The organism is Flavobacterium sp. W22_SRS_FP1 (assembly GCF_052113685.1).
Classification (GTDB): domain Bacteria; phylum Bacteroidota; class Bacteroidia; order Flavobacteriales; family Flavobacteriaceae; genus Flavobacterium.
On the sequence record NZ_JBGQOE010000019.1, the window covers coordinates 1 to 57,671 of the forward strand.

Below are 57,671 nucleotides of genomic sequence, written 5' to 3' on the forward strand. Positions count from 1 at the left end.
GCGGGATAGAGCAGTAGGCAGCTCGTCGGGCTCATAACCCGAAGGTCACTGGTTCGAGTCCAGTTCCCGCTACTAAGTTAATTTTATTGAAATTACAAACGCACATCGCGGGATAGAGCAGTAGGCAGCTCGTCGGGCTCATAACCCGAAGGTCACTGGTTCGAGTCCAGTTCCCGCTACTAAGAAAGCTTCATAGAAATATGAGGCTTTTTTCGTTTACCTATTTCCTACTAATAAATATTAGTCATTCATGCCACAAAAAAAAAACCGTTTCACCTAGGCAAAACGGGTTTAAACTAACTAAACTTATTAAAAAAATCAACTTATTTTAGAGCACTAAAGTATTTATCTGGATTAATATTTGTACAATAGACAATACCTGCTAATCTTCTGATACCAAAGGTCTTTCTACTTCTATAGACACATTCATTAAGACAGCAATCCCTTTATCATTTAACATCGTCATATTCAAAGTGTCTAACATTGCTAGTCTTCTTGAAGTTAGACCACTGAACTTATTGTACGAAATATTCATCTCTTTTAAATTATTTAAATTTTCAAGTCCAAATGGAACTTGACCATCCATATTGTTTTCAAATAAACTAAGATTTTCCAACATTTTTAAATTGGCAACATCAGGACTTAATTTACCAATCAACTTATTACTATTTAACAATAATGTTTTCAATTTCTTTACTTCATAAAGAGAGCTTGGAATTTGGCCTTCTATTTCATTGTTAAAAACTACCAGCGTCACTAAGTTTTGCAGTTTACCTATTTGAGCAGGTAACTCGCCCGAAATCTTATTCATGTAAAGTTGTAAGTTTTGAAGACTATCCATTTCGCAAATTGAAATTGGTATCACCCCCGACAATCTATTAAAGGAAAGATCTAAAATCTTTAATTCTTTTAAGTTCTGTAAAGAAGAAGGAATAGTACCAGACAAACCATTTTTATGCAAATTTAATTCTTGCAAATTTACAAGGTTTGTAATTTCGGCAGGAATCTCCCCCATCAAATTATTATCTACCAACCTTATCGCAACAACTTTATCACCGTCTAGCGTAATACCATACCAAGTGGAAACGGGAGAAGATAAATCCCATTTTGTTATCCAGTTTTCACCATTAGTAGCTTCATGCAGTTTTAGCAGCACCGCTTTGTCTGAAAAGGAAACATCTGCCATCATTGAAAATGAGGCTAAAACGGTTAAAACAAAAGTGAATAAATTTTTCATAAGTGGGTGGTTTTACAGTTTTGGATAATTAAATGTACTAACAATGAAGTTTATCAGCAAATTTAATCGATAAACTACACAGTTTGTAAATATAAACGGGTGTTTATCCTACAATAAACATTTAATATCGAACATCTTGTATCTGTTTTCCAAGCTTTAAACCTAATATTATGGACATTAGAATTATAATACCAAATGCTTACGTAAGTTAAACCATTCTATTATGATTTAACTGACGTAAGACGAAGCTTTTTTCTACAATTTTGACGGAATTGTCTGGGCTGACCATACACATGACGAAAGACCTAAGATTCAGAACCTATAAACGCATTATTCTTCCTGTCTTTACAAACAATTTTTTCTAGACAATCTAATTATGGGCTATAACGGTTCCTTTTAGATAAAATAATAAACGGAGTCTTGGGGATTCTTCGTATACTGATATTGGGAGAAATTAATTTTTTTACAGGGTAAAATATGAATAATTAACTCCGCCCGCCCCTTTAGTAGGAGAGCTTTTCTATAGCTTTTGCAAGATCGAAATCCTTATCGGTAACTCCATCGGCATCATGCGTTGACAGGCGTATATTAACTTTATTGTATACATTAAACAATTCAGGATGGTGGCCTTGCTTTTCTGCCAAAAGTCCCACTTGTACTATAAAGCCCAACGATTCACTGAAATTTTTAAAAACAAACTTCTTTTCGATTCCTTTATCGTTAAAAGTCCAATCTTTCAAATCTTTTAAAATAGGCTGAGCTGTTTCATTATTGTAAATGTCCATGTTTCTTTTTTTTTTAAAGTTAATTAAAATTCGTCCAATCCTTCCCTATTTTAAGTTAATATGGTAATTTAGACAAATATTAATTTCCCTATCTATTGAACTCAGCTTTTTCCTTTAAAATTTATTCCGCAGTGAAAGACCTTCCTTCTGCCTGGGATTCTTTGGCCATAAATAACATTTTTCTTTCCAAAGATTATTTGGCAGTATTAGAAGACGCAGCTCCAAAAAACATGGTTTGTCATTTCATAGGTCTATTTCTTGATGAAGAATTAGTTGGTTTAGCTTTATCTCAATATATCGACTTACGTGATGTTCATTCTTTTGGAGAACGCGACCATTGCCTAAAAACAAAAGTGCGTGAAATTGTCTTCAAATATTTCAGCTCTAATGTCTTAGTCATGGGGAACAATATGTTAACTGGCCAAAACGGTTGTTATTTCAATGAAAAACTGCCTAGATCGGAAGGAATGATTTTGTTAAAAACAGTTGCAGAAGAGATAAAGAAAATTTTTAACAGCAACGGAAAAAAGATACATCTGACCATTTTTAAAGATTTTTCAAAATCCCAAGTAGAACCATTTGACATTCCGCAATTCACATCTTTCTATAAATTCACAACTCAGCCTAACATGCTTTTTCAGATTAGAGAATCCTGGAAAACTTTTGACGATTACACCCTTGACAACAGCAAAAAATACAGAGATCAGTACAAAAGGGCTCGCAAAAAAGCAGATGGCATTTCGAAAAAGAAATTATCGCTTGACGAAATCACAACATACAATCCAAGAATATACCAATTATACATGAATGTGGCTAAAAATGCACCATTCAATACTTTTTATTTACCTGAAAATCATTTTGTGTTTTTTAAAAAGTCATTAAAAGATAATTTCCTTTTTTATGGATATTTTCTGGGTGAGGAATTAATAGGATTTAACACATTAATAAAAAATGGAACCGATATAGATACTTACTTTTTGGGCTATGATGAAAAGTATCAACGCGAAAAAATGCTGTATCTGAATATGCTGTACGATATGATAGGTTATTCCATTAATAAAGGATACAAACGAATCGTTTTTGCTAGAACTGCTCTAGAGATTAAGAGCTCTGTCGGGGCAAAGGCAATTCCTATGTACGGATTAATCAAGCACAGCAATCCGTTTATCAATCTATTTGTTTCGAAAACGTTCAGCTATTTTGAGCCTAAAACTCAATGGCAGGAGCGCAATCCTTTTAAAAATTAAAAAACAATCACGGAATAGCCACTTTCAACTTTTTTGGAGCCATATCGATATTAAATTCTGTTTCGGCACCATAATACTCTCCATCCATTTGAAAACTAACAGGGAAATTTGTTTTGATAGTTGCTTTATCAGTTGAAATAATGGTAATGTCCTCCGACTCCATCGGCATGTTTCCCGTAATTATTTTACCAAAAACAAATAAATCTAGATTTTTCAAGATTATAATTTCGAACTTTCCGTCATTCATAACTCCATTCGGATTAATAACGACACCCGTTCCATATTTTTTGGAATTTGCTATCACAATCATTCGAGCTTGATACTCCGTAAGCTTATTATTACAAGATATTGTTGCAGAAAAATCAATATCCGTATCTATTAATGTCTTAAAAGCCTGCAACGCGTAATACCACCTTCCGTGCATAGAACCTTCATGATAGTTTTTAATGAGTGTAGCGTTGAGTCCCAAATCGCTTAAATGCAGACTTTTTTTCCCATTAACGACAATCATATCCATTTCCAAAAAAGTATTATGGAAAGCAATTGGCAAGTTCTCTTCAATTACTTTAGGCAAGCCTAAGTCTCTAGCCAATCCGTTGGAAGATCCCGCTGGCAAGATTCCTAATATAAAATCTTCGCTTTCTAATGCTTCAGCCACTAGCTTTATAGTACCATCACCACCGGCAACAATAATTCGCTCAGGTGTGAACTCTTTATACAGCGCCTTGATTTTGGCAGTATCGTTATCAGCTGAAGTTTCGTATAAAACCAAGTTCAAATTCTCCTTAACAGCAAAATTAGCTGCGGCTTGGATAATTTCTGATTTATCAATACCTCCTGATACAGGATTAGCAATCATTATTACATTCTTTTTCAAGCTTATATTTCGTTTATTGATTAAAAATAATTAATTTTCAGCATACTTCAAAAGTAATTAACAAAATGAAACCTATTTTAAAATTATACAGGGGATATGCCAATGAACAGGAATTGATTGTGATGGGGCATGTTTTTAAACCAACCAAAACTAAAGATTACGATTTTCTGGACAAAAATTTTAAAAATGCGAGTTCAATTATTAGTATGTTTCGCATTAAGACACATTCAAATGCCGATGTCTATTTAACGCATAATGGTATTAAAATCCATACAAAAACATTAGTTGACGGCTACTTTAAATTTTGCATTCCTCTAGACAACAACAATACCTATGGTTGGAACGATTATGAAGTCAGTATAATGCACGAAAATAATACTATCGCAACTAAAGAAAGTTACATACGTCCACATAAAGGTAATTTAGGAATCATATCTGATATTGACGATACTTTCTTGATTTCTTACACCATCAATCCGTTAAAAAAATTATACTATTTATTATTCAGAAACGTAAACTCCAGAAAAGTATTTGAAGATGTGGTTCCTCATTTTCAAGCTTTAAGTTCGGCAGGAAGAAGCGAGAAAGGAGAATTGAATGCTTTTTTCTATGTTTCCAGCAGTGAATGGAATCTGTATCGGTTTTTAGTAACGTTTACAGAAATTCACCAACTACCCAAAGCAGTTTTTTTGTTAAAAGACATAAAAACAAGTCTTACTAATTTCTTTTGGACAGGTAGAGGCGGCCACAACCATAAATTCGATAAAATAAAACATATATTGGAATTTTATCCCAATTTAAAGTACGTCCTAATTGGTGATGATTCACAACACGATCCTTTTTTGTATGAAGCCATCAGTAAAATTTTTCCTTTAACTGTAAAAGCCATCTATATAAGACAAACCGGCCATAATAAAAAAGAAAAAGTTACCAAGGCGATGAAAAACCTTCAAACGATGGATATTGCAGTATGTTACTTTAAAAATAGCTCGGAAGCTATATCTCACTCTAAAAAGATAGGCCTAATTGCGCAATAAAATGAAACATTAAAGCAAAATAGCCTGGATGGAAATGAAAAGCCTTTCTTAGCCCCATTGTATTTCTAGCGTTAAAAGAGCTAGTTAGGAAACTCGTTTTTACAATGTAAAAACACAATGAGGCTGGAAAGCTTGCAATAAAAAGCCAGTAATAACTTTCTACTTGATTTTTTTTAAGCGTTCTCAATTTCCTCTTGTACCAGTTCCCAGTCAGAAAGAAACTTATCCAATTCCGCTTTCTTTTTATTATATGCCTTAAAGAAAGAAGCATCTTCAACATGTTTATTGTAACTAGAGGCCAACATTTTGTCGTCATTCTGAATATCTTTCTCTAATTGCTTGATCTGACTTTCAATTTTGCTCAAGCGATTCTGCAACGCTTTGCCTTTCTTTTGTTCTTCATAAGAGGCTTTGTTACTTTCTTTTGGAGATGCCGAAGCTTTTAACGCATCTTTTTTCTCCACTTCACGCATGTTTTCCAAGTTGCGTTGTTCCAAGAAATAATTAACGTCACCTAAGTATTCTTTTATTTTTTGATCTCTGAATTCGTATACAATATTTGACATTCCCTGAAGAAAATCCCTGTCGTGAGAAACTAACAAAAGCGTGCCCTCGTATTTTTGCAAAGCAGTTTTTAAAACATTTTTGGATTTAATATCCAAGTGATTGGTTGGCTCATCCATAACTAATACGTTAATGGGCTGCAAAAGCAATTTACAGAGCGCTAGACGATTCCTTTCACCTCCAGAAAGGACTTTTACCTTTTTCTCAACATCATCACCACGAAAGAGGAATGAGCCTAACATGTCGCGCACCTTCGAACGGTTAGTGTCTGTTGCTGCATCTTCCATTGTTTGAAGCAAGGTAATCTCTCCGTCAAGATATTCTGCCTGGTTTTGGGCAAAATAACCAACCTGAACATTGTGTCCTAATTTTATATCTCCTTCGTATTCAAATTCATTAACAATGGCTTTGATAAAGGTCGACTTTCCTTGTCCGTTTTGCCCAACAAAAGCAATTTTACTTCCGCGTTCAACTAAAAGGGAGATATCTTTCAATATAGTCTTATCACCATAACTTTTGGTTACTTTTTCAGCTTCTATGACTACACGACCAGGTACTTTAGAAATTGGAAAAGAAATATTCATTACAGAATTATCATCTTCATCGACTTCTATACGGTCGATTTTATCCAACTTTTTTATCATTGATTGTGCCATAGAAGCTTTGGAAGCTTTGGCACGAAACTTTTCAATCAGCTTTTCGGTTTCCTCAATTTTTTTAGCTTGATTTTTCTGGGTAGCCAATTGTTTTTCACGAATTTCATGTCGTAATTCCAAATATTGGGAATAGGGTTTGTTGAAGTCATAGGCCTTACCTAGGGAAATTTCAATTGTTCTGTTGGTCACATTGTCTAAAAACATCTTATCGTGAGAAACAATTACCACAACACCGATATAATTACGCAAGAAACTTTCTAACCAAATGATACTTTCTATATCAAGATGATTCGTAGGCTCATCCAGCAATAATACATCATTTGCCTGCAATAACAGTTTGGCCAATTCAATTCGCATTCTCCAACCACCTGAAAAAGTTTCCGTCTGATTGTTGAACACTTCTCTCTTAAAACCTAATCCTAGAAGTATTTTTTCGGTATCACCTACATAGTTATACCCTCCTAATAATTCAAATCGATGGGTGTAGTCAGATAAATCTTCAATAATTTGACTGTATTCGTCACTTTCATAATCTGTTCGCGTCACCAACAAATGGTTGATTTCCTCTAGCTTTTTCTCTACAACTTTAATATCGACAAATGCTTCGTAGGCTTCTTCAAGCACGGTTCTACCCTGCTCAAAATCGATGTCTTGCCTCAAAAAACCCATTCGCACTTCCTTCTCTTGGGCAATACTGCCGGAATCCGGAGCAAAGTCTTTTGCCAAAATTTTAAGCATGGTCGATTTACCTGCACCATTTTTACCTACAAGACCAACGCGGTCTCCAGTACCTAGCCGAAAGGTAACTTCTTCAAATAAATAAGAGCCGCCAAACGAGACAGATAAATTGTGTATATTAAGCATGTATTATGATTTTATTCCATTTTAAAAGCTTAAATTTGTAGCTCAATAAAAGGAAAAATTAAATTTTTTGCAAATGTTAAAAAAAGGATCCAAACTATATAGTATTTTAACAGGAACTTGTCCTAAATGTCAGAAAGAGAGTATGTATTTAGACCCAAATCCGCTTCATCTGGGGAAAACTTTAAAAATGAATGAAAAATGCAGTCATTGCGGATTAAAATATCAAATTGAACCTTCGTTTTTTTATGGAGCCATGTATGTAAGTTATGGACTAAATGTAGCTGTTGGAATAGCGGCGTTTGTTATTTCCTATATAGTCTTTGAAGCATCGTTAAAAGACGCTTTTATTTCGATAATTGCTTCCCTTATAATTTTGTTTCCGTTCATTTTACGTTGGTCACGAAATATTTACATAAATATGTTCGTTTCTTATGATCCAACTTTCAAACAGTAAGCATTTTATTTTTGCCCTTTAGGCAAAAACCGTTTTATATCAATTTCTTTATCCAAGGGTATTTTGTTTTCAATATAATTAAATAGCTCTTTGGCCATAGACGGTCCTAACATAACGCCACGTGTTCCCAACCCGTTGAGAATATGAATTGAATGATAGTCAGCATGAGTCCCAACCAAAGGTCTTCTGTCTTTTACCGTAGGCCTTACACCCGCAAAATGTTCTACTATTTCAAAATCGCAAGTAATGATTTCTTTAATTCTGTCAATTAATTCCAATCTGCCTTCTTCAGTGGGCAAATCTGTTTTCTCTTTCCAATTGTAGGTTGCGCCAACTTTAAACAAATCATTCCCTAAAGGCAGAATAAAAACGCTGGTATTCAAAATAACGTCCAGAACTAATTCTGGTGCTTTTATAATAAACAACTCCCCTTTTGTACCGTCTAAGGGCAAATGCCTAAAATAAGGATTAGAGTGCATCCCAAAACCTTCGGCAAACACGATATTCTTTGCTTCAATATCTTTATATCGAATATGATCAGAAAAAATTTCTAAAATGCGATATTCAAAAGGCATCTCCGCGAAAATACCGCTCTTCAATAAGTACTCTCTGTAATTTTTTAATAATACTGCGGTATCAACATGGCCAGTCTGCAAGACTTCTCCGTAATTATAAGGCGATTCGATTCCGGAATATTTCTTTGTAACTAATTCTGTAGATAAAAAAGGTGCCAACGTCTTTTTATCAGAAGCTGCAAACCAATTGTTTTGCTCCTCTACAGAAAAAAATTTTCTTAAAATCGGTTTTTTAAAATCGACCTTGGTCTTAAGTTTACTTTCCACAGCATCATAGAAACTCTCCATCAAAAGTAATTGTTCCTCTGCTTTCCAAACTTCACTAAATCGTTTTAATATAACGGGGTTATACAAGCCACCGGCAATCTTAGAAGAGTTTTGAGAATTATTGTCCATTACAAAAATGCTTTTTCCGTTTTGCAAGGCTACTTCAGAAAAAGCGATTCCAGCTAAACCAGAACCTATTATTAAATAATCTATCATACTACAAAAGTAAGTAATAATGTGAAGTAAAAAGAGTACACCATAATCTTAAGCAAACATAGACTGCTATAAAACAAAAAAAACTCTTATCATTTACGACAAGAGTTTTTCCTTAATTTGTAATAAAACTGAAATTAATAATTCCACATATCTGATTCAAAATCGCGGATTTTTTCTTTAACCCTCTCAGCTTCTAGCAATTGATTTTGCGCGTTATTTGGCATATAATCTTTAATCTCTCTATCACCATAAACATTTTCCTCTTTATAAATGACACTATTAAAATGTCGTGAATTCAATATTTGGTCGAAAGAAATCGGCATTGCGGAATTCTGATTATTGAATGCTTTTGCTTCATGCAGAACTGCTCTCGCTGACGGGAAAAATACCCAAAACAATTCGATATAGTCCTTTTCATCACTGTTCATTGTATAAACATCCGGAGTAACAGGACAGATACCAAGCAAACGATACTTCAATTCACTTTGTCGTTTATCAAAATACCAATATCCTTTAATCTTATATTGGGTAACATCTTGCGCAGTTATATCAGATCGCAAAATATATTCAGGCGAAACTTTCATTCCTGCATTTACCTGCTCTCTTCCAGCATCAGTCGTATCAACCCGGCTCAATGACTCCTGCACGTCTTTATAAGATTTCTTCGTGTTAAAATAGCTATCTGCGTACACTTCACTGATTTCACCACTTTTAATCGATTTTGTTAATACATTATACAGGGACCTTCTATCAGCACCTAAATTTTCATCTATTGGATAATATAAAGCAAAGTTAATTCTTTCACTTAAATCTATGATCTCCCAAACTGTTTTGCCCATTAGAATATCTCTATCATGGACATAGCCGTAAGCCAACGGCTTATCATTATCAGAAATCAGCTGTGCGGCAGATTTAAGCCCTACTTCTTCAGGTATCTTAGCATTAAGCAAATTAGACTGCGCGAAAGATGCAATGCTACCAGTAACAGAAATAACAAGTAATATAAAAAATTTAACTTTCATCATGGTATAATTATAAGATAATGTAGCAACCCATAAGGTCAACTTGTTTATTATTGTATTTCAAAAATAACCGGAGCTGTTCTTGGTAATAAATAGCTACCTGCTCCGACTAGCTTCGTTTTAATTTCAGATATGGTCACCTGATCTCCTCTTCCTGCCTTAGCAAGTACTGATTTACATTGTGCATTTAATCTATCACCTTGAACCACAACTGTAGGTTGCCCAGTAACTTTTAAATTAAAACCGACAACATTTAAACCAACTTCGAAATCAAAATCCTCTAATTTAGCTCCAATTGTAGCAATTTCAAGATTCGATTTAGGCCCCTTTACAACACCTGTTTCTCCTCTGATAGTCCCTGTAGGACCCGGGATACCTTTAATTCTAAAAGTCTTTTTATCAGAAACTTTAGAGCCGTCAGGTAATGTACCTGTCACATTAATCACTACCTCATTCCCTGAAGTAGGACTCATATTAAACTTACCGCTGCCTGCAGAACTTAATCCTGGAGCAGAAGCAGATATTTTATCAGCAGTAATTCCTGCAAATGAAATTGTCATAGGATTTACAACTCCTCTATAAACAACATTCATTTTATCAGCTGATATTGTCGCCGACTTAGGTCTAGCAACAACTACGTATTTATCACTTATGGGTAAACTAACTACCTTACCATTTTCATCAAAGTTAAAAGAACCCGTAATTGGATGGTCACCTATATTACCAGCAGCAAAAGAAAACTTAGCCTGTCCGGCCATAGCTTGTATGTTAGAACCATTAATGATTACAGACTTTGCTTTTAATGAAGGATCAAATTTTCCTAATATAATTTTACCTGACACTGCTTCCCCTTGAAAGAAAACAGATTTATCAAGAACAACTATAGGTTGATAAGCCGTAAGAGAAGCCGCAGCGACTAGATCACTTTGGAACATTCCACTCATAACGTCACTTTCAGTTGCTTTGATATCAGCTTGTAACTGAGACAAATTTGTAATTGTGGCGATTAAGGGGAAACCCTTATAATGATAATCAATCCAATCTAAATTAGCTCCCGCTTTTTCCGAAAAAACTGGTTTTGTAGCGAATCTAGCTTCTATTTTATTCATTTCAGATTCCGCAATAGAACTACCTCCGACTTGCTTAATTTGAGCAGAATAATTGTTAATTCTATCTAAAAATTCTTGCCCGCTTTTCGACACTTTATCACCCGTAAAAAACATTCTGTCAATTAAATCGCCTTTGTCCATTTCCTCATAAGGCAAATTACCTTTAGAATCTCTTTCAAAATCTTTCGTGACTGAAGTTTTAATATTTTCTATGTAATCATTAAATTCTTTAGAAATTGCTCTAATCTTTTCAACTTTAAGCTTTTTGTCACCAAATTGTCCCGGTTGATCAATTGCTTTTTGTTCTAATTGTGCAAATGAACTTTCATTTCTTTGGTCTGTAATTGCATTTGACTCAACAATTTTTAAATTTAAAATTCCAAAAGCTGACAATACTTCTTTGGACATGTTTAATGCTAACATTGCGATAAAAATCAAGTACATCAGATTTATCATCTTCTGTCTGGGGGTTAATTTTCCTCCTGCCATATTTTCTAATAATTAGTTAGTTGTTTTTATATAGTTCGAAACTAATTATCCTTTGTTACTCATTGCAGACAGCATTCCACCATAAACATTATTCAATGATGATAGATTTGTAGTTAATGATTGCATTTGCTCTTTTAACTTCATATTGTTCTCTAGCACTTCCTCATTAATTTGCGCGTTTCTTGTAGCACCTTGTAATTGTATTTTATATAAACTATTCAGAGACTCCATCTGAGCTGCGGCCATTGTTAATTCCTCACTGTATTTTTTAGTAGAGGCCATTGACTCAGCGGTTGGAGCAATACTTTTAGCAGCTGATTCAAAGTTTTTGATACTATTGCCTAAACTAGCCATTAATTCTCCATCTATTTTAGCATCTTTTAACATTGCATCCAGTTTTTGAGACAACAATCCCTGAGCTTCTGTAGGACTTTCAGCTTTTGGCTTTTTTACACCTGATGCTTTTCCATTAGCTAATTCTGGATACACTAGCGTCCAATCAAATTCATTATCAACATCTTCAAAAGCTGAGAGCGCAAAAATTCCAGCTTCAACTAACAAACCGATCGTTAACATTAGATTTCCGGTTATAAAACCGAATTCAAGATGTGTTATTTTGAATAACGCTCCAACAATTACAACTGCAGCGCCCATTCCATAGGAGAAATTCATTGCTTTTTTACTTAATAATGCCATAATTTTTAAATTTAAGTTTTGGTTGGTTTGGTTTATTTATCTGTTTTTAATTTTATTTCCGGTTGTTTGTAAACCCATATAGTCTTGAACGGTTCTGAATCCGATAAAGCTCCTTGCAGAATCTGCATATTCAAAATCCCTTGTACTTACCTGTAAGAAATAAGCAACGTCTTTCCATGAGCCGCCACGCACTACTTTACGTTTATTAGAATAGTCCAATACATTTGGATTCATAGACGAAACATATTCATATGCATTTGGGTCATACGACGAATCCGTCCATTCAGAAACATTTCCAGCCATATTATAAAGGTTGTATCCGTTGGGCTCATAAGACTTTGCCTCTACAGTATACAGTGCTTGATCAGCAGCATAATCGCCTCTATTCGGTTTGAAATTCGCCATAAAACATCCCCTGTCATTTTTAGTGTAAGGTCCACCCCAAGGGTAGGTCGCTGATTGCAAACCACCTCTTGCAGAATATTCCCATTCGGCCTCAGTTGGCAATCTAAAAGAGTTGATCAAATCGTGCCCATTCTTTTTTGATTTAATGTACGAGTTTTTATTTAACGTACGCCACGCACAAAAAGCTTTTGCTTGTGTCCATTTTACCCCTACAACAGGGTAATCTCCGTATGCTTTATGCCAGAAGTAATCATTATGCATCGGTTCATTATAGGAGTAAGCAAAATCTTTAATCCACACTGTTGTGTCTGGATATACCTTCACCTCTTCTGTTTTTATAAAATCTTTTCTTTTACCAACTTTAGCTTTAGCCGCAGCTTGTATATCCATCCAAGAATAACGAAATTTAAGTTTGTCTACATCGACAGTTCGTAAGCCGTTATAGGATGCTTCCAAAGGCAAATACATGGAGTCCATAACCTCAACGTAATATTCGTCAGGATATAATTTAGGATCTTTAATTAACTTAACATCTCTATTTAATTTCCTACCCGCATAAGGATTGTCGTCTGTACCCATACTGTAGTAGTTGTCGTACATGTACTTGTCATAGGCTGTCATTTTTTCAGGTTCTGAGTCATTAAAAGCAAAATCCCCTATACTGCCTGAATTTTTTCCTTTGCCATCACCTGCCTTTATACCCATCATATCAGCAAGAATTGCTAACCTAACTCGCATAGTTGAATCTTTAACCCATTCCACAAATTGACGGTACTCACTATTGGTTATTTCAGTTTCGTCCATATAAAACGAACGGACCGTTACTGTTTTTGTAGGAGCATCTTGAATATTGGCAACATCACCATCTGCTTTACCCATAATATAGGCACCACCTGGAATTAAAGTCATCCCAAAAGGCTTTTCAGGACGCCAATTTTCACCCTTAACACCGACCAATTCACCTTTGTCGCCAGACTTACCGCAACTTATTAATAGGGCCAAAATCGCAATAAATGCAATGAACTTCTTCATATATATTGGGGGTTATATTTTCATTATTTTTTAAGTATGTAAACCTATTTATTATTTTTTAATAAAACAATTTTTTTAGAATAAAGATTCTTTTTGAAACAAAAATTTACTTTCGCTAAACAAATTACTAAATGCTGTTTTTTCGCTGTGCTTTCCACCATCTTTCAGGTAATTCCTGATTACACGCTCCTAAATATTCATCATAAGAACAAGGTAACAACGTGTTTCTTTTTAATTTATTACTCCCATCTGAAATAAATGGTATTTCTATCCACCAACGGTCCGTTTTGTCACTTTTATAAAAAACCAAAACCTCATCTTCTAAAGGCACAATATATTTTATATAATTTTCTCTACTACCAAAAGGATATTCGTTAGAACGGTAATGAAATCCTTCTATAAAGTACCATATAATCTGAGCTACCAAGACGGATTCGTGGACTGTATCATTGTGATTAAATATTCCAAAAACGGAAACTTTATCGCTAATCCCCGCATATCTTGCTAAGGAACAAATTTCCTTTCCGTTAAATCCGTTAGGGCTAAATGTAGAAAAATTTCCTGAATCTGAGGATTTGACAGAATTTAAATCAAGACTAACTATATCTGCATCCCTAAAGACGGGCTCTGCCAAGCTTATATTATTAGAAATCTCACCTAATCTATAGGCATCAAAAAACAATTTTTCAACTAAATCAATCTCTTCTTGCGAGTTGTAATAGGTCTGATAACCGATATTACAATAATTAAAAAGATTGTTTGGCTCGTCAATGATAATTTTAGTCAGATAAGAAGAGGCGGAAACGTGCTCATTTTCTTTTCCAAAATCAAACTTACTGTCTATAGCGACTAGGTTCACCATCTGCTCTAGTTCGTCATATGCTCTGTAAAGAGCAAAGGTCAAATCCTGAGAGCCACCAATCACTATTGGAATAATTTTTTTCTTAATTAAATCTGAAACGACTTTACGTAGGGCAAAATAAGAATCATCTGCTGAATTCCCTGGAAGAATATCTCCTAAATCCGCAATAGATCCGTCCCAATTGCCGGGGAACATGCTATATAATTCTTTTCGAATAGCTACCAAATCAATATCTGCTGTCGCCGTCTTGTTTCCTCGATTTTCTAAAACACCAATAATAGCGATGTTAATCTTGTTTAAGTCCGGAAATTGATCACTTGTATGAAAAACGATTTTACTCCCCAATTGCTGGGAAGACAACTTTTTTATCTCTTCGAAAATATTAAAATCAATGGGCTTTAAAAAGTCAAATTCCATTTTATTTCTTTTTTTCCTCTCCCCAACCCTCTCCAAAGAAGAGGGAGACGAAACCGGAATTCGTTATTATTTCTTTTTGGCTATTGTCTTTTTTGCAACTGGTTTCTTAGCTGCTACTTTTTTAGCTGGCGTTTTTCTAGCGGCAGTTTTTTTAGCAGGCGTCTTTTTGGCAATCATCTCTTGAACTTCCTCCAATGTCAGTTTTGTCGCATCAACATCTTTACTCAATTCAATTTTAATTTTCCCTTTGGTAATAACGGAACGTCCCCAACGCGCTTTTTCGACTAAAATTCCTTCCTCTGTCCAGTTGTGCAGGACTTTATCAATGTTCTTTTGCAATTTATCCTCAATCAATGTTTCGATATCCTGTTGCGATAAATTATCAAAATTATATTTCTTACTCACATTAATAAACAATCCGTCCCATTTGATAAAAGGACCAAAACGGCCCGTACCTTTTTGCACGCCTTCTCCTTTATAGACAGTAATTGGCGCATCGGCAATTGCTTTCTCGTCAATTAATTCCTGCGCTCTTTTAAAATCTACATCCAAAGGATTTTCTCCTTTTGGTAAAGAAACAAAAGCAGCTCCATGACGAATGTAAGGTCCATAACGGCCATTACTGACCTGAACCTCTTCTCCTTTATATTCTCCTAAATCCTTCGGAAGCAGAAAAAGATCTAATGCCTCCTCCAAAGTAATGGTTCCAATATTTTGATCTGCCATTAAACTAGCAAATTTTTTCTCTTCATCATCCGCTTCACCAATTTGGGCCACTGGACCAAATTTCCCTAAACGAACCAAAACCTGCTTCTCAGTTTTAGGATCTTTTCCTAAAATTCTTTCTCCACTTTCTCTTTCAGCATTTGCTTCTACATCTTTCACAATTGGGTGAAATTGATCGTAAAACTCTTTCATCATTACCGCCCAGTCCACGTTTCCTTCGGCTATTTCATCAAAGTCTTGTTCAACCTTTGCAGTGAAATTATAATCCAGAATATTTCCGAAATTCTTTACCAAGAAATCAGTTACGATTGTCCCAATATCCGTTGGCACTAGTTTCCCTTTATCGGATCCTGTATTTTCTTTCAATACCTTCTCATCTAGATTTCCAGACAACAAGGTCAATTGCGTATATTTTCTTTCTTGTCCGTCAAGATTTCCTTTCTCTACATAATTTCTATTGATAATAGTAGAAATCGTTGGAGCGTAGGTTGATGGACGACCAATACCAAGTTCCTCCAATTTCTTTACCAAAGAAGCTTCAGTATAGCGTGCTGGAGGTCTTGAATACCTTTCGGTGGCAGTGATATAATTATTTTGCAATTTTTCGTTGTTCTTCATTGCAGGCAACATTCCTTCTTGCTCCTCTTCATCGTCATCATGACCTTCAAGATATACTTTTAAGAAACCTTCAAAAAGCAATACTTCGCCCGAAGCAGTAAATAACTCCCCATGATTATTAGCCTCAATTTTGACATTTGTTCTTTCGAGTTGCGCATCACTCATTTGTGAAGCCAAGGTTCTTTTCCAAATTAAGTCGTACAAACGGGCTTGGTCTCTATCGATATTCACAGTATGACGCGACATATCAGTAGGACGAATAGCCTCGTGGGCTTCCTGTGCCCCTTTGCTTTTATTGACAAAAGTGCGAGGTCGAGAGAATTCTTTCCCGTAGGATTTGATGATTTCGGCCTGAGCAGCCTCCATCGCATCCTTAGAAAGATTGACACTATCCGTTCTCATATAAGTTATCAATCCCGCTTCGTATAAACGTTGCGCTAACTGCATGGTAATTCCAACAGGCAAATACAGCTTACGTGCCGCTTCTTGTTGTAAAGTTGAGGTTGTAAATGGACCCGTTGGTGATTTTTTTGTTGGTTTCGTTTCTAAATCCGAAACCTTATAGTTTGAACCTATATTTTTCTTTAAAAAATCTTCCGCTTCTTTTTTTGTATTGAAATTTTTTGGAAGTTTTGCTTTGAACGATTTTCCAGCTTCATTAGTGAATTCAGCAACAACCGAGTAGCTTGCAATTGCACTAAAATTCTGGATTTCGCGTTCTCTCTCTACAATCAAACGAACTGAAACTGACTGTACACGTCCAGCGGACAATCCTCCTTTTATTTTTCTCCATAAGACAGGAGACAATTCATATCCCACTAATCTATCAAGCACTCTTCTTGCTTGCTGTGCATTCACTAAATTATAGTCAATTTCACGTGGATTTTCTATTGCCTTTAGAATAGCACCTTTTGTGATTTCGTGAAAAACAATACGTTTCGTTTTGCTTTTATCCAGTTTTAGCTCCTCTGACAAATGCCAAGAAATAGCTTCTCCCTCGCGATCCTCATCACTTGCTAACCAAACCATTTCGGCTTTTTTAGCTAAACCTTTCAACTTAGTGACTAAGGCTTTTTTATCAGATGAAACTTCATATTTAGGTTTAAAACCATTCTCTACATCCACTCCAATTTCTTTAGAAGGCAAGTCGGCAATGTGCCCATAACTTGACTCTACTTGAAAGTCACTTCCTAAAAATTTCTCGATTGTTTTCGCCTTTGCAGGGGACTCAACTATTACTAAATTCTTTGCCATTGCTCTATTTTTCTCGGACAAAAGTAGAAGTTTTTTTTAAATATTGGGCTTTTGTGAATTTTAAAAATATTTCACATCCAAAAAAGAACACTTAAGACTTTAACCAACAGTATCTTTTAAAACCTACAAAAACCACTTCTTTCACAACTTGTACTCATAATAAGAAGGAGCAAGAATCATCCTTTTCCGGCAATAACTACATTTATGCCTAATTCTTCTAGTTTCGCTTTTGTCGTATTATCAATACCGCTGTCTGTAATTAAAACATCAATTCTATTCAAATTACATATTTTACCAAATCCTCTAATATTCATTTTTGTTGAATCGGCCAATACAATGACCTTCTCGGCGACGTCGATCATTTGTTTATTTAGATGAGCCTCAAGCGCGTTCGACGTACTTAGTCCAAATTCTACATCTACACCATCTGCCCCCAAAAATAATTTGTTACATGAAAATTGCCCTAGAATAGCTTCCGCAATAGGCCCTACAGCAGAAGTTGAGTTATTACGAATATCTCCGCCTAACTGAATTGTATCAATACTTGGTTCTTTACAAAGCTCTAACGAAACCTTTAGGGAAGGCGTAAGCACTGTTAATTTACGGAACCCCTTGATAATCTGAGACAAGTAATGAATATTTGAGCCCGATCCTAATATGATATGGTCATTATTACTTATATACTTTAGTGCCTCTTCTGCAATTTCCTTTTTTTGCCCTACCTGCAATGACTCTTTATCGCTTACATCTCTTTCAAAAGCATAAATAGGTTGTTTACTTGCCCCACCGTGCGTTCGATGTAATAGTTTTTCATTTTCCAAAAAATTAAGGTCCTTTCGTATGGTTACGGTTGAAACATTATGTGTTTCACACAAATCAACCACATTCACATATCCTTTTTGATCTAATTCTTTAAGTATATCCTCTTGCCTTCTATTGATTATAGTCATAATAAGTCCTCTTATTTAATATTTTAGATATTGAAAGATACAAAAATAAAATATACAAATAAACTTCATTTTAGATAAATTAGTTTCATTAACTTTGTAACTCGAAGTATATTGAAATAAAAAAGCATGCTAATCAAAACTAAAGCAACCATAAATAAAGTAAAACGAAGCTAAAGAGATTAAATACAAATATTTTCAGGGCATAACTAACTGACTCGTAGTTACAATTGACTCCACTTGCCGAATCAGTAAAGCCAGACTTGTTATAGCTGCGAATGTTGCGAAAGAAACACTAATTAAAGACATTAAATTAGATCGCAAGGTACAATGAACCCTCGTACAACACTACGTACATTTTAATTATAAAAACTAGACAAAAGGAGGATAATTAGTCGGATATCCTGGCTGTCAATCGAAAACCTTTCATTTACAATTTTAAATGGCAATTGGTTAGAGGGATTTCAAAATATAACAAATAGACCTTTTTAATAATAATATCAAAAAAAGTATTAAACAAAACACACACCACAAGAACCAAAATTAAAATCTAAAAACAACCACAACTATTTCATCATGAAGGAACACAATAAAACTTTAGGAGAATTTATCATAGAAAATCAAGCGGCTTTTAAATATTCGTCGGGTGAATTATCACGGATCATTAATTCGATTCGTCTGGCCGCTAAAGTAGTCAGTTACAAAGTAAGCAAAGCAGGTCTGGTAGACATCATTGGGGCAGCAGGCGCTCAAAATATTCAAGGAGAAGACCAACAAAAATTAGATGTTTACGCTAATGAAGTTTTTATACAAACCCTAATAAATAGAGAAATTGTATGCGGCATCGCCTCTGAAGAGAATGATGAATTTATAACTGTGGAGGGAAGCGATAAAAGTCACAATAATAAATACGTCGTTTTAATAGATCCGCTTGATGGATCATCAAACATTGATGTAAACGTTTCAGTAGGGACAATTTTTTCAGTTTTCAGGAGAATCACTCCAATCGGAACTCCAGTGACGCTAGAAGATTTTCTACAACCTGGAATCAATCAGGTTGCCGCCGGTTACGTCATTTACGGGACCTCAACTATGTTGGTTTACACAACAGGTTGCGGTGTAAATGGTTTTACATTGAACCCAGCTATTGGAACATTTTATTTATCCCACCCCAATATGCAATTCCCAAAAGACGGAAATATATATTCTACAAACGAAGGGAATTATGCTTATTTTCCTCAGGGGGTAAAAGATTATATCAAATATTGTCAGGTTGAGGAGGACGAGAGACCTTATACTTCGAGATACATTGGAAGTTTAGTTGCTGACATTCATAGGAATATGATAAAAGGCGGAGTATACATATATTCAACTATTACAACAGCACCAAAAGGAAAATTACGACTGCTTTATGAATGTAACCCGATAGCATTCATAGCAGAACAAGCTGGAGGAAAAGCATCGGATAGCTTCAATCGAATAATGGAGATAATCCCCACTGAATTGCACGAAAGAGCACCATTCTTTTGCGGGAGTTATAATATGGTCGAAAAAGTGGAAGATTTCATGCTCAAAGCAAAATTGAGCAAATACTAAAAGCGGAACGACTACTGATTACGCTCTTTCACACAAGAAACTGTGGCTGTCCGAAAAACACCTTTCGAACAGCCTCTTTTCTTTGGTGTTATTTTATTCAGTCTAAAACCGGTATTTACCACCAATATTTATTTCAAAACTACCAATAGCCTCATTCCTGTATTCAACTTGAGTACTTTACGGAAGCACTTCATTCTGCGAAGGAATCAGCAACTTTCTTATAGTTACGATTTAAACATTAGATATTTAATGCAAATCAACACTATTCACAAATTATTTCTGCTCGTACTCAGTAAACACTCTACTCACCACCAATATAAAAGGACCTAAAAATAAGTAATAATCATATTTTAACAGTAAAAATGTGAAAAACGAAAAAATAAAATAGAAAAATACGAAAATTCTCTTTGTACTTTCATTTAGTTTCACTTACTTTGTTTTAAGAAAGATTTAAATACAAAAAGAATATATTATGAAACGTCACGAACAGATATCCAAATTAAATGAAACAAAAGAATGGGATGTGATCGTCATTGGTGGTGGAGCGAGCGGTCTTGGGACTGCACTTGACGCCGCAAGTCGAGGTTACAAAACTATTCTAGTCGAAGCGGTGGATTTCGCAAAAGGAACCTCTAGCAGAAGCACTAAATTAGTTCACGGTGGAGTGCGCTACCTTGAGCAGGGTGACGTGTCTCTAGTTAGAGAAGCCCTAAAAGAAAGAGGCTTAATGGCCCTAAACGCAGGTCATCTTGTTAAAAATCAATCTTTTGTTATCCCTAACTACAATTGGTGGGGTGGTTATTTTTACACCATAGGACTTAGCATTTACGATATGTTAGCCGGCAAATTAAGTTTAGGTAAATCTCAATATATCTCAAAGAAAAAAACAATTGAACTATTACCCACTATTGAGCAAAAAGGATTAGTAAGCGGCGTCTTGTATCAAGATGGTCAATTTGATGACTCACGCTTAGCTATAAATATAGCTCAGACCGCAGTAGAAAATGGAGCCTGCCTTTTAAACTATACTAAAGTTGTAAATCTCTTAAAAGATAACGATAACCAAGTAACTGGTGTTCAGGTTAAAAATCAAGAAACTGGAGAGTTGTTTGATCTAAAAGGAAAAGCTGTCATAAATGCCACTGGTGTTTTCACCAACTCAATTATGAAGTTAAATGATACTGTTTATAAAAAATACATTGTTCCAAGTCAGGGAATTCACCTCGTTTTTGACAAATCGTTCCTTCCCAGTGACCACGCTTTAATGATCCCTAAAACAAGTGACGGGAGAGTTTTATTTGCAGTACCTTGGCATGAAAAAATTGTTGTAGGAACAACAGACACATTGATCAAAAGTCACAGTTTGGAACCTATCGCACTAGAACAAGAAATTGACTTTGTTCTAGAAACCGCTCAAAGGTTCTTAGAAAAAAAACCCACACGCGCTGATGTATTATCAGTTTTCGCAGGATTGAGACCGCTTGCTGCACCTGAAAAAGAGGGTAAAAGCACTAAAGAAGTGTCAAGGAGCCATAAAATAATTGTTTCTGACACTGGGCTGATTACCATCACTGGAGGTAAATGGACGACGTATCGAAAAATTGCCGAAGATATTATTGACAAAGCTATCACTGTTCGTCATTTACCTAAGAGAGATTGTAAAACAGAAAATATATCCATTCACGGAAATACTAAAACAAGCACCGTTGATCGTAAAAATCACCTATATATCTACGGAACTGATATTCCAAAAATAATAGAATTACAAAATCAACGACCTGAATTAAAACAAAAGCTACATCCAGATTACGACTATACAATGGCAGAAGTTGTGTGGGCAATACGTCATGAGATGGCAAGAACAATTGACGATGTACTATCGAGGAGAGTACGTCTCTTATTCTTAGATGCTCGTGCAGCGATAGCAGTTTCAGAAAAAGTAGCACAATTGCTTGCTGAAGAACTTGGATACGACGAAACCTGGGCAAAAGACCAAGCAGTTCAATTTAAAAAACTTGCAAACGGATTTCTTTTACCAGAATTTCAAATTAATAATTAATAAGCCTATTAACAAACCAAAAAAAACGCCGACTATGAAAAACAAATTAATTTTAGCACTTGACCAAGGAACAACATCCTCAAGAGCAATTGTCTTTAACCACAGTGGAGATATTGTAAGTGTATCTCAAAAAGATTTTACGCAAATATTTCCAAAACCAGGATGGGTAGAACATGACCCTAAAGAAATATGGTCTTCACAGATTAGTGTAGCCGCAGAAGTTATTGCAAAAGTTGGAGTTTCCGGAAAAGAAATAGCGGCTATTGGAATTACTAATCAAAGAGAAACTACTATAGTTTGGGATAGAGAAACCAGTGAGCCAATATATAACGCCATTGTCTGGCAAGACCGTAGAACTGCAAAATATTGTGACGAGCTGAAAGAGCAAGGACATGCAGACATGATTAAGAAAAAGACAGGTTTAGTTCTAGACGCCTATTTTTCTGGAACCAAAGTAAAATGGATTCTTGACAACGTGGAAGGGGCCCGTGAAAAAGCTGAAGCAGGAAAACTTTGTTTTGGAACAGTTGACACTTGGCTAATCTGGAAATTGACAAGAGGTGAAAAATTTATGACTGATGTTTCAAATGCAAGTCGTACTCTATTATTAAATATTCACACTTTAGAATGGGATACTGAATTACTAGAATTGTTCAACATTCCAAAAGCAATGTTGCCAGAAGTACATCAAAGCAGCGAAGTTTATTGCGAAACTGCGACAACTCTCTTCTCCACAAAAATACCAATTGCAGGAGTTGCAGGAGATCAACAAGCAGCTTTATTTGGTCAATTATGTACAGAACCAGGAATGGCCAAAAACACTTATGGAACAGGTTGTTTTATGTTAATGAATACAGGTGAAAAACCCGTTTATTCTGATAACAATCTGCTGACTACTGTAGCATGGAAAATTAACGGAAAAACCACTTACGCATTAGAAGGAAGTGTTTTCGTAGGCGGAGCAGCGGTACAATGGTTAAGAGATGGCGCAAAAATGATCGATTCTGCCGAAGAAATTGAAACTTTAGCGTTAAAAGTACCAGACAATGGCGGTGTCTATTTTGTGCCTGCACTGACTGGTCTTGGTGCACCGCATTGGGATCAATATGCCAGAGGTGCAATCGTAGGAATTACAAGAGGAACCACAAATGCACATATTGCACGTGCCACTCTTGAAGGAATTGCTTACCAAGTATACGACTTAGTTAAAGCCATGGAAGCTGATTTTGGCAAAAAGGGAACCGAATTAAGGGTCGACGGAGGAGCTGCTACCAATAATTTAATGATGCAATTCCAATCAGATTTATTTGACTTTAAAGTCATAAGACCTAAAACACTTGAGACAACTGCCTTAGGAGCGGCTTATTTGGCAGGGCTAGCTGTAGGATACTGGGATAGTGTTGATGAGCTACAAGAACAATGGTCGATAGACCGCGAATTTAATCCAGAAATGTCGAGAAATGAAGCCGATAAATTAGTATACAGCTGGCATAAAGCTGTGGGACGTGCTTCAAACTGGATCGAGGACTAATTGTAATTCATAAAAAACACTACAGATGACACCATTTATAGCAGAAATTCTCGGTACGATGTTAATGATTTTATTAGGCAACGGAGTAGTTGCAAACGTAGTACTAAAAGGAACGAAAGGAAACAATTCAGGGTGGATTGTAATAACTACAGCCTGGGCATTTGCCGTTTTTGTGGGTGTAGTCGTCGCGGGGCCTGTAAGCGGGGCGCATTTAAATCCTATAGTAACGCTTGGACTAGCGCTTGTTGGTAAATTTGCTTGGAGTCAAGTGACAACTTATGTTTTAGCTCAAATGATTGGAGCCATGATTGGAGCATTCCTAGTTTGGTTATCACACAAAGATCATTTTGCTGCAACCGATGACGAAGGCGCAAAATTAGCTTGTTTTAGCACAGGTCCAGCGATTCGCAATTATTCCTCTAACTTGATTAGCGAAATCATAGGAACTTTTGTACTTATTTTTGTAATTTTTTATCTAGCCGGTCCCGATGTAAGCATTGCAGTGGCTGCTGACGCTAAAATTGGATTAGGATCAATAGGCGCTCTTCCCGTTGCAATTCTGGTTTGGGCTATAGGATTAAGTTTAGGAGGCACGACAGGCTACGCGATTAATCCAGCAAGAGACTTAGGTCCTAGAATTGTACATTCTTTACTTATGAAAGGGAGCAGTGACTGGAGCTATGCTTGGGTTCCCATTGTAGGACCAATCATAGGATCAAGCTTAGCTGCGTTATCTTATTTAATGCTTATCTAAAAGCCCCACTTTAAAAAATAAAAAATGAAAAATTTTATAATTGCCGCTGTAATCTCACTTACAGGGTTAGCGGGATACGCCCAGAAAACAACAGTTTCAGCTAGTATTGATGCAGCAACAGAGATCACAAGTCCTAGTAGTCTAGATTTTAATGTGGGTGTAGCAACCAGCCATTTATGGAGAGGTTTAGTAATAAACGACGGAATGACCGCCATGGGATTTGTTCATTTAGCATTAGATAAAAATCAACATTTCACTACTGGAGTCTGGGGTGGAGCGGGATTTGACGGAGACTACCGAGAAATAAACTACTATGTGCAGTACCAAAAAAATAATTTATCGATTGCAATATGGAATTTATTTAATACCACTGGAATAGCGAGCCCTGAAGTATTTAATTACGACAAACTTACAACCACGCACATTATAGACTTAAGAACATCATATCGTTTTCCAAAAGCATTCCCAATGCGCATTGAAGCAGACGTATTTCTTTACACGGGCAAGAATGATCGTGAATTAGATGCTAACAATAACTATAACAGCAGATACTCTACTTATGTAGAATTAAGCTATCCTGTTGTTGAAAACCAAAAAGTAAATGTAAGCCTTTATGTAGGAGGGGTATTTGCGTTTGATGGAAGTTCAAATTTATACAGAGCAGATCAAAGTAAAGATTTTGGAATTGTAAATACGGGGTTCAGGCTTACCAAAGATATTTCAGTGTTAAATTACAAGCTACCCGTTTCTGCAACAGCGATGTGGAATCCCGCCAACAAAATTGCTAGATTACAATTAGCCGTTAGTTTGTTTTAATTTCTCAATTTTTTTGTTCAAACTTGTTTACTGAAAACTCTCTTATATTTTTAAGAGAGTTTTTTTTTAGTACTAAAACGGTCGTTCGTAATCGTCCTAGATAGCATGAAAAGTTAAGGTCAGCTCTAGAATGAGTATACTTACCTAGACTTAAAACATTGTTAATTCTTCGTCTGACATCTTGTCAGATTCATGCAAATAATTGTACCTTTGACAACTTATAAAAACACTGTTTTGAAAGTGACCTATGGAAAAGATTATTGAAGAAAGCAAACAAGGAGAAAGCCTTGTTTTAGAAAACAAACCCGAGAATACAAAAAAACTATTTATAGAAAGCTATGGCTGTGCGATGAACTTTTCCGATAGTGAAATTGTAGCTTCCATATTATCCGTAAACGGATACAACACAACGCAAGTTCTAGAAGAAGCTGATTTGGTTTTGGTCAACACTTGTTCCATCCGGGACAAAGCAGAACAAACCGTTCGTAAACGTTTAGAGAAATACAATGCTGTGAAACGTATAAATCCGAAAATGAAAGTTGGCGTTTTGGGCTGTATGGCAGAACGTTTAAAAACTCAGTTTCTAGAGGAAGAGAAAATCGTTGACCTTGTGGTAGGCCCTGATGCCTATAAAGATTTACCGAACCTTCTGCAAGAAGTAGAAGAAGGCAGGAATGCAATTAACGTGATTTTGTCTAAAGACGAGACCTACGGCGATATTTCGCCCGTTCGTTTGATGAGTAATGGAATTACAGCCTTGGTTTCAATCACGCGTGGTTGCGATAATATGTGTACGTTTTGTGTGGTACCTTTTACCCGCGGACGAGAACGCAGTCGCGAACCGCAAAGCATCATGAAAGAAATCCAAGACTTATGGGACAAGGGCTTTAAAGAAATTACGCTTTTGGGGCAAAATGTTGACAGTTATCTCTGGTACGGAGGTGGTTTGAAAAAAGACTTCATCGCCGCTACAGAAATGCAAAAGGCAACTGCAGTAGATTTTGATCAATTACTGGAAATGACCGCCGTTAGTTTTCCAAAAATGCGCATTCGATTTTCGACCTCCAACCCGCAAGATATGCACGAAAGTGTGCTACACGTGATTGCAAAATACCCAAATATCTGCAAACACATCCACTTACCCGTTCAATCAGGAAGCAATCGAATTTTGAAGGAAATGAATCGTTTGCATACTCGTGAGGAATACATGAGCTTGATTGATAAAATAAGAGCGATCATTCCCAACGGCTCAATCTCACAAGATATGATTGCTGGCTTTCCAACCGAAACCGAACAAGACCACAAAGACACTTTGAGTCTAATGGAATACGTGAAGTATAACTTTGGTTATATGTACTCTTACTCAGAACGTCCAGGAACATTAGCGGGAAGAAAAATGGACGATGATGTAACGGATCAAGTTAAGGCTAGAAGGTTACAAGAAATTGTAGACTTCCAACAAAAGCATGCTTGGTCGCGCTCTGAAGAGTTTATTGGTCAAACTGTTGAAGTATTAGTCGAGAAAGTTTCTAAAAAATCAACTGAAGAATTCTCTGGCAGAAACTCACAAAGTATCACGGTAGTTTTTCCAAAAGAGAATTATAAAATTGGTGACTTTGTCAATGTCAAAATTACGAGCTGCACAAGTGGTACTCTAAAAGGAGAAGCAACTGGTTTAAGCGAGATGAATTAGAACACTTAACTACGAATTTGATTAATTTAAGACAAAATAAGATGTTGAAAAGAAACATAATAATAGGTTTACTTACATTTATAATTGGATTCGCAGTCACATTTTACATTATCAGAACCTATTTCCCCAAGGATAAAGTTGAAAAAACAGCTCCTTCAGAAGACACCGCAAAAAAACCACAACAGTAACAACATTTTATTTAATTATAAAAAAGTTGAAATTTAAAGTTTGTTCGGCAACTTGAAACTTTAAACCAAAAAACTTTAAACCAAATACAGAACATGGATACAGTTCAAGCTACAAAACAGCGATTTGAGATTATCGGGAATGATCCGAAATTGAATCGTGCCATAGAAAAAGCAATTCAGGTCGCCCCTACTGATATATCAGTACTAGTAGTGGGTGAAAGCGGAGTAGGAAAGGAAAGTATCCCAAAAATCATACACTCCCTTTCTCATAGAAAGCACGGTAAATATATTGCGGTAAACTGTGGTGCAATTCCAGAAGGAACCATTGATAGCGAGCTTTTTGGCCACGAAAAAGGAGCTTTTACAGGAGCTACAAGTACCCGTGAAGGTTATTTTGAAGTAGCTAATGGCGGAACTATCTTTCTTGATGAAGTAGGCGAATTACCTCTGACAACTCAGGTCAGACTGCTTCGTGTGCTAGAAAATGGGGAGTTTATCAAAGTGGGGTCTTCACAAGTTCAAAAAACGAATGTAAGAATTGTGGCTGCCACCAATGTGAATTTATTTGACGCAATCGAAAAAGGAAAATTTCGTGAAGATTTATATTACAGACTAAGTACAGTCGACATCCCTTTACCCCCTTTGAGGGACCGGAAAGACGACATCCATCTACTGTTCAGAAAATTTGCCGCTGATTTTGCGCACAAATACAAAATGCCCCCGTTGAAACTAGATGAAGAGGCTGTTCTTGTATTACAAAAATTTCGCTGGAGCGGAAACATTCGTCAGTTGCGAAATGTAGCCGAACAAATTTCCGTGTTGGAAACCAATCGAGACATCACTGCTGCGACTTTACAATCGTATTTACCTACTGAAGGTGCTAATTTCCCTTCTGTAATAAAGCAGAAAAAAAACGAAAGCGATTTTAGCAACGAAAGAGAAATTTTGTACAAAGTGCTTTTTGATATGAAAAGCGACTTGCATGATTTAAAAAAACTCACATTAGAGTTAATGGAAAGCGGCAGTTCTAAAGTGCAGGAAACTAATAAAAACTTGATTACCAAAATATATGGCTCAAAAGAAAATGACAGCGAAATAGATTTCGAAGAAGAGCCCAGGACCGCCTTGCTTTCTAGCCAAAACAAAGAGGAACCATACCCGCAGAATGATGACAATTATCTTTTTGCAGAAACTGTTGAAGAGGAAGAAGAAGTCTTGAGGTTAGAGCAAAAAGAAATTGAAATGATTAAAAAATCATTAGAAAAGAATAAGGGAAAAAGGAAAGCAGCTGCAGACGAATTAGGCATTTCAGAAAGAACTTTATACCGAAAAATAAAACAATTCGACCTTTAAAGTATTGATAAATGCTCATTACAAATTGTCAATTAAATTTGAATATCTTTGAATTTTAAATATAAAATGAAAAACTTACACCTCATCACTGCTTTTGTATTACTTTTTAGTTTAAATAGCTGTTCCGTTTACAACTTTACGGGAACTGGTAAAATTGATGCAAAAACCTTTCAAGTTAATTTTTTTCAAAATAATTCAGATCTTATTGAACCTGGAATAGACAGAACATTCACACTCAACTTGCAGGATCTTATTCAGAACCAAACCAATTTAAACTTGGTGAAAAGTGGTGGCGATTTAATTTATGAAGGCGAAATCGTTGACTACAGAATAAGCCCCATGACAGCTACCGCTGATCAACAGGCATCTCAAAACCGTTTGAACATTAGGGTAAATGTGCGATTTACCAATAAAAATAAGGAAATCGATAATTTTGAGAAGACATTTAATTTCTTTTACGATTATCCAGCAACAACTCAACTAAACGGAACAATTTTAAATACCGCATTAGATGAAATATTTCTAAGAATAACTCAAGACATCTTTAATGAATCACTCGCTAAGTGGTAATAAAAAGTTGTTAGCGGCTATTCTAGTGTTCAATCTATAAGCACAACAAAAACTGAATGCCTCTGGAAGCTTTCAGGAACCAAACACCGATTACTTAATACTGAACAGTCAAAAAATGAACGTAACAGATTACACTTACTTAATTAACAAACCAAATGCTGTTACCGAGCCCCAAACCCAGGCTTTGGAAAAGGTACTGGCTGAGTTTCCTTATTTTCAGAGCGCAAGAGCTTTGCGATTAAAAGGCCTTTACAACCAAAATAGTTTTAAGTATAATTCCGCTTTAAAAGTAACGGCTGCATATACAACTGACAGAACGGTCTTGTTTGATTTCATTACCTCGGATACATTTATCGCTATTCAAAAAGACCTATACGACAAGAAAACACTTGAACTTCTTGATATAAATGTAATTGATGATGAACTAATCGTTGTCGAAAAAAAGCAGGAACTCAAAGTGAATACTTTAGAACAATCAATGCTAACATCCATTAAAGAGGCTTCCACTATTAAAGTTGAAGAAATTCACAAAGAATCTGAGGACAAGTTGGCTATAGGTAAGCCTTTGGATTTCTCGAAAAATGAAAAACATTCTTTTCAGGAATGGCTTCAGCTTTCAAGAACCCAGCCTATAGACCGAACGAATGAAACAATAAAAAGCGACAAAGCAGTTCAACAGGAAAAGAATAAGACGAAAAAATCCGCATTAATCGATAAGTTTATTCAAGCAAGCCCAAAGATATCTCCAGTCAAACACGGAGTAGCTTCAACCGCACGTGTTGACATCAATGAAGAAGATCATTCGTACTTAATGACAGAAACATTAGCCCGCGTCTATTTGGAACAAAAAAAATATCAAAAAGCGATTCAAGCTTATGGAATATTAATTTTGAAATATCCAGAAAAAAGTAGTTTCTTTGCTGACCGTATAGCGGATATTAAGATTTTACAACAAAATAATAATTAAACAATGAGCACATTTTCAATTTTTTTAGTTTTAATAACAATAGTTTGTTTCCTACTAGTTGTAGTAATAATGGTTCAAAACCCTAAAGGTGGCGGACTTTCTTCTACTTTAGGAGGATCGACTCAAATGGGTGGAGTTCAAAAAACAACTGACTTTTTAGACAAGAGTACATGGACATTAGCTACAGTATTAATCGCACTAATTTTACTGTCAAGTTTAAGCTTCACAGGAACATTGAGCGGATCGGACTCCAAAATAATTGACAATACACAAACTGCTGCTCCTGTAGCCCCAGTTGCACCGGTACAAAACGCACCAGCTGCAGAATAAATCATAACGCAAAATATACTAAGTGCCAGCCTGTCAAAGCTGGCATTTTTTATAAGAAATTATGTCACACTTTAGAGACTGGCACAATTTCTGAACTTTAAAATGCATTAACAAAAACAAAAAGATAAAATCATGGCTTTAAACATTAAACCACTTTCTGACCGCGTTCTTATAGAACCAGTTGCTGCTGAAACCAAAACTGCGTCAGGAATTTTTATTCCAGATACCGCGAAAGAAAAACCACAAAAAGGAACTGTAGTTGCAGTTGGAAATGGCACTAAAGAACATACAATGACTGTGAAAATCGGCGACAGTGTTCTTTACGGAAAATATGCTGGCACTGAATTGAAATTAGAAGGGAAAGACTATCTAATTATGCGTGAAGATGATATTCTAGCAATCGTCTAGTTTTCAAAAAAAAATAGAAAAAACAAACATTCTACAAACTTGAAAGCATACACTTTCAAACATTAAACAACAAACAAATGGCAAAAGATATAAAATTTGATATAGAAGCACGCGACGGACTAAAACGCGGTGTTGATGCATTAGCAAATGCTGTAAAGGTAACTCTAGGACCAAAAGGTCGTAATGTAATCATTGGAAAGTCATTTGGCGGACCAACGGTAACAAAAGATGGTGTTACAGTTGCAAAAGAAATCGAACTAAAAGACCCATTGGAAAACATGGGAGCTCAAATGGTAAAAGAAGTTGCTTCTAAAACCAATGATTTAGCAGGAGACGGAACAACAACTGCAACCGTTTTGGCACAGGCCATCGTAAAAGAAGGTTTAAAAAATGTTGCTGCTGGAGCTAATCCAATGGATTTGAAACGCGGTATCGACAAAGCTGTTGAAGCAATTGTTGCAGATTTAGCAAAACAATCTAAAGTGGTAGGTACTGATTCAGATAAAATCAAACAAATCGCTTCTATTTCTGCTAATAATGACGAAGTGATTGGTGAGTTAATCGCTACAGCATTCTCCAAAGTTGGAAAAGAGGGTGTTATCACAGTTGAAGAAGCAAAAGGAACAGACACATATGTGGATGTTGTGGAAGGAATGCAGTTTGACAGAGGATATCTTTCTCCATATTTCGTTACCAATTCTGAAAAGATGGAAGTGGAATTAGAGGATCCATATATATTATTATATGACAAAAAAGTTTCTTCTCTAAAAGAATTACTACCGGTTCTTGAGCCAGTAGCGCAATCGGGGAAACCATTATTGATTATTGCTGAAGATGTAGATGGAGAAGCATTATCAACATTGGTAGTAAACAAGCTTCGTGGGGCTTTGAAAATCGCTGCTGTAAAAGCACCGGGTTTTGGAGATAGAAGAAAAGCAATGCTTGAAGATATTGCCATTTTAACTGGCGGAACTGTTATCTCTGAAGAAAGAGGATACACTCTTGAAAATACAACTCTTGAAATGTTAGGTACTGCAAAAAAAGTAACTATCAATAAAGACAATACAACTGTCGTTAGCGGTGCTGGTGAAGCTGACATGATCAAAAATCGTGTAAACCAAATCAAAGGTCAAATGGAAGCTACAACATCTGACTATGACAAGGAAAAATTACAAGAACGTTTGGCAAAATTAGCTGGTGGTGTTGCTGTCCTTTACGTAGGCGCTGCATCTGAAGTGGAAATGAAAGAGAAAAAAGACAGAGTTGACGATGCGCTACATGCTACTCGTGCTGCCGTTGAAGAAGGAATTGTTGCTGGTGGTGGAGTTGCTTTACTAAGAGCTAAAAAAGCCTTGAGCGCTATAAAAGCTGATAATGCAGACGAAGCTACTGGAATCCAAATTATATCTCGAGCAGTAGAATCACCATTAAGAACCATTGTTGAAAACGCAGGTCTTGAGGGTTCTGTAGTTGTTGCAAAAGTAGCTGAAGGAAAAGGCGACTTTGGTTACAATGCTAAAACAGACGAATATGTTGATATGCTAAAAGCTGGTATTATCGATCCTAAAAAAGTGACTCGCGTAGCATTAGAAAATGCAGCATCTGTTGCTGGGATGATATTAACAACCGAATGTGCTTTGATCGATATTAAGGAAGAGAACGGTGGTGGAAGCCCAATGGGTGGTGGTATGCCAGGAATGATGTAATTCCAATCTATTTATCATAAAAAAATCCGTTCACTTAAAAGTGAACGGATTTTTTATTTAGTATACAATTGGAAATAAAGACAAACTTTTAAATCCGATTTTTTTTTAATCTTCTGTATTCGGACGTTTTTTCGCGAACTTTAAAATTACTGGCGAAAGAGTAATAATCACTAATACGATTACAATAAGTTCGATATGTTCCTTTAAATCTATTTGGTAATTGTCAAGCAAGAAACCATATAAATAATGTCCTGAAAATATTAAAGTAAAAGACCAAAGAAATGAACTTACCACATTATAAAACATAAACTTCTTTTTATCCATAGTTACAATTCCTGCAACTATAGGCGCAAAAGTCCTGAATATTGGCAAAAACCTCGCGAAGATGATAGCTCTACCTCCATGTCGTTCAAAAAAATCTTTAGACGAAACAAGATATTTTTTCTTAAACCAAAAACTATCTTTCTTATTGTATAAGTAATAGCCACTCTTTGAACCAAACCAATATCCCACTATATTACCCAAAATACCTGCTACTGCAATTATTGTTGACAAGAGCATAACATTTAGAAAATCGCTATTTATAAAAAATATGTTTTCTATCAATTCGCGACTGTAAATCCCCGCTAAGAAAAGTAAACTGTCGCCAGGCAAAAAGAAACCGGCAAACAATCCTGTTTCTGCAAAAATTATAAATAATACGATATAAATCCCTAGTTTTATTCCGTTCACATCAAAGTGAATATAAAAAAGGGGGTCTATTAAATTCTTCCAATCAAAGCTATTCATTCCTTGGGGTTTTTATGCTAAATTAATTCGTGCGTGAAAGTAAGGAATAATTTATTTTAACCACAGTTTATTGAATAATTTTAAAGTTTAATTAACGGTCGACACAATCTCATTATTAATCAAAAGCAAATCATTCCTGCTTTTATTAGAGAAATAAACTGTCTTGCTCAAAACAATTAGATTTAATGCAACTCGACTGCCTCTTTCTTGGAGGATAATTAATTTCAAATTAGAACAATTAGATTTCAAACTCTTGGCCCATCAGCGGAACAGAACAATCAAAACCATATCGCTCTATAATTTTAATTCGCAACTCATCTGCAGGTTGATTTTCGCCGTGAACCAAGAACACTTTTTCAGGTTTGTTTTCCAAAGCCGAAAGCCAATTAAGTAAATCTTTTTGATCCCCGTGTGCAGACAAACCTTCTATCTCAAGGATCTTTGCCTTTACTTGATAATATTTCCCATATATTTTGACCTCTTTAGCCCCTTCTAACAACTTCCTACCACGCGTCCCTTCTGCTTGATATCCCACAATAACCACTGTAGTTTCTGGCAACTCAATATAGCGTTCTAGATAACTTAACACTCTTCCGCCAGTCACCATGCCACTCGCTGCAATTACTACTTTAGGTCTCTTATTGTATATTGTATCAATAGTATCCTTATAATCCGAAATCATGGTAAACATTTTACCTATGGCAACGCACTCTTCGATTGACAATTTATGCCATTTCAAATTATCAAAAAAAATATCAAACGCACTCACTCCCATAGGCGAATCAATTACATAAGGAATGTTAGGAATTTTATCTTCTTTCCTGAGCTGCCACAATAAATACATCACCGTTTGCGCTCTCTCCACTGCAAAACTTGGAATAATAACTGTACCTCCATTTTCAACCGTATTGTTAATATACATTTCCAACTCCAGCTTGACGTCCGAAATTGGATGCATCCGGTTTCCATAGGTGCTTTCAAGAAACACATAATCAGCATTTTTAGGCTTGGTAGGCGGATACATCAAAGCATCATTATCTCGACCAACATCTCCAGAAAACACCAAGGCTTTATTCTCTATTGTTAACTCAATACTACAAGCCCCGATAATATGACCAGCGTTGAAAAAAACGGCGTTAATTTCCGCATCCAAGGGAACGTCCTCATTTATTTTTACAACCCTAAAATGAGGGAATACCTTTTCAGCTTGCTCAATATTATAAAGGGGCTGTGCAATTTCATGTTTAGAATATTTAGCTTTATTCGCTTTTTCAGCTTCTTCTTCCTGTATCTTGGCGCTATCTAGCAAAATTAGCTTTGCAATTGCCTTTGTCGGTGCGCTACAGTAAATTTTTCCACGAAACCCTTGATCTACTAATCTCGGCAACCAACCGCAATGATCTAAATGACCGTGGGTCAAGAGGACAAAGTCAATTGTTGAAGCCAGAATTGATAAAGGTTCCCAATTGAGTTCTCTTAAAGGTTTAATTCCCTGAAAAAGACCACAATCTATCAAAATTCGTATACCTTTACTTTCAACTAATATTTTTGAACCTGTCACTGTTCCTGCTCCACCAATAAATTTTACTTTCATGATCTTGTTATTAAGTTTAATAAATTAACGAACTAGATAATTTAAATACATTTGCTCAATTCTCGTGCTTCTTTAAGGACATTCTTTATTCTACTAGAACTCAATCCTATTCTTTCTAATTTATCCGGATTACTGATTAACTCTTTAGCCAAAATTATATCTAGAACTAACAACTTATCTTTTTCAGCAATCGACAGTGTCGTCAAACAGGTCACAGGATAAAGACAATCGATGTCGTTTTTGGTCTTTAAACTGTTATTTTTAGGATAATCCCAGCTTAACAGGTTGAGCCCAGAACATTTTGCAAAATCAATCGCATCTGAGGTAAAACGATTATTAGTAGCAATCCAACATTTAGACATAGTATCTTTTAATGAAAAAATAACATGTTGTTTCTCTTTCAAATCATTAAATCTTGAGAAAACGTATAGAGGGATTTTCACGTCAGAAGAAGCTTCCCTCCTAGAGTGAAATTTACATTCAATCATGACAATAACGTCCTTACTTTTGGCAATAACATCTATTTCATGTGACACACATTTTCCTTGTAAAATCAAATTAGTAACTGTAATGTAACCTTCAGCGGTAAAAAGGCGGGCAATATATTTTTCGAAGAAAAAACCAGCTGGTCCCAATAATCGCAAGCCTTCCCTTAGATTGTATCGTGCTGCATGTGAATTCGCTTCTTTTTTCAATAAACTGAAAGCCCTTTTATAGATCTGTTTTGTAGAAATTCCTTGATAGATCTCGTTGCCTATCTTATGTAAAATATCTTCTACCACAATCTGGCTTGCACCAGATTTCAGTAATGACTTTTTGAGTTTTTCAGGATCAAAATCAACCACATCCCCTGAGTTTTTTACGATTTTTATCTTCATAAAATTTTGGTTATCAATAAAATACAACCAATTAAAGATACATAAAAAAAATTATTTTTGAAGCTTTTGATAATAAAATGCGGGGATAAACAAAAGGATAAATAGGGGTTGAATAAGAAATCTACGAACATAAAAAAGCAAGAGATTATTGTGTTCTGCATAAAAATAAATTGTGGTGTAGAAAGAAAAAAGTAGGGCCACAAAGAAAAAAGCATATAAAATCGCAGCAAACTTGACTATTCCGACATCTTTAAAAAGACTAAAGATCAAGCCTAGTGATAATGCCGTATTTAATCCATAGCGAAACAATAAACTGATGAACAAACGAACAGAGTCGTAAACAGGTAAAGGCAAATCATTAAAATCACTTTTAAAATAGTTCAAAAAAGGATCGTAAAACAAGCTGTCTTCATAGATCCTAATAAGGACAAACGAAACAACAAATAACAGCACAAAAATAAATCTGAGCTTATGAGTCAGCAGTCTTTTTAGCATATAATGAAAATTTATTAACCCAAATCAGCCATAAAATAAAAACAATACCATAAATAAATAGCGGAAAAAAAACGCCGTGTAGCAATCGTTCCTGCTTTGGGAAAAGATCCATCAAAACACATAATGCGGCAATGCGAGCTACATTAAGCAAGTAAATAAACAGGCTACCGCCCAAAACAAAAAACAAAGTGGACTTCACCTTCCCCGAGAATGCAACTACAAATGAAATAAACAAAATAATTACACTAATGCCATTACAACCCTCTATTATTCTGGCCACATACTGTTGATTATAAAGCAATCTAATATAGGGCTCCGAATTATTTTTTACAACATCGGCGTCCACATTAAATACTGTAAGTAACTGCTTTGTGTTTTCGGCTACCAATTCAGTTATCGAATCAATTTTATTCTCACCAAAAAAACCTAAAAACTCTTGATAAATCAAAGCAAGAACAATATAGGTCATGAAAAATTTAGCCAGAAAAAGTAAAAAAGGTTTGTACTGAATAAAATATTTTCTCAAAGTCTATTTTTTAACAGATTTATATAATGTTTGAAAGGTACTTTAAATACTTTTGTATAAAAAAATAAAGATATGACATTTCAGGAATTACAACCAAAAGTAACTGCAATTACAGTAAACACTATCTTTTCGAGAGATGAAAAACTTTTAGCAGTTTGTCAATTGTTACAAGACAATATAGACTATTACAACTGGGTTGGATTTTATTTTGCGACTCAGGAAACTCAAACGCTGCACTTAGGTCCATATGTAGGCGCAGAAACGGATCACACGGTAATACCTTTCGGCAAAGGCATATGCGGTCAGGTTGCTGTTTCTAATAATAATTTTGTTGTCGCGGATGTTGCGGCTCAAGATAATTATATTGCCTGCAGTTTTACTGTAAAATCGGAAGTTGTGGTTCCTCTTTTTGTAAATGGAGAAAATATCGGGCAAATTGATATCGACAGCCATGTTCTAGACCCATTTACTGCAGCTGACGAACGTTTCTTAGAATTTGTGAATCAAGAGATTGCTAAGTTGTACTAAAAGTATTAGGTTTGTTAAAAAACCTAATGAAATCAAATTTTCATCTAGCATTATTATTTTTAATTCCATTTTTATCATTCTCACAAACACCAGTTAGTAAAATCGTTTACTTTGACTCCTTGTGGAAAGAATCAACAGAAGACAATTACAGCTACTATAGAATTATAAAAGATTATTATTCTAAGCCTGACAATGACCTTTACAGTATTTTTGATTATTACAAATCAGGAGTTTTACAAATGGAAGGAACATCCGCAGATAAAGATGTATTAAAACAAGAAGGGCAGTTTGCCTACTACTATGAAAACGGCAACAAAAAAACAATTTCAAAATTCATAAATTGTAGACTAAGTGGCAAACAGTTCAATTGGTATGAGGACGGAAAAGCGAAATCCGAAATTGAATATTTAGAAAATGAAGAGGAGATACTTTCTGACTCTAAAATTAATCAATACTGGAATGCAGAAAACATTCAAACAGTAATTGACGGAAATGGATATTATGAATATTTAGAGAAGGAGTTTTTCGAAAGTGGAAAAGTAAAAAACGGCTTTCATGAAGGGAAGTGGAAAGGAGGGAGCAAAAAACCTAATTATACTTTCGTCGAAAATTACGAAAATGGAAAATTAACCTCCGGCATAAGTATTGACTCTTCAAATATTGAACATAACTATAAAAAAGCACACCAACGTCCTATGCCTAAAAAAGGAATGAATAATTTTTATAGTTACATCGGAAGAAGAATGAGGATTCCTTACGAAGCTCAAAATACTGTTTTTGGGAAAATATACCTAACATTTGTAATTGAAACGGACGGTAGTATTGTTGAAATTAAAATAATAAAAGGACTTGGCTACGGATTAGACGAAGAAGCAATTAGAGTTTTAAAAAACTACAAAGAATGGGTACCAGGAGTTATGAGAGGCATCCCTGTAAGAGTTCTCTACACTCTTCCTATTACAATAGCAAAACAACATTAATTATTAAATTAATTTTAGATTTTTAAAAAATAAATAGTACTTTTGCAGCCGGCTTACAATAGATGTAAATCATACATAAAAATCATTAAACAAATATTGGAATGTATTTAACTAAAGAAATTAAAGAAGAAATCTTCGCACAACACGGAGAAAAAACAAACACAGGAAAATCAGAAGCTCAAATTGCTTTGTTCACTTTCAGAATTGCACACCTAACAGAACACTTGAAAAAAAATCGTCACGATTATAACACAGAGCGTTCATTAGTATTGCTAGTTGGAAAAAGAAGATCTTTGTTGGATTACTTGAAAAAGAAAGAAATCAACAGATATCGTGAGATTATCAAAGTATTGGGTATTAGAAAATAAACAATATAAAAAAGAGGCGCGCGAGTGCCTCTTTTTGTTTTTATATAACAATAAAAAAAGTTTGGTTTTTCATTGGGTTTTAGGCATTAACTACGCAAACAACAACTACAACACAACTAGAACCCATGTTTAACTAAAAAAAATAAATTTATGATTCCACAATTATTTGTAGAAAGTATCGATTTAGGCGATGGAAGAATCATCACAATCGAGACAGGTCATTTAGCCAAACAAGCTGATGGATCTGTAGTAATCAGAATAGGAAAAACTGTTATTTTAGGAACAGTAGTATCAGCAAGAAAAGCAAGTCCAGTGGACTTCTTGCCGTTGACGGTAGATTACCGTGAAAAATTTGCTGCAGCAGGTCGTTTTCCTGGAGGTTTCTTCAAAAGAGAAGCAAGACCAAGTGATAGTGAAGTATTAACAATGCGTTTAGTAGACCGTGTTTTACGTCCACTTTTCCCAAGCGATTACCATGCAGAAGTTCAGGTAATGATTCAATTAATGTCTTTTGACGAAGATGTAATGCCAGATGCATTAGCAGGTTTAGCAGCATCAGCAGCTTTAGCTTTATCTGACATTCCATTCAAAACATTAATCTCTGAGGCTAGAGTTGGAAGAATTGACGGAGAGTTTATTATCAATCCAAGTCGTGCACAATTAGAATTATCAGATATTGATATGATGATTGGAGCTTCTATGGATTCTATCGCAATGGTAGAAGGTGAGATGAAAGAAATTTCAGAAGCAGAAATGGTAGAAGCCATTAAATTTGCACACGGACATATCAAAAATCAAATTTCTGCACAAGAAAGATTGGTAGCTGCTTTTGGAAAAAAAGAAGTTCGTACTTACGACGGAGAAAGAGAAGACGAAGCTATTTACGCTAAAGTAAAAGAAGCATCTTACGATAAAAATTATGCAATTGCAAGTAAAGGTTCTTCAAAACAAGAGCGTACCGCTGCTTTTGACGAATTAAAAGAAGAAGTTAAAGCATTGTTTACAGAAGAAGAATTAGCAGAAAACGGAGATTTAGTTTCTAAATATTTCAAAAAGGCTAATAAAGAAGCTGTTCGTAATGTAACCCTAGATTTAGGAACACGTTTAGACGGAAGAAAAACTAATGAAATTAGAGATATCTGGTGTAAAGTAGACTACTTACCTTCGGTACACGGATCAGCATTGTTTACACGTGGAGAAACTCAAGCATTGGCAACAGCGACTTTAGGAACATCTAGAGAAGCAAACCAAATTGACTCTCCGTCTCAACAAGGTGAAGAAAAATTCTACTTGCATTATAACTTCCCTCCTTTCTCAACTGGTGAAGCTCGTCCTTTAAGAGGAACTTCAAGAAGAGAAGTAGGTCACGGAAACTTAGCTCAAAGAGCTTTGAAAAACATGATTCCTGCTGATTGCCCTTACACAATACGCGTTGTATCTGAAGTATTAGAATCTAATGGTTCTTCTTCTATGGCAACAGTTTGTGCTGGTACATTATCATTAATGGATGCAGGTATCCAAATGATTCGTCCTGTTTCTGGAATTGCAATGGGATTGATTACAGATGGAGATCGTTACGCTGTATTGTCTGATATTCTTGGTGATGAAGATCACTTAGGAGATATGGACTTTAAAGTAACTGGAACTTCTGTAGGAATTACAGCTTGTCAAATGGACATCAAAATTGATGGATTGAAATACGAGATAATGGAAGCAGCATTGGCGCAAGCTCGTGACGGTCGTTTGCATATCCTTGGAAAATTAATCGAAACATTAGCTTCTCCAAAAGAGGATGTTAAAGCTTACGCTCCAAAAATTATTACTAGAAGAATTCCTAATGCCTTTATTGGTGCATTGATCGGACCTGGTGGAAAAGTGATTCAAGAATTACAAAAATCTACTGGAACAACAATTGTTATCAATGAAGATCCAATAACTGAAGAAGGAGTTATTGAAATCTTAGGTACAGATCCTGCAGGTATTGAAGCAGTATTGGCTAAAATTAAGTCAATCACTTTCAAACCAAAAATGAATGAAGCATATGATGTGAAAGTAATCAAAATGCTTGATTTTGGTGCCGTAGTAGAATACCTAGAAGCGCCAGGAAATGAAGTATTGCTTCACGTATCTGAGCTAGCATGGGAACGCACAGAAAATGTTTCTGACGTTGTGAACATGGGAGATGTTTTTCAAGTGAAATACTTAGGTATGGATCCAAAAACAAGAAAGGAAAAAGTGTCAAGAAAAGCACTTATGCCAAGACCTCCACGTGAGGAAAGAAAAGAGTAATCAGATCTTAGTTTACTAAAGGTTCATTTATAAAAAACCCCAATTCATTCATTTGAATTGGGGTTTTTGTTTTAGAACTGTCCGTAAAACAACATTCCTACGAAAAAGCCAAACTAGCCCAAAAGATGAAAGCGATGGTCCAGTAGAAATACAAAAAAAATTAACGAAAGCAAATTTACGTTATGCTTCTTATTCGAACCCAAATTTGTGCAATTGAGATTGGCTTTTTATAATAATATAAACTTGTAGATTTAATTATATTTGGTTTTTAGTTTACTATTTATGGATTTTTTTAACTATTGTTCTACAATTTTCCTCTCAAAAAAAACTAAATTTACATTTTTAATTTAATCAATAAAAATGACTAAAACCGTTGGTGTGATTGGAGCTGGTATAGGAGGTCTTGCATTATCAATTCGACTAGCAAATCAAGGGTTTAAAGTAACTATTTTTGAAAAAAATAGTTACCCAGGCGGCAAATTGAGTGAACTTAATCAGAATGGATTTCGATTTGATAAAGGGCCATCTTTATTTACTATGCCCACACTAGTAGACGAATTGACTGATTTGCAAGGGAGCTCGCATAAATTTGAATACCAGAAATTAAAAGTCATAACTAACTATTTTTATGCAGATGGAACGCAACTAAAAGCATCTGCTAATGTAGAAGAATTTGCAACGGAAGTACATTTAAAATTAAATGAAAATAAAGAAACTGTTTTAAAACACATAAAGCGCAACGCTTTTTATTTTAAAACAACCGAAGATTTATTTTTGAAACAATCACTTCATCAGCTGAAAAATTTCATTAATTTTAGGACAGTAAAAGGTATCTTGTTTGCCCCCTTTTTGGGTTTATTAAGTACTATGCATAAAAAAAATGAAAAAACTTTTTCGAATCCAAAAACGGTACAGCTGTTTAATCGATTTGCAACCTATAACGGTTCTAATCCTTATAAAGCACCTGCCTTAATGAATATGATTTCGCATTTAGAATTTAATCTTGGTGCTTACTTACCTAAAAAAGGCATGCATCAAATTACAACACATTTGGTCAAACTAGCAGAAGAAGCTAATGTGGAAATTAAATATAATACAGCTGTCGAAACCTTAAATGTTGAATCTAATAATAGGATTGCCTCCATTAAAAGTAATGGTGTCAGCTATCCCTTTGATATTGTGGCAAGCGATATAGATATTCATGCACTCTACAAATATTTATTACCCATTTCTTTTACTCCTAAAAAGCTACTTCAACAAGAAAAATCTAGTAGTGCTTATGTTTTTTATTGGGGAATAAACAAAGAATTTGCCGCATTAGGACTGCATAATATTTTGTTCAGTGATGATTATAAAAAGGAATTTGATTATTTGTTTTCAAAACAATTTCCAACAGAAGACCCTACCGTTTATATAAATATTACTTCAAAGTATTGCAAAGATGATGCACCAGAGGGTTGCGAAAACTGGTTTGTAATGGTAAATGTACCGCACAATAAAAGCGAGAGTATTAATTATGCAGCAGCAATTAGAAAAAATGTAGTTGACAAAATTAATATGATGCTGAAAACAGATATCGAAAAATATATTATTAGCGAAAGTACTTTAAGTCCAATTGATATAGAAAACCAAACATCTTCTGTTGGCGGATCACTATACGGTAATTCTAGCAACAATAAATTTGCCGCATTTTTACGACATGCTAGTTTTTCGTCAAGTATTGAAAATTTGTTTCTTGTGGGAGGAAGTGTGCATCCAGGGGGAGGTATTCCGCTATGCCTTTTTAGTGCAAAAATAGCTAGCCAAATTATAGTAGAACAAGAAATGAAATGAAAAAAACATACAAATCATATTTTTTATATTTCTTAATTCTAGTCTATATTTCTGGATCGATTGGGTTTGTAGTCAACCCTTCTTTTTTTAGTCCTTTTACACCTTATACATTATTACTTACTTGTTTTGTTTTTTTAATTCATAGTCCATTAGCAGACAAAAAATTTATATTTGCATTTTTTTCTATTGCAATTTTGGGTTTTATCATTGAAGTAGTTGGGGTGAAAACAGGATTAATTTTTGGGAAATATTCGTACGGCAACGGATTAGGTTATAAATTTATTAATGTTCCTCTGGTCATTTCGATCAATTGGGCAATGCTAATTTGTGCTGGAATCATAGTAGTAAATCGCATCTTTACAAACAAGATAATTGTTTTGGTTTTGGCTGCTTTACTCGTAACCGGTATTGATCTAATTATTGAACAAGTGGCACCTAAACTTGATTTTTGGAAATTTGAAGGTGGATTACCTGATTTACAGAATTATTTGAGTTGGATTGGCGTTGCTTTCTTTACATCTTACCTTTTTTACCCTACGATTATCAAAGGTAATCGTACTGTGTCTTTAATAATATTAATTTTACAAATTATATTCTTCACCTTTTTATTTATATTTATTTGATATGGAAATAATAATTAACACTAGCATAGTTTTAGTCACTTTTATACTAACAGAATTTTCTGCTTGGGCAAATCACAAATACGTAATGCATGGTTTTATGTGGTATTTTCATGCTGATCATCACAAAAAAGACCATAAAAGTTGGTTTGAACGAAATGATTTATTTTTCATCATTTATGCCGTGCCAAGCTGGTTACTCATCATGTTCGGTATGATGAACCAATATGCCTGGTACACTTGGGTGGGTTTTGGTATTTTATCTTATGGCATAGCGTATTTCTTTGTACATGACCTAATAATACACCAACGCTTCAAGGTATTTACTAAAACAAAAAATGTATTTGTTTTAGCGTTGCGTCGTGCGCACAAAATGCATCATAAAAACACTGGAAAAGAAGGTGGCGAAAGTTTTGGAATGTTAATTATTAAGAAAAAATACATTCAAGCTGCCTCTAAACAGTCAAAAAAACTATACACATAACACATTGCACGTATTAATAAATATCTTACTCATTAGTTTAAAGTTTGCGCTTTAGCTTTTGTTTATCGTATAGATAATTCATTGGCTATAAATAAAATTAAACTATCAAATGGAACATACAAATACTGTCAATTGCCCGATTTGTAAAGAAACCGAAACTTCTTATTATATGTCAACAAATGCACTAATGCATGAGCCCAATACTGAGCTTTATGTTTTTAATGTTTGTAATAATTGTGAGACCGTGTTTCTAACAAATCCCGTAGTGCCTGAAAGATTAGTGCAGTACTACACCGAAAACTATTTACCCTACAGAGGTTCTTTAGCATGGGGAAAGTATTTTTCATTTGTCGATAACAGTCAAAAAAAGTTAGATTTAAAGCGCGTTAATTTTGTAAAAAAGCATCTTAAAAAGAACGAGCCTAACCTTAATATTTTAGATGTAGGATGTGGTAATCCGAGTTTTTTAGAATCTTTGCAACAAAAATCACAAGTAAATTGCACTGGAATTGATTTTTCAGATTCGGGTTGGAAAGGTAAAAAATATCCTAACTTGGAACTCAAAAAAGTTTCTATTGAAGATTATGATACTAAGACAGAATTTGATGTAATCACGCTCTGGCATTATTTAGAGCACGACTATAACCCGCATCAAACTATTGAAACACTACATAATTGCCTAAAACAAGGAGGACAAATAATTATTGAAATACCTGATTATAAAAGCATCAATGCAAAAATTCAAAAATCATATTGGCAAGGATGGCATAGTCCAAGGCACCTGTCATTATTAACTAATAAAGGTTTTCCGCTTTTGTTTCAAAAAGATAAATGGAAAATCAAAAAACATTTGCGATACGGAACTCTTGATGCCTTTACAATATGGTGGCTTAGTAGAATGGAAAAAAAAGGGATAGATTGGTCGGGGAATATGTCTAATCATTTTTGGATGCTTGTTCTTTTAAAAGTGGTTACATCCCCTATTTTTGTATTTGAAAAACTATTTCCATTGGGCGTTCAAATTTTAGTGGTTGAAAAAAAATAATCTAATTTACAATCACAAACCCACTCAAAATATAACATAAACTCATGAGCCAAATAACCACTTGTACTTTTTTTAAATTAGAAAGTTTTTCCAACAAACTTTGGGCATTTTCGCAAATGCAATTAGGACACGCTCATTTCAAAAATATTGAAGGATTAGTGTTTTACAAATTATTGGGCTCGGGAGCTGAAAATGGTTTTAGTTCAAAACCAAACTTTGGTACTTATGCATTATTATGTATTTGGGTGTCAGAAATAGATGCAAATAATTTTTTTGAAAAAAATTCCTTTTTTAATAACTATAAATCTAGAAGCTCTGAGTCATTCACCGTTTTTGCACATGCAGCAGAAGCCCACGGAAAATGGGACGGAAAGCAACCTTTTATTTCTCATGCCTCTTTGGCTTTAGATAAGCCCGTTATGGTTTTAACACGAGCCAGTATTCGGCTTTCAAAATTGATTTCTTTTTGGAGAAAAGTTGGTGATGTGAGCAAAAGTTTAGAGGGTTACGATGGATTAGCGCTATCAATCGGTGTTGGCGAATGGCCATTAATACAGCAAGCTACACTAAGCGTATGGAAAACTCAAGCAGAAATGATTGATTACGCTTATAAAAATGAAAAACACAAAGAGGTCGTTCGTCTGACCAGAAAACTCAAGTGGTATAAAGAAGAGCTGTTTGCAAGATTTATTCCTTATAAATTTTTAGGCCAATGGAATGGTAAAAATGTTGAAAATTTTTTAGATCTCTAATCTTATTTTCTTCGAAACTATCATTATGGTAATCAATAGTTTATAAACAATCGCTATTTTTGCAATCTGTTTTTACTGTCTAAATACTGTGTCTAAAGCATAAATTTTAACTATTTTCTATTTTTTGTAACTTTTTTAATGTTCCATACGTATAACTACTTGTACACTTAAAACTTGAGGAGACAAAAACATGAGACAACTTAAAATTACCAAGCAGGTTACTAATCGTGAAACTGCTTCATTAGACAAATATTTACAAGAAATTGGAAAAGTTGACCTTATTACAGCTGATGAAGAAGTAGAATTAGCACAAAAGATTAAAGCCGGGGATCAAAAAGCCCTAGAGAAACTGACAAAAGCGAATTTACGTTTTGTTGTTTCGGTAGCAAAACAATACCAAAATCAAGGACTTACACTTCCTGATTTAATCAACGAAGGAAATTTAGGATTGATCAAAGCGGCTCAACGTTTTGACGAAACTCGTGGATTTAAATTCATCTCCTACGCGGTATGGTGGATTCGTCAATCGATCCTTCAAGCATTAGCTGAACAATCTCGTATCGTTCGTTTGCCTTTGAATAAAATTGGTTCTATCAATAAAATCAACAAAATGTATGCCTTATTAGAGCAATCTAACGAGCGTCCACCATCTGCTGAGGAAATTGCAAAAGAGCTTGACATGACAGTTAATGACGTAAAAGAGTCTATGAAAAACTCTGGTCGTCACTTATCCATGGATGCGCCTCTTGTAGAAGGAGAAGATTCTAACCTTTACGATGTATTGCGTTCTGGCGAATCTCCAAATCCTGACAGAGAATTAATTCACGAATCATTGCGTACTGAAATCGAGCGTTCACTAGAAACACTGACTCCAAGAGAGGCTGATGTTGTTCGTTTATACTTTGGACTTGGTGACCAACACCCAATGACTTTAGAGGAAATAGGCGAAACTTTTGACCTTACCCGTGAACGTGTTCGTCAAATTAAGGAAAAAGCAATCAGAAGATTGAAACATACTTCAAGAAGTAAAATTCTAAAAACCTACCTAGGTTAATTTACAATATCCCCAATTAAAATTTTTAAATTTTAAATCTTTTAATTCAAAATAAACAACAGTTTGATTGACTGTTCGTTTTTTGATTGATGATTGAAACTCCGGCTGATTACCGGAGTTTTATTTTTCATTAATAAAACTCACGGTCGATTCGAGCAAAGCTCTCGGGTATCCGGAGTTTTACTTTTTTAAATAAGGCTCTTGGGTTTACATAATTTTATTTTTTTAATCTGAATTCATTTCAGATTCTCTTCCCTCTTTTTTCTTTTTTCTTCCCTAGCGTATCCCTCCGTAAAAACTTCGGGCCGGGCTTTCCGTTTCAATCTTTTACTTTTTAAAGAAAAAAGTAAAAGGATTTTCACTACAATACCTTACGCGCATCCACGGAAGCGACAACTCACTATTTCTACAATCAGAAATCTTTCCAGTTTGTTTTAAATAACCTAATTTTGTAAAAACAACAACTTTATAAAGACGCGCTGCAGTGTGTCTCAACACAACAACTACACAATGAAAAACACAATAATTGCGCCTTCAGTTCTGGCAGCCGATTTTGGAAACCTGCAACGCGACATCGAAATGATAAATGCAAGTGAAGCCGACTGGTTTCACATTGACATCATGGACGGTATTTTTGTACCAAACATATCATACGGAATGCCCGTTTTGGAAGCGATTAGCAAACATGCCAAAAAAACAATCGACGTGCATTTGATGATTATCGATCCGGATCGGTATATCAAAACTTTCGCTGAGTTAGGTGCCAACATACTTAGTGTACATTATGAAGCCTGCACGCACTTGCACAGAACGCTACAAGCTATTAAAGCGGAAGGAATGAAGGCTGGAGTAGCAATTAATCCACATACTAACATTGATTTATTAGAAGACACCATTAATGACATTGACCTAGTCTGTATCATGAGTGTAAATCCAGGTTTTGGAGGTCAATCTTTTATAGAAAACACTTATACTAAAGTGAGAAAACTAAAAGATTTGATCATTAGAAAAGGAGCATCCACTATAATTGAAGTCGATGGTGGTGTAACCAACCAAAATGCAAAACAATTAGTAGAAGCCGGGGCAGATGCTCTAGTGGCCGGCAGCTATGTTTTTAAAGCTACTGACCCAATAGCAACTATTGCTGATTTGAAGAAGTTGACAACGATATAATAATAAACAAAGTCCCTTAATTGGGACTTTGTTATTTCTCTTACTAAATATTCTACTTGGCTAAATCATCATGAATTTCTTTATTTCCTTTTCAGAAATCTTTGGATTTGCCCCTTCTTTTCCAGCTACCAAAGCGCCGATTGCACAAGCATAATTTAACGATTTCTGTGGTAATTTCCCCCTTAATAATCGTACTATTAACGATGCTAAAAAAGAATCCCCTGCACCGACCGTATCTACTACTTTTACAAAGTAACCACTATTGTAATAAAACTTATCATTATAATACAAAACAGCCCCAAATTCTCCTTTAGTTACGCAAATCTGTTTTGTATTGGTTTTCTCAGCAATGAATTTAATATTTTGTTCAAATGAATTGTACGGAGAACCTAACTCTCTACTTATTTCACGCAACTCTTCGTCATTCAACTTAATAAAATCAGCTTTTTGCATCAGCTCCTTTAGCACCTCGGTTGTATAATATGGAGCTCTTAGATTTGCATCAAAAACTTTATATTTTGCCTTGTCCAAAAGAGACACCAAAGTTTTTCTAGAAACCTCATCTCTAGATGATAAACTCCCAAAAACAAATATATCTGCTTCAGAAACCACTTTATCCATTATTTCTGTTACTACAATTTTATCCCAAGCAGAAGGATACAATATATCATAAGAAGCATTCCCCTTCTCATTGATCATTACATTGACCGCGCCCGTTTTATATTCCTTGGTTACCTGAATTAAATCAGTAGTAACTTCTTGTTTATTTAAAAAAGACAAAATATCTTCTCCATTTTCATCTGCACCAATGCGACTTATCACTGTAGTTTCTACTCCTAAAGAATTCATTCGTACAGCCACATTCAATGGCGCTCCACCAATCTTTTTATGTGTTGGAAAAACATCCCATAAAACTTCCCCAAAACAAACAGCACTTAAAGTGTACTTTCCATTTATCATAATAAAACCGTATTAAAAAATTAAGAATACCTACAAAAGTAACCTATCCTAAAAAATATTGAAAAGTTAAAGGCAAGTAAAACACTTGCCTTTAACCAAATTACTAACCAAAACAAAAGTATTATAAAAAATTCTAATATTAATACCCAGGATTTTGCTTATATAATCCTGCTGTAAAATCTATTTCTCTCTGAGGTATCGGATAATACTCATCTCTACCTGATGTAAACTTAGCGTTGGTAAGAAAATCTCTTTTAGTTTTCTCAACGTTAAGGTAAGCATTCAAAACAGGCTCAGCTATACCCCATCTTACTAAATCAAAGAATCTTGGCCCTTCCATACCAAATTCTAAACGTCTTTCAAACATAAGCGCTTTCAGAGCATAATCTTTTGAAGAGAAAGAAGTATAAGGCTCTACCTTATAAACATTTGATGCTCCTGCAGCTAATGGCATAGATCCACTCGCAGCTGCTCTCGCTCTAATTTGATTGATTATTGGCAATGCTTCTGTATATCTATTTAATTGAATTAATGCTTCTGCTTTAAATAATAATACATCTGCATATCTAATAAAATCAACGTTCTTAGAAGTACCTATAAATGGTCCGTTTTTTACATAGCATGAACAGTCAGGAGATTGTTGTTCTTTCATATTTCCAAAATACCCATAAACACCTGGATCTCTTGCCCAACTAAAATTGTAAACCATATCGCCTGAAGCATTCAAAGTGTTTTTATATTTAAATGGTCTTCCTGGAACTCCTACAGTGTGGTCAATTCTTGGGTCTAAAGTAACTCCAGACGGTAGTGGTGCAACCCCATTAGTAATGGTATTAAAAATATCTGAATTATTAAAAGTGTCTAATAATGGTAAACCATTTGCATCCGTTTTAAAAGCATTCACCATATTTTGGCTAGCCATATGAAAACCGCAACATCCATAAAGAGGAGTTCCGTGAGGAGAATTTAAGCCGGTAACAAAACTTACTCTTCCAGTATTTGTACCATCATTAATAGAAAACTGAACAGCCCAAATTGATTCGGAGCCATTGTCATGTCCGTCTAAAAAATCAAATCCGTAATCTGACTCTAAAGCACCTGTAACATCATCTGCATAATCTATTACTTCCTGTAATTTTGCTACGTCTATACTTGTAACTTGATGGGCATCATTTTGTTTGTATGCCTGATATAAATTTAATTTAGCAAGATAAGCAGCGGCAGCGTTTTTATCTGCTCTTCCTACTTGTTCTTGAGCCTGTTCTAAATTATCGTAAGCAAATTTGAAATCCTCAGCAATTTTGTCCCATAATTGATCACTAGTCAAATCATTTGAAGTTTTTAATATGTCTTCCTGCGTAAGATCTTCCGTGATATAAGGAACCTTATTAAACAATAACTTTAGCATAAAATGAGAATGGGCTCTTAAAAAACGTAACTCCGCTTGTCTTACTTTTTTTGATGGGTAATCCGCATCCGGAATTGCATTAATAACCGACAATGCAAAATTAGCTCTAGAAATAGCTTTATAATGATTTGTCCAAGTTCTTGGCAACATCCAATCACCATAATCTGCAATGGTCGTGTTGTATTGCTCGTATCGGTCAATAACATCAACATCGCCACGACCACCTCCGCCTTTATAAGCATCATCAGATCGAACACTTCCATAAACCCATTGGTTTGTTATTGGGCCTACCATTTCGTCATTTCCAATTGCTGCATAAGCCGAATTTACAAGCGCTTCCGCATTTGCAGCTGTTGCCACATTTCCAGAAGACAATACTCCTGTTGGTTCATATTCTAAAAAATCGGAGCTACATGATGTCAAGAATAGAATTGACAAGCAAGTGATAACTATATTATTATATTTCTTCATGATAATTAATTAAAAATTAAAGTTTACACCTAATGAGAATGTAGTTGGTACTGGTATTCTATTAACATCTGTTCGTTCTGGATCGGAACCAATATATCCTTTTGGTGTAAGCCAAAATAAATTTTCTCCTTGCGCATAAACTCTGCAGCTAGTAATGAATCCTGTTTTTTCAACTAATTTGTCTGCTAATGAATATCCAATTTGCATGTTTCTGAGTTTGAAATAGGAATTATTTCTCAAGATATAATCTGACATCTGCGTGTCATTGTTTGCTAATGAAAGAGATGGTACCTCAGTATTTGTATTTGTTGGTGTCCAAGCATTCAATGTTCCAGGGCCAGCATTATCCCTTCCTTGAACAAAATTATTCCAAAAAACATACGGATCAACCCCAACTCTTCCAGCTACACCAGAACCAAAAATGGAGAAATCAATGTTTTTATACGCTAAACTAATATTAACACCATATTCTAATTTTGGAAGTGTTGTGCCAATAAAAGTTCTGTCATCTGAATTAATCACATTATCTCCATTGATATCAACAAATTTAATACCTCCCAATCGAGAACCTACTTGATCAGCATGTGCGTCTATTTCAGCTTGACTTTGGAATAATCCATCGGTTTTATATCCAAAAACTTCGAATTGTGAATGCCCAATTATCGAATTAGCAGCCGTTCCAGGATAAGCTGCTCTAACCTCTTCTGGCAAATCTGTAATTTTATTCTTGGTTGCACCAAAATTTGTAGTAACATTAAAGTACAATCCATTTTCTAATTTATCAGCATAACCTACTGTAAGTTCCCAACCCTTATTTGCAGTTGTAGCACCATTTACATAGCGTTGTTGACCCTCTCCTACAGCAGATGCAACTGGTGGTCTAATCAAAATTCCTTCTGTATTTCTTGAGAAATAATCAAAGGAACCTGATAATTTGTTTTCAAAAAAACCAAAATCCAAACCTACGTTAACCTCTTTGGTAGTTTCCCATTTTAACCCTGAATTTGCCGCTTGTATAGATACAAAACCCGACGCTAAATTTCCAGTATTTGCTCCATTTAAATCATAAGCAGTTCCAACATTATAATAAATATTGAAAAAATCTGGATAATATACATTTTGATTAGGACCGTATCTTGCTTCATATAGTCCAAAACGAGCATTATCACCAATAGATTGATTTCCTACTTCTCCATAACCAGCACGTAGCTTCAAGTTTGAAACTGCTTTTACATTTTTAAAGAAATCTTCATTATTTATCCTCCAACCTGCAGTAACCGCCGGAAAAATACCATATCTGTTGTCTTCACCAAATCTTGATGAACCATCGCGACGAATAGTGAATGAAGCTAAATAACGGTCAGAAAAAGCATAATTAAATTTTCCAAACTGAGAAAGTAGCCTACTACCCGTTGAAATCCCATTGTTTGTTCTAGTTCCAGTAGCTGCAGATAGTGTAAAATAAGATTCTGATTCTACTGCAAATCCCTCTGCACGTGCAAACAAGGTATTCAAATCCGTTTTAGTAGATTCAGTACCTACAAGGATTCCAAATTTATGTTCAGAAACAGTAAGATTATAATTTAAAGTATTTGAAATCGTTAAACTAGAATATTTATTGGTATCAAAAGCTAAACTATTGTTGTTTCTATTAACAAATCCATTTTTTACAATTGGTTCAATATCTTTTCTGCTGAAATCATTAAAATCCATACCAATACTATTTCTAAAGGTCAGTCCTTTTAAAATATCAATTTCAGTAAAAACATTACCATACAAAGCCATTTTTTTGCTATTATCCCATCTGTTCAAATATTGCATCAGTAAAGGGTTGTTTCTATCTGAATAACCAGAACCCAATGGACCAGCGTAATCACCAGAAGCAGTGTAAACTGGAATCGTTGGTGCAAGAGTTATTGCTAATCCAGGTGTAGGTGCATTACCTACATCTCCTGCAGCAGCTCTTTCGTTAGATTGTGTAAATTGAGAATTAACACCAAATCTTACCTTATCGTTAAATAACTTGAAATTGGCATTTAATCTAGCAGAATATCTCTCATAATTAGTGAATTTTAACATTCCGGAATTATCCAAATATCCCATATTCAATACTGCATTTGCTTTATCAGATCCTCCAGATACAGATAAATCATTATTGATAAGAAGTCCTGTTTTGTATACAGTGTCTTGCCAATCAGTGTCCCCTGCAGGAACATTAGTATCTCCACCTACATAAGGCTTTACACTCACGCTATTTAATATTGGATTACTGAAGTCATTGTTCCAATCAAAATTGTAGATTTCTCCATATCCACCTGATGGACTTGCTCCATCATTAACAGAGGCTTGCCATAACACTTTTCCTCTATCTAAAGCATTCATCATTGTATATCGTTGTTTTTTCTCCGAAAGTACAGAAACGTTTGTACTATATGATACTTGAGTCACACCCCCTTTAGCGGCATTTTTAGTGGTCACAATGATTACCCCATTTGCAGCTCTAGATCCATAAATAGAGGAAGCCGATGCATCTTTTAAGACTTGAATAGACGCAATAGCACTTGGACTCAAACTAGCAAAAACCTCCGGTCTTGTTGTTGGAACACCATCGATAACATACAAAGGATCTGTATTACCAAGCGTACTTACCCCTCTAATTAATATTCTACTATTTGCCCCGCTTGGATCTCCTGATTTCTCTATAGTCAAACCAGCTACCCTTCCTTGCAAAGCTTGCATAGCATTTCCAGAACTCATGGTTTGTCCGGTAATAGGTTTCAATTCTACTACTGTAACTGCACCAGTTAAATCGGCTTTTTTCTCTTTACCATAACCCGTTACGACAACTTCTTGCAGATTTAAAGACTCTGTTTTCATTGAAATTTTTAAAGAAGTTTGCCCATTAAGCTTAATAGTTTGCGTAGCATAACCTGCATAACTAAATATTAGTGTTGCATTTTTATCAACACTGTTGATCGTAAACTGACCATCTAGATCAGTTGAAGTTCCTATATTTGTACCAGAAACTAGTACTGATGCCCCAGGAAGAGACATTCCATCTTCAGAAGAAGTTACCACTCCTTTGATTCCTATGTTTTGGGCCTGTAAAGAAAAAAACGAGCCCATTAGGATTAAGTAAAGAATAATTTTGTGTTTCATAATTAATTTAGTTTAGTTAAAATTGAGTTGGTTAATAATTAAGTTTTCAATGGTATAATCAGTGTTTGCTTTGGAAACTGAAAAATATTCCATCGGTTGGTCTGGAAAAAATATTTCTGTCATCACTGTTTTTCCATTATTATAAAAAATTTCAATCGAAGTTTTGTCAACGATTACTCTTATATCCATTTTATCAAAGTCAGCTTTGAAAGGTGCTTTTGAAATCTTGTTTGCGAAAATATCAGAAAAAGCAATTTTTCCAGATTTTGATCTATCAATAAAAAAGTAATTCTCCTTTTTATTGATTCCAAATTGAATTATATTCTTAGAATTATTCGAAAATGAAAAGGTGTAAACATCTTTTTTAAGATCCTTTAAAGAAAACTGAATATCAAGTTTTGATAAATCGACTACTGACTTATCTACCAAAATCATTTCTTTATCTATTTTGATAGATTCTTTATTGATCGTTTTAGCGATATAATTTTTTAATTCTTTTACGGGTTTAGAAGAAACAGTATAATGATTACCCTCTTTTACAAGTACTAATTCTCTAGGAATCGTCATACTGCTTCTCCATGTCTCTGTTGGCACTTTTTGTGCATAATCCCAATTTGACATCCACCCAATAAATAACTTACGACCATCTACCTCAGATATATTAGACCAAGTCACCCCCGCATAATTATCTCTTCCATAGTCAATCCAAAGCCCATTTTGTTCTTTTACATCTTTTGAAAAAGCATCATCGATAGTAAATGTTTTTCCATCAAAATCACCTACAAAATATTGCGTAGCCGAACCTCCGTTCGGTCCTCCTGGGTTTATACTTAACAGCATAACCCATTTGTAATCATCTGTACCGTCAACTAGCATTGGAAAAAAATCTGGACATTCCCAAACACCTCCATGCGCACCAATCTCTTTGCCAAAATCTGAAAGAAGTTTCCAGTCTTTCAAATTTTTAGAACCATAAAACATTGTTTTATCTCCAGCTGCCAAAACCATTATCCATTGTTGGTGTATAGCATCCCAAGTCATTTTAGGATCTCTAAAATCTTTAATATTTGGATTTTTAATAATTGGATTTGCTTCGTATTTCGTCCAAGTCAAGCCTTCATTTAATGAATAGGCTATTCCTTGAGACTGATAATTAGTCTCTCCAGCTTTTTCTTTTTTCATGTCATGATACGTAAACATTGCTACCATAGGAGGGTTTTTTAAGCTCCCAAATCCTGAAGTGTTTTTCACATCAACAACCGCACTTCCTGAAAAGATATAGCCTTTTTCATCAGGATAAATTGCAATAGGTTTCTCTGTCCATGAAATAAGATCAGTACTTATGGCATGCCCCCAATGCATAGGTCCCCATACATTTGAATCTGGGTAATGCTGATAAAAAAGGTGGTAATACCCATTATAATAAAACATACCATTTGGATCATTCATCCATCCTTTTTTAGGAGTAAAATGAAAATTAGGTCTGTACAATTCTGCTTCTGTATAATCATTCTTTTCATTAAGTAAAGATTGCTTACACCCAACTAAGACTATCAGACCTATGATGCAACATGAGAACCTCAAAAATTTCTTTTTAATTATTGTTTTCATAATTTCTATTTAATTAATTTTTTACTCAATTCTTCCAAAGAAATCCCTTTTGTTTCGGGCATCATGAAAGCAACAAACAAAAGTTGAAAAACCATCATTACTGCAAAAAACAAAAACACTACTCCAGGTCCAACAGTTGAAAATAAATATGGAATTAGAGATGGAATTATAGCCGCTAGAACCCAATGCGTAGTACTGCCAAAAGATTGGCCTGATGCTCTAAGATGATTTGGGAAAATTTCGGATATAAAAACCCAAATTACAGCACCTTGTCCTATTGCATGTGCGGCAATAAAAAGGAATAAGAAAACTGGGACAGCCATTCCACCCCAATGAAAAAAGAAAGCCATTGCGACAAGTGAAAGTGAGATAATATATCCTACAGAACCTATGTACATTAATACTTTACGTCCTAATTTGTCAATTAAGAAAACACCTAATAGAGTGAAAATTAAATTCACCACACCAATTCCAATACTACTAAGTAGAGCTGTACTTTCCCCAAGACCCGCTTCCTGAAAAATCCTGCTTGAATAATATAAAAAAGCATTAATTCCAGATAATTGGTTGAAAAAAGCCATTAAAAAAGCCAAAACTAGAGGCGTTCTGTATTTCTTCAAAAATATAGTGTCATTTGCAAGGGAGGCATCGTTATTATCTTTATCTATCTCTTCTTTTATTTTTTCATAATCAGCTTCTTGACCCATTGTTTGCAATACTTTCCTAGCTTCTTCGTTCCTGCATTTAGACAATAGCCATCTTGGACTTTCAGGAATAGAAATCATTAATAAAAGATAAATCACAGATGGAATTGCTTGTACTCCCATCATCCATCTCCATGCATTCTCACCCACATCATTTAAAAGATAATTAGACAAAAAAGCCATAAGTATACCTAAAACAATATTGAACTGATAAAAAGCGACTAGTTTCCCTCGATCTTTTGCAGGAGCAATTTCTGATATATATGCTGGCGCTGCAATTGTTGAAGCACCAACACCCAAACCTCCAATAAATCTAAAGGCAGCGAATATAAATGGGTTGTTGGCAAAGGCTGATCCAATTGCGGAAAACAAGAATAATATTCCTATCCATAATAAAGTATTCTTTCTTCCTATCTTATTAGTGGGAATCCCACCAAATATTGCTCCAAGAACGGTTCCCCATAATGCCATTCCCATAACAACTGTACCGTGAAATGTATCCGACGAATTCCAAAGAACCTGAAGTTTTTTATCTGCTCCAGAAATAACGACTGTATCAAAACCAAATAAGAAACCTGCTAATGAGGCAATCAAAGCCCAAACAACTATTTTTTTCATTGTGTGTAATTAATAAATTGAATTGCTAATTTATGAGCAAAAAAAAGATTGGTGTTTTACAGATGTTACAACTAGCTTCATTGCTCTAAAAAAACTTAAAAACCCATATATATCAACAACTTACAGACTACCGATAATAATAACTACCTCGTTATAGTTCTATTTATGTTACATCGAATACAATTATGTTACACTTGTTTTTTCTTAAAATGGATGTTCAGGAATAAAAAAATTAACTTGATTAATATTATTCAATTAATAATATTTTAAATTTATTTTTACAGGAAGTTTAAAAATAATTGATAAAAAAAATGAATTTATTAATCAATTCTATTTTATGACGTATTCTAAAGCTTTTAAGAAAATTATACGATTAAAATGCAATATGAGCTCAAGATTCAGTACTGTTTTTATATATGGGTGTCGGAATTTCAAGAAGAAAAACAACTTATATTAAACCAATCCCAAGATATCCTCAGCTCTGCTTATTACACCTAAAGAGACTCGAAAACAGATCCTTACTTTACGTCAAGCAGGGAAAGCAGCAAAATTATTCCATTCAAATAGAGCCATAAAAAAACCACCAAAATTAGATTTTGATGGTTTCAATTTTAACAGTACGCAGGTAAGAAATGAACCGAATTAATTTTAATTACTAAACCTGAACCTTCATAAAACAAGGATTATAATAAAGACTAAAGTTATCGTTTTCGATGCTCTATTTATTTAAAAAATTTCAAGTCTGAGAAAGTAACTTCACCATTATCCGCAAAAATAGCCCACGGATTCTGATTCATTTTATAGATACGGTTTGTAAAAGCGATTTCATTATTAATGTATATCACACAAACAGAATTTTCAACAATCATTGTAATATCAAACTCTTTATTAGCAGGAACATTTAGCGGAAGCTTCGTTAGATTTAGGGAGGCCGCATTTTTTATAAGCTTATCTAACCTTAATTGACCTTTGGCTAAATCAAATACAATGGCAAATACTTCATTT

The 57,671-nt window shown here is 34.9% G+C and carries 50 protein-coding genes and 2 tRNA genes (1 of these 52 running past the window's edge); 29 read left to right on the forward strand and 23 right to left on the reverse strand.

From position 1 onward, the window contains the following. Positions 1 to 72, forward strand: a tRNA-Met gene (locus tag ACEN2H_RS11200). A gap of 34 nt (positions 73 to 106) precedes the next feature. After that, positions 107 to 179: transfer RNA gene (locus ACEN2H_RS11205), tRNA-Met, on the forward strand. 203 nt (positions 180 to 382) lie between these two features. Here ACEN2H_RS11205 and ACEN2H_RS11210 read toward each other — a convergent pair. Together ACEN2H_RS11210 and ACEN2H_RS11215 are read right to left on the reverse strand one after the other, a co-directional pair. Beyond that, positions 383 to 1,237, reverse strand: a complete 855-nt coding sequence (locus ACEN2H_RS11210; protein WP_441732437.1) for a leucine-rich repeat domain-containing protein — start codon at positions 1,235 to 1,237, stop codon at positions 383 to 385. Between the two features lie 503 nt (positions 1,238 to 1,740). Next, positions 1,741 to 2,022, reverse strand: a complete 282-nt coding sequence (locus ACEN2H_RS11215; RefSeq protein WP_441732438.1) for a 4a-hydroxytetrahydrobiopterin dehydratase — start codon at positions 2,020 to 2,022, stop codon at positions 1,741 to 1,743. A gap of 95 nt (positions 2,023 to 2,117) precedes the next feature. Between ACEN2H_RS11215 and ACEN2H_RS11220 the strand changes: the two genes are divergently transcribed. Beyond that, positions 2,118 to 3,269: an 8-amino-7-oxononanoate synthase gene (locus ACEN2H_RS11220; RefSeq protein WP_441732439.1), complete on the forward strand. Its 1,152-nt coding sequence runs from the start codon at positions 2,118 to 2,120 to the stop codon at positions 3,267 to 3,269. A 7-nt stretch (positions 3,270 to 3,276) separates the two neighbouring features. On the opposite strand, the gene ACEN2H_RS11225 is transcribed toward ACEN2H_RS11220, so the two are convergent. After that, on the reverse strand, positions 3,277 to 4,146 hold the full coding sequence (locus tag ACEN2H_RS11225) for a diacylglycerol/lipid kinase family protein (protein ID WP_441732440.1): 870 nt from the start codon (positions 4,144 to 4,146) through the stop codon (positions 3,277 to 3,279). Between the two features lie 65 nt (positions 4,147 to 4,211). On the opposite strand from ACEN2H_RS11225, the gene ACEN2H_RS11230 reads away from it, so the two are divergent. Next, the gene (locus ACEN2H_RS11230) at positions 4,212 to 5,183 is read left to right on the forward strand and encodes an App1 family protein (protein ID WP_441732441.1); all 972 of its coding nucleotides are present in this window, start codon (positions 4,212 to 4,214) and stop codon (positions 5,181 to 5,183) included. Between the two features lie 173 nt (positions 5,184 to 5,356). On the opposite strand, the gene ACEN2H_RS11235 is transcribed toward ACEN2H_RS11230, so the two are convergent. Then, positions 5,357 to 7,267 (reverse strand): ABC-F family ATP-binding cassette domain-containing protein, encoded by a 1,911-nt coding sequence (locus ACEN2H_RS11235; RefSeq protein ID WP_441732442.1) that lies wholly within the window; start codon positions 7,265 to 7,267, stop codon positions 5,357 to 5,359. A gap of 73 nt (positions 7,268 to 7,340) precedes the next feature. On the opposite strand from ACEN2H_RS11235, the gene ACEN2H_RS11240 reads away from it, so the two are divergent. Further along, entirely contained in the window at positions 7,341 to 7,721 is a 381-nt protein-coding gene (locus ACEN2H_RS11240; RefSeq protein ID WP_441732443.1) for a DUF983 domain-containing protein, read from the forward strand. 5 nt (positions 7,722 to 7,726) lie between these two features. Here ACEN2H_RS11240 and ACEN2H_RS11245 read toward each other — a convergent pair whose 3' ends face one another. The 8 genes from ACEN2H_RS11245 to ACEN2H_RS11280 all read right to left on the reverse strand — a co-directional run bounded on the left by ACEN2H_RS11245 (position 7,727) and on the right by ACEN2H_RS11280 (position 18,359). After that, complete coding sequence (locus ACEN2H_RS11245; protein ID WP_441732444.1) at positions 7,727 to 8,779, reverse strand: NAD(P)/FAD-dependent oxidoreductase; 1,053 nt, start codon at positions 8,777 to 8,779, stop codon at positions 7,727 to 7,729. 134 nt (positions 8,780 to 8,913) lie between these two features. Beyond that, positions 8,914 to 9,801 carry a gliding motility protein GldN gene (gene gldN / locus ACEN2H_RS11250; RefSeq protein ID WP_441732486.1) on the reverse strand — a complete coding sequence of 296 codons (888 nt, stop codon included), beginning with the start codon at positions 9,799 to 9,801 and terminating at the stop codon, positions 8,914 to 8,916. A 50-nt stretch (positions 9,802 to 9,851) separates the two neighbouring features. Further along, the gene (gene gldM / locus ACEN2H_RS11255) at positions 9,852 to 11,399 is read right to left on the reverse strand and encodes a gliding motility protein GldM (RefSeq protein ID WP_441732445.1); all 1,548 of its coding nucleotides are present in this window, start codon (positions 11,397 to 11,399) and stop codon (positions 9,852 to 9,854) included. Between the two features lie 45 nt (positions 11,400 to 11,444). Next, complete coding sequence (gldL, locus tag ACEN2H_RS11260) at positions 11,445 to 12,095, reverse strand: gliding motility protein GldL (protein ID WP_441732446.1); 651 nt, start codon at positions 12,093 to 12,095, stop codon at positions 11,445 to 11,447. Positions 12,096 to 12,131: 36 nt separating this feature from the next. Then, a complete protein-coding gene (gene gldK / locus ACEN2H_RS11265) occupies positions 12,132 to 13,532 on the reverse strand; it encodes a gliding motility lipoprotein GldK (protein ID WP_441732447.1) in 1,401 nt (466 codons plus the stop codon). A gap of 127 nt (positions 13,533 to 13,659) precedes the next feature. Further along, positions 13,660 to 14,811 carry a formimidoylglutamase gene (locus tag ACEN2H_RS11270; RefSeq protein WP_441732448.1) on the reverse strand — a complete coding sequence of 384 codons (1,152 nt, stop codon included), beginning with the start codon at positions 14,809 to 14,811 and terminating at the stop codon, positions 13,660 to 13,662. A 66-nt stretch (positions 14,812 to 14,877) separates the two neighbouring features. Next, complete coding sequence (gene topA / locus ACEN2H_RS11275; RefSeq protein WP_441732449.1) at positions 14,878 to 17,409, reverse strand: type I DNA topoisomerase; 2,532 nt, start codon at positions 17,407 to 17,409, stop codon at positions 14,878 to 14,880. Between the two features lie 176 nt (positions 17,410 to 17,585). After that, positions 17,586 to 18,359 (reverse strand): DeoR/GlpR family DNA-binding transcription regulator, encoded by a 774-nt coding sequence (locus ACEN2H_RS11280; protein ID WP_441732450.1) that lies wholly within the window; start codon positions 18,357 to 18,359, stop codon positions 17,586 to 17,588. A gap of 573 nt (positions 18,360 to 18,932) precedes the next feature. On the opposite strand from ACEN2H_RS11280, the gene fbp reads away from it, so the two are divergent. The 13 genes from fbp to groL all read left to right on the forward strand — a co-directional run bounded on the left by fbp (position 18,933) and on the right by groL (position 32,327). Further along, positions 18,933 to 19,952 carry a class 1 fructose-bisphosphatase gene (gene fbp, locus ACEN2H_RS11285; RefSeq protein ID WP_441732451.1) on the forward strand — a complete coding sequence of 340 codons (1,020 nt, stop codon included), beginning with the start codon at positions 18,933 to 18,935 and terminating at the stop codon, positions 19,950 to 19,952. A gap of 472 nt (positions 19,953 to 20,424) precedes the next feature. Then, on the forward strand, positions 20,425 to 22,011 hold the full coding sequence (locus ACEN2H_RS11290) for an FAD-dependent oxidoreductase (protein ID WP_441732452.1): 1,587 nt from the start codon (positions 20,425 to 20,427) through the stop codon (positions 22,009 to 22,011). A gap of 34 nt (positions 22,012 to 22,045) precedes the next feature. After that, the gene (gene glpK / locus ACEN2H_RS11295; protein ID WP_441732453.1) at positions 22,046 to 23,542 is read left to right on the forward strand and encodes a glycerol kinase GlpK; all 1,497 of its coding nucleotides are present in this window, start codon (positions 22,046 to 22,048) and stop codon (positions 23,540 to 23,542) included. A 25-nt stretch (positions 23,543 to 23,567) separates the two neighbouring features. Then, the gene (locus ACEN2H_RS11300; RefSeq protein WP_441732454.1) at positions 23,568 to 24,296 is read left to right on the forward strand and encodes an MIP/aquaporin family protein; all 729 of its coding nucleotides are present in this window, start codon (positions 23,568 to 23,570) and stop codon (positions 24,294 to 24,296) included. Positions 24,297 to 24,320: 24 nt separating this feature from the next. Continuing rightward, positions 24,321 to 25,112 (forward strand): hypothetical protein, encoded by a 792-nt coding sequence (locus ACEN2H_RS11305; protein ID WP_441732455.1) that lies wholly within the window; start codon positions 24,321 to 24,323, stop codon positions 25,110 to 25,112. A 247-nt stretch (positions 25,113 to 25,359) separates the two neighbouring features. Continuing rightward, on the forward strand, positions 25,360 to 26,805 hold the full coding sequence (gene miaB / locus ACEN2H_RS11310; protein ID WP_441732456.1) for a tRNA (N6-isopentenyl adenosine(37)-C2)-methylthiotransferase MiaB: 1,446 nt from the start codon (positions 25,360 to 25,362) through the stop codon (positions 26,803 to 26,805). A gap of 41 nt (positions 26,806 to 26,846) precedes the next feature. Continuing rightward, the gene (locus ACEN2H_RS11315; protein ID WP_441732457.1) at positions 26,847 to 26,993 is read left to right on the forward strand and encodes a hypothetical protein; all 147 of its coding nucleotides are present in this window, start codon (positions 26,847 to 26,849) and stop codon (positions 26,991 to 26,993) included. A gap of 93 nt (positions 26,994 to 27,086) precedes the next feature. After that, positions 27,087 to 28,346 carry a sigma-54 interaction domain-containing protein gene (locus ACEN2H_RS11320; protein ID WP_441732458.1) on the forward strand — a complete coding sequence of 420 codons (1,260 nt, stop codon included), beginning with the start codon at positions 27,087 to 27,089 and terminating at the stop codon, positions 28,344 to 28,346. 66 nt (positions 28,347 to 28,412) lie between these two features. Further along, positions 28,413 to 28,916, forward strand: coding sequence for an LptE family protein (locus tag ACEN2H_RS11325; protein ID WP_441732459.1), 504 nt, complete (start codon positions 28,413 to 28,415; stop codon positions 28,914 to 28,916). Between the two features lie 115 nt (positions 28,917 to 29,031). Continuing rightward, the gene (locus ACEN2H_RS11330; RefSeq protein ID WP_441732460.1) at positions 29,032 to 29,883 is read left to right on the forward strand and encodes a tetratricopeptide repeat protein; all 852 of its coding nucleotides are present in this window, start codon (positions 29,032 to 29,034) and stop codon (positions 29,881 to 29,883) included. A gap of 3 nt (positions 29,884 to 29,886) precedes the next feature. Then, positions 29,887 to 30,213: a preprotein translocase subunit SecG gene (gene secG, locus ACEN2H_RS11335; RefSeq protein ID WP_441732461.1), complete on the forward strand. Its 327-nt coding sequence runs from the start codon at positions 29,887 to 29,889 to the stop codon at positions 30,211 to 30,213. Between the two features lie 132 nt (positions 30,214 to 30,345). Further along, complete coding sequence (locus ACEN2H_RS11340; protein WP_441732462.1) at positions 30,346 to 30,621, forward strand: co-chaperone GroES; 276 nt, start codon at positions 30,346 to 30,348, stop codon at positions 30,619 to 30,621. A gap of 77 nt (positions 30,622 to 30,698) precedes the next feature. After that, entirely contained in the window at positions 30,699 to 32,327 is a 1,629-nt protein-coding gene (gene groL, locus ACEN2H_RS11345; RefSeq protein WP_441732463.1) for a chaperonin GroEL, read from the forward strand. A gap of 105 nt (positions 32,328 to 32,432) precedes the next feature. Here groL and ACEN2H_RS11350 read toward each other — a convergent pair whose 3' ends face one another. The 5 genes from ACEN2H_RS11350 to xrtF form a co-directional block, all read right to left on the reverse strand. Further along, the gene (locus tag ACEN2H_RS11350) at positions 32,433 to 33,116 is read right to left on the reverse strand and encodes a DedA family protein (protein WP_441732464.1); all 684 of its coding nucleotides are present in this window, start codon (positions 33,114 to 33,116) and stop codon (positions 32,433 to 32,435) included. A 238-nt stretch (positions 33,117 to 33,354) separates the two neighbouring features. Next, positions 33,355 to 34,710: an MBL fold metallo-hydrolase RNA specificity domain-containing protein gene (locus ACEN2H_RS11355; RefSeq protein ID WP_441732465.1), complete on the reverse strand. Its 1,356-nt coding sequence runs from the start codon at positions 34,708 to 34,710 to the stop codon at positions 33,355 to 33,357. Positions 34,711 to 34,751: 41 nt separating this feature from the next. Continuing rightward, complete coding sequence (locus ACEN2H_RS11360; protein ID WP_441732466.1) at positions 34,752 to 35,588, reverse strand: restriction endonuclease; 837 nt, start codon at positions 35,586 to 35,588, stop codon at positions 34,752 to 34,754. 51 nt (positions 35,589 to 35,639) lie between these two features. Beyond that, positions 35,640 to 36,083 (reverse strand): exosortase F system-associated membrane protein, encoded by a 444-nt coding sequence (locus ACEN2H_RS11365; RefSeq protein WP_441732467.1) that lies wholly within the window; start codon positions 36,081 to 36,083, stop codon positions 35,640 to 35,642. After that, positions 36,058 to 36,609 carry an exosortase family protein XrtF gene (gene xrtF, locus ACEN2H_RS11370; protein ID WP_441732468.1) on the reverse strand — a complete coding sequence of 184 codons (552 nt, stop codon included), beginning with the start codon at positions 36,607 to 36,609 and terminating at the stop codon, positions 36,058 to 36,060. Before xrtF ends, ACEN2H_RS11365 begins: the two co-directional genes overlap by 26 nt. 72 nt (positions 36,610 to 36,681) lie before the next feature. On the opposite strand from xrtF, the gene ACEN2H_RS11375 reads away from it, so the two are divergent. From ACEN2H_RS11375 to rpe, 11 genes are all read left to right on the forward strand, one after another. Then, complete coding sequence (locus tag ACEN2H_RS11375; protein WP_441732469.1) at positions 36,682 to 37,137, forward strand: GAF domain-containing protein; 456 nt, start codon at positions 36,682 to 36,684, stop codon at positions 37,135 to 37,137. A gap of 26 nt (positions 37,138 to 37,163) precedes the next feature. Then, positions 37,164 to 38,117 (forward strand): energy transducer TonB, encoded by a 954-nt coding sequence (locus ACEN2H_RS11380; RefSeq protein ID WP_441732470.1) that lies wholly within the window; start codon positions 37,164 to 37,166, stop codon positions 38,115 to 38,117. Positions 38,118 to 38,218: 101 nt separating this feature from the next. After that, positions 38,219 to 38,485 (forward strand): 30S ribosomal protein S15, encoded by a 267-nt coding sequence (gene rpsO / locus ACEN2H_RS11385; RefSeq protein WP_441732471.1) that lies wholly within the window; start codon positions 38,219 to 38,221, stop codon positions 38,483 to 38,485. Between the two features lie 150 nt (positions 38,486 to 38,635). Beyond that, positions 38,636 to 40,774, forward strand: a complete 2,139-nt coding sequence (locus ACEN2H_RS11390; RefSeq protein ID WP_441732472.1) for a polyribonucleotide nucleotidyltransferase — start codon at positions 38,636 to 38,638, stop codon at positions 40,772 to 40,774. A 360-nt stretch (positions 40,775 to 41,134) separates the two neighbouring features. Continuing rightward, positions 41,135 to 42,607, forward strand: coding sequence for a 1-hydroxycarotenoid 3,4-desaturase CrtD (gene crtD / locus ACEN2H_RS11395; RefSeq protein ID WP_441732473.1), 1,473 nt, complete (start codon positions 41,135 to 41,137; stop codon positions 42,605 to 42,607). Continuing rightward, entirely contained in the window at positions 42,604 to 43,230 is a 627-nt protein-coding gene (locus ACEN2H_RS11400) for a carotenoid biosynthesis protein (protein ID WP_441732474.1), read from the forward strand. The genes crtD and ACEN2H_RS11400 overlap by 4 nt, the downstream gene beginning before the upstream one ends. Before the next feature lies 1 nt (position 43,231). Further along, the gene (locus tag ACEN2H_RS11405; protein WP_441732475.1) at positions 43,232 to 43,711 is read left to right on the forward strand and encodes a sterol desaturase family protein; all 480 of its coding nucleotides are present in this window, start codon (positions 43,232 to 43,234) and stop codon (positions 43,709 to 43,711) included. A gap of 109 nt (positions 43,712 to 43,820) precedes the next feature. Further along, the gene (locus ACEN2H_RS11410; protein WP_441732476.1) at positions 43,821 to 44,756 is read left to right on the forward strand and encodes a class I SAM-dependent methyltransferase; all 936 of its coding nucleotides are present in this window, start codon (positions 43,821 to 43,823) and stop codon (positions 44,754 to 44,756) included. 44 nt (positions 44,757 to 44,800) lie between these two features. After that, positions 44,801 to 45,508: a DUF3291 domain-containing protein gene (locus ACEN2H_RS11415; RefSeq protein WP_441732477.1), complete on the forward strand. Its 708-nt coding sequence runs from the start codon at positions 44,801 to 44,803 to the stop codon at positions 45,506 to 45,508. Positions 45,509 to 45,698: 190 nt separating this feature from the next. Further along, positions 45,699 to 46,562 carry a sigma-70 family RNA polymerase sigma factor gene (locus ACEN2H_RS11420; protein ID WP_007137700.1) on the forward strand — a complete coding sequence of 288 codons (864 nt, stop codon included), beginning with the start codon at positions 45,699 to 45,701 and terminating at the stop codon, positions 46,560 to 46,562. Positions 46,563 to 47,072: 510 nt separating this feature from the next. Next, complete coding sequence (rpe, locus tag ACEN2H_RS11425; RefSeq protein WP_441732478.1) at positions 47,073 to 47,735, forward strand: ribulose-phosphate 3-epimerase; 663 nt, start codon at positions 47,073 to 47,075, stop codon at positions 47,733 to 47,735. A 60-nt stretch (positions 47,736 to 47,795) separates the two neighbouring features. Here rpe and ACEN2H_RS11430 read toward each other — a convergent pair whose 3' ends face one another. The 6 genes from ACEN2H_RS11430 to ACEN2H_RS11455 form a co-directional block, all read right to left on the reverse strand. Then, positions 47,796 to 48,695, reverse strand: a complete 900-nt coding sequence (locus ACEN2H_RS11430) for a carbohydrate kinase family protein (RefSeq protein WP_441732479.1) — start codon at positions 48,693 to 48,695, stop codon at positions 47,796 to 47,798. 139 nt (positions 48,696 to 48,834) lie between these two features. Continuing rightward, positions 48,835 to 50,574, reverse strand: coding sequence for a RagB/SusD family nutrient uptake outer membrane protein (locus tag ACEN2H_RS11435; RefSeq protein ID WP_441732480.1), 1,740 nt, complete (start codon positions 50,572 to 50,574; stop codon positions 48,835 to 48,837). 9 nt (positions 50,575 to 50,583) lie between these two features. After that, the gene (locus tag ACEN2H_RS11440) at positions 50,584 to 53,733 is read right to left on the reverse strand and encodes a SusC/RagA family TonB-linked outer membrane protein (RefSeq protein ID WP_441732481.1); all 3,150 of its coding nucleotides are present in this window, start codon (positions 53,731 to 53,733) and stop codon (positions 50,584 to 50,586) included. A 12-nt stretch (positions 53,734 to 53,745) separates the two neighbouring features. Continuing rightward, complete coding sequence (locus tag ACEN2H_RS11445) at positions 53,746 to 55,344, reverse strand: glycoside hydrolase family 32 protein (protein ID WP_441732482.1); 1,599 nt, start codon at positions 55,342 to 55,344, stop codon at positions 53,746 to 53,748. A gap of 5 nt (positions 55,345 to 55,349) precedes the next feature. Continuing rightward, positions 55,350 to 56,666: a sugar porter family MFS transporter gene (locus tag ACEN2H_RS11450; RefSeq protein WP_441732483.1), complete on the reverse strand. Its 1,317-nt coding sequence runs from the start codon at positions 56,664 to 56,666 to the stop codon at positions 55,350 to 55,352. A gap of 722 nt (positions 56,667 to 57,388) precedes the next feature. After that, a protein-coding gene (locus ACEN2H_RS11455) for a glycoside hydrolase domain-containing protein (RefSeq protein ID WP_441732484.1) crosses the window boundary here: on the reverse strand, positions 57,389 to 57,671 show its 3' end. The gene runs 1,256 nt beyond the window's last position; 283 of the gene's 1,539 nt are visible here — the last part of the coding sequence; its start codon lies beyond the right edge, outside the window — the gene reads right to left on this strand; the stop codon is at positions 57,389 to 57,391.

Bases quoted from the DNA above. Each gene is read 5' to 3' on its own strand.
- ACEN2H_RS11210 (WP_441732437.1), bottom strand. From the start codon at position 1,237: ATGAAAAATTTATTCACTTTTGTTTTAACCGTTTTAGCCTCATTTTCA.
- ACEN2H_RS11215 (WP_441732438.1), bottom strand. From the start codon at position 2,022: ATGGACATTTACAATAATGAAACAGCTCAGCCTATTTTAAAAGATTTG.
- ACEN2H_RS11230 (WP_441732441.1), top strand. From the start codon at position 4,212: ATGAAACCTATTTTAAAATTATACAGGGGATATGCCAATGAACAGGAA.
- ACEN2H_RS11235 (WP_441732442.1), bottom strand. From the start codon at position 7,267: ATGCTTAATATACACAATTTATCTGTCTCGTTTGGCGGCTCTTATTTA.
- ACEN2H_RS11240 (WP_441732443.1), top strand. From the start codon at position 7,341: ATGTTAAAAAAAGGATCCAAACTATATAGTATTTTAACAGGAACTTGT.
- ACEN2H_RS11245 (WP_441732444.1), bottom strand. From the start codon at position 8,779: ATGATAGATTATTTAATAATAGGTTCTGGTTTAGCTGGAATCGCTTTT.
- gldN (WP_441732486.1), bottom strand. From the start codon at position 9,801: ATGAAAGTTAAATTTTTTATATTACTTGTTATTTCTGTTACTGGTAGC.
- gldM (WP_441732445.1), bottom strand. From the start codon at position 11,399: ATGGCAGGAGGAAAATTAACCCCCAGACAGAAGATGATAAATCTGATG.
- gldL (WP_441732446.1), bottom strand. From the start codon at position 12,095: ATGGCATTATTAAGTAAAAAAGCAATGAATTTCTCCTATGGAATGGGC.
- gldK (WP_441732447.1), bottom strand. From the start codon at position 13,532: ATGAAGAAGTTCATTGCATTTATTGCGATTTTGGCCCTATTAATAAGT.
- ACEN2H_RS11270 (WP_441732448.1), bottom strand. From the start codon at position 14,811: ATGGAATTTGACTTTTTAAAGCCCATTGATTTTAATATTTTCGAAGAG.
- topA (WP_441732449.1), bottom strand. From the start codon at position 17,409: ATGGCAAAGAATTTAGTAATAGTTGAGTCCCCTGCAAAGGCGAAAACA.
- ACEN2H_RS11280 (WP_441732450.1), bottom strand. From the start codon at position 18,359: ATGACTATAATCAATAGAAGGCAAGAGGATATACTTAAAGAATTAGAT.
- fbp (WP_441732451.1), top strand. From the start codon at position 18,933: ATGAAGGAACACAATAAAACTTTAGGAGAATTTATCATAGAAAATCAA.
- ACEN2H_RS11290 (WP_441732452.1), top strand. From the start codon at position 20,425: ATGAAACGTCACGAACAGATATCCAAATTAAATGAAACAAAAGAATGG.
- glpK (WP_441732453.1), top strand. From the start codon at position 22,046: ATGAAAAACAAATTAATTTTAGCACTTGACCAAGGAACAACATCCTCA.
- ACEN2H_RS11300 (WP_441732454.1), top strand. From the start codon at position 23,568: ATGACACCATTTATAGCAGAAATTCTCGGTACGATGTTAATGATTTTA.
- ACEN2H_RS11305 (WP_441732455.1), top strand. From the start codon at position 24,321: ATGAAAAATTTTATAATTGCCGCTGTAATCTCACTTACAGGGTTAGCG.
- miaB (WP_441732456.1), top strand. From the start codon at position 25,360: ATGGAAAAGATTATTGAAGAAAGCAAACAAGGAGAAAGCCTTGTTTTA.
- ACEN2H_RS11315 (WP_441732457.1), top strand. From the start codon at position 26,847: ATGTTGAAAAGAAACATAATAATAGGTTTACTTACATTTATAATTGGA.
- ACEN2H_RS11320 (WP_441732458.1), top strand. From the start codon at position 27,087: ATGGATACAGTTCAAGCTACAAAACAGCGATTTGAGATTATCGGGAAT.
- ACEN2H_RS11325 (WP_441732459.1), top strand. From the start codon at position 28,413: ATGAAAAACTTACACCTCATCACTGCTTTTGTATTACTTTTTAGTTTA.
- ACEN2H_RS11330 (WP_441732460.1), top strand. From the start codon at position 29,032: ATGAACGTAACAGATTACACTTACTTAATTAACAAACCAAATGCTGTT.
- secG (WP_441732461.1), top strand. From the start codon at position 29,887: ATGAGCACATTTTCAATTTTTTTAGTTTTAATAACAATAGTTTGTTTC.
- ACEN2H_RS11340 (WP_441732462.1), top strand. From the start codon at position 30,346: ATGGCTTTAAACATTAAACCACTTTCTGACCGCGTTCTTATAGAACCA.
- groL (WP_441732463.1), top strand. From the start codon at position 30,699: ATGGCAAAAGATATAAAATTTGATATAGAAGCACGCGACGGACTAAAA.
- ACEN2H_RS11350 (WP_441732464.1), bottom strand. From the start codon at position 33,116: ATGAATAGCTTTGATTGGAAGAATTTAATAGACCCCCTTTTTTATATT.
- ACEN2H_RS11355 (WP_441732465.1), bottom strand. From the start codon at position 34,710: ATGAAAGTAAAATTTATTGGTGGAGCAGGAACAGTGACAGGTTCAAAA.
- ACEN2H_RS11360 (WP_441732466.1), bottom strand. From the start codon at position 35,588: ATGAAGATAAAAATCGTAAAAAACTCAGGGGATGTGGTTGATTTTGAT.
- ACEN2H_RS11365 (WP_441732467.1), bottom strand. From the start codon at position 36,083: ATGCTAAAAAGACTGCTGACTCATAAGCTCAGATTTATTTTTGTGCTG.
- ACEN2H_RS11375 (WP_441732469.1), top strand. From the start codon at position 36,682: ATGACATTTCAGGAATTACAACCAAAAGTAACTGCAATTACAGTAAAC.
- ACEN2H_RS11380 (WP_441732470.1), top strand. From the start codon at position 37,164: ATGAAATCAAATTTTCATCTAGCATTATTATTTTTAATTCCATTTTTA.
- rpsO (WP_441732471.1), top strand. From the start codon at position 38,219: ATGTATTTAACTAAAGAAATTAAAGAAGAAATCTTCGCACAACACGGA.
- ACEN2H_RS11390 (WP_441732472.1), top strand. From the start codon at position 38,636: ATGATTCCACAATTATTTGTAGAAAGTATCGATTTAGGCGATGGAAGA.
- crtD (WP_441732473.1), top strand. From the start codon at position 41,135: ATGACTAAAACCGTTGGTGTGATTGGAGCTGGTATAGGAGGTCTTGCA.
- ACEN2H_RS11400 (WP_441732474.1), top strand. From the start codon at position 42,604: ATGAAAAAAACATACAAATCATATTTTTTATATTTCTTAATTCTAGTC.
- ACEN2H_RS11405 (WP_441732475.1), top strand. From the start codon at position 43,232: ATGGAAATAATAATTAACACTAGCATAGTTTTAGTCACTTTTATACTA.
- ACEN2H_RS11410 (WP_441732476.1), top strand. From the start codon at position 43,821: ATGGAACATACAAATACTGTCAATTGCCCGATTTGTAAAGAAACCGAA.
- ACEN2H_RS11415 (WP_441732477.1), top strand. From the start codon at position 44,801: ATGAGCCAAATAACCACTTGTACTTTTTTTAAATTAGAAAGTTTTTCC.
- ACEN2H_RS11420 (WP_007137700.1), top strand. From the start codon at position 45,699: ATGAGACAACTTAAAATTACCAAGCAGGTTACTAATCGTGAAACTGCT.
- rpe (WP_441732478.1), top strand. From the start codon at position 47,073: ATGAAAAACACAATAATTGCGCCTTCAGTTCTGGCAGCCGATTTTGGA.
- ACEN2H_RS11430 (WP_441732479.1), bottom strand. From the start codon at position 48,695: ATGATAAATGGAAAGTACACTTTAAGTGCTGTTTGTTTTGGGGAAGTT.
- ACEN2H_RS11435 (WP_441732480.1), bottom strand. From the start codon at position 50,574: ATGAAGAAATATAATAATATAGTTATCACTTGCTTGTCAATTCTATTC.
- ACEN2H_RS11440 (WP_441732481.1), bottom strand. From the start codon at position 53,733: ATGAAACACAAAATTATTCTTTACTTAATCCTAATGGGCTCGTTTTTT.
- ACEN2H_RS11445 (WP_441732482.1), bottom strand. From the start codon at position 55,344: ATGAAAACAATAATTAAAAAGAAATTTTTGAGGTTCTCATGTTGCATC.
- ACEN2H_RS11450 (WP_441732483.1), bottom strand. From the start codon at position 56,666: ATGAAAAAAATAGTTGTTTGGGCTTTGATTGCCTCATTAGCAGGTTTC.